Raw genomic sequence first — 57671 nt, 5'->3', positions numbered from 1 at the left:
AAGGCGGAGTTAACAAATCATCTAAAGGTAATGCTTCAGTCGCCAATAATTCTTTTTGACGGCTTGCAACATTAATTTGGTGATAATGAATCGCGTGAATTACCGCACCTGCTGGTGATGGAACCCATGCACAGCTTGCACCAGCATCTGGATGTTCAGTTTTAGTTTTGTACATATCAAGCAACATATCTGGTTTAGGCCACATGCCTTTACCAATTTGCGCTTTACCACGTAAGCCTGCTTTCAAGCCAACCATTACGTTACGGTTTTCATATGCAGGGAACCAAATTTGCGCTTTTACTTCACCCTTACGAACGAATGGACCTGCTTCCATAAAGGTATGGATTTCATCGCCCGTACGATCCATGAAGCCCGTATTGATAAAAATCGTACGATCTTTTGCTTGAGCGATACAGTTTTTCAAGTTTACAGAAGTACGACGCTCTTCATCCATGATACCGATTTTAAGCGTTTTCGCTGGTAAACCTAATAATTGTTCAGCACGTTCAAAAAGCTCTACAGCAAAAGCAACTTCTTCAGGACCATGCATTTTTGGTTTAACGATATACATAGAACCTTTACGTGAGTTCTTGATTTCGTTTTCGCCTTTAATGTCTGCAAAAGACAATAATGGTGTAACCAATGCATCCATGATACCTTCATAAATTTCCGCACCATCCACAAGGATGGCTGGATTGGTCATCAAGTGACCTACGTTACGAAGAAGCATCAATGAACGACCATGAATAATGGTTTCACCGCCAATTAAGTTTTTATGCGTACGGTCTTTATTCAAACTACGAGTAACAGTTTTACCATTTTTCTCGATCGATTCTTCTAAAGTACCTTTCATGAGGCCTAACCAGTTACGGTAGCCTTCAACTTTTTCTTCAGCATCAACAGCTGCAATAGAGTCTTCTAAATCCTGAATAGTCGTTACAGCAGCTTCAAGCACTAAATCTTTAACGCCTGCCGCATCTGTTTTACCAATCGGGCTAGTTGCATCAATTTCGATAATGACATGCAAGCCATTATTCTTGAATACGATTTCTGTAGGTGCAGCTGCTTCGCCGTTATAACCCACAAATTGCGCTTCATGTGCAACCGTTGTTTGAGTGCCATCTTTTAAGGTCACAACAAGTTTATTGTGATCTACAGCATATTGCGTTGCATCAGCATGCGAACCTGCTGCAAGAGGGAAATTTTCATTTAAGAAGTTTTTCGCAAATGCGATAACTTTATCACCGCGTACTGGGTTATAGCCCTTACCTTTTTCTGCACCACCTTCTTCAGAGATGACATCGAAACCGTAAAGTGCATCATATAAAGAACCCCAACGCGCATTTGCTGCATTCAAGCAGTAACGTGCATTACGTACAGGTACGACAAGTTGTGGGCCAGCCAATAATGCGATTTCTTCGTCGACATTTTCTGTGCTGATCTGGAAATCTTCTACTTCTGGTAATAAGTAGCCAATTTCTGTAAGGAAAGCTTTGTAAGCTTCTAATTCAAATTTGTTGTTGCGGTGCCATTCATCAATTTTAGCCTGAATATCATCACGCTTAGCAAGAAGCGCTTTATTCTTAGGACTAAGATCAACAACGACTTGCTCGAAGTTTTTCCAGTATGTTTCGCTATCTAAACCAGAACCTGGTAATGCTTCATTTTCGATGAAATCGTAAAGTTCTTTAGCAATCGCTAACTTGCCTTTTTGAATACGTGCAGTCATTGTCTTTCCTGATATTGCTACTTTTTATAACAAGAGATTCTAGTATACCGATTTAAATCTAGCTGAATAGTACTATCACATTCCTAAATAGTGATCATTTTTTATAGAATAAAGGGATCCATTATTCTATAAAACACAGATCACAAAAGCGACATTATCATCAGCTTAAATACCTTTTTATAGTGTATAAAGTTTTTGAAATGTCAACATTAGACTTAAGTGCAGACTTATAGATAAAAATAGCGCTTAAATTCAACATTACTATAGTTATAGAGTAAAGATTAGACAAAAACCAGTCTTAAATGTCGAGAAAACAGATATTTTCTAGTTATAAAAAAAGCGCCATTTCTGGCGCTTGCTATTTAATTAACTTCCGACTCTCTTTTCTGAATTTGTTTATGTGCAGCATTCAAGTAATCGTCGGATTGCATTTCAAGTAAACGTGAACGCGTGCGTTCAATTTCAAAGGCTAATTTTTCGCCTTGATAGATATCGATAATTGAATCTTCAGAGGTGAGTAACAGTTTTACACCACGATCATAAAACTCGTCGACCAAATAAATAAAACGGCGTGTGCCTTCCGACAAGTGATCTGTCAAATGCGGAACATTACTTACCAATACTGTATTGTAAATATTGGCAATTTCAATAAAGTCAGCTGGACTTCGTGGTTTGAAACATAATTCTGAAAATTCACACCATAAAACGTCTTCAGTATGCCCTATCGTTTCAACGATACGATTATTAATAATAATTGGCTCTTGAGAAATGGTTTGCGTTTGTGTCAATGCACTAAAACGCTGTGCGATCCAATTTTTATGGTCATGCGTCAGTGGATTTTTAAACAATTGAGCTTGTTTGAGTACACGTAAACGATAGTCCACACCCGCATCGACATTTAATATTGCACAGTTCTTTTTCACCATTTCAATGGTTGGAATAAAGCGGTCTCGGTGAATACCATTCTTATACAAACCATCTGGAGCTATATTTGATGTCGCAATCAGCGTGACACCACGATTAAATAATTTTTGGAATAATTCACTTAAAATCATGGCATCGGTGACGTTTGAAACAAAAAATTCATCAAAACAAATCACCACTGCTTGTTGATAAATTTGGTCAGCCACCAAATCAAGTGGATTACGCTGTCCCGACAACTTATTTAATTCACGATGAACATGCTGCATAAAATGATGGAAATGCATACGCATTTTTCGGCGAAAAGGAATTGAATCAAAGAACTGATCCATTAACCATGTTTTACCGCGCCCCACACCGCCCCACATATATACACCTTGTGGAGATGTTTGACGACGGAAACGACGAAAGGCTTTTTTCGATGCCTTAAAGCGTTGAATCAGTTCTTGCCAAACACGATCTAACTCATGAACAGCTTGCGCCTGTGCATCATCTGGCATGAACTGACCAGAAGATATCGCTTGCGCATAACGTTCTGCAGGTGACAAAGGTGTAAAGGCTGTGCTGTGCTTAGAATTTAAATCAGACATATCATTGAATACTATTTTAGGCTATGCAAAGTATAGCGAAGATTGAGAAGGAATATATAGCACTTTGGCATTAATAAACTTAGGCTATTTAGAGTACTGACGTGGACTGTATCCAAACCACCGTTTAAAAGCATGATTAAAAGCTGCCGGTTCTGAATACCCCAACAACTCGGCAATCATTTCAATGGAATACTCTTTATATTCTATAAGCCTTAATGCTTTATCTTTAATTAACTGTTCACGTATTTGTTTATAGCTACTTTGCAGTTGTTGCAATTGATGACGTAAGGTTCGCTCTGGAATTTGTAAGGCTTGTGCTGTTTCTGCCATCGTAGGCATTACACCTTGCTGTAATTCCAAATAATCTTGCACCCGTTGTACCAATGAAGGAATCTGTTCATCTATACTTAAGCGCTCCAATTCGGCAACGCATTTTCTTTCATAAATCATAAAAGTCATTTGATCTGCCGATGGAATTTGTACATTCAGTACCGCAGCATCGAACCAAAATTCTGCACTCTCCGACCCAAACTGCAACTCTGAACCATAGTAATCCTGATAAATTTCTAAGTACTGCAGATTTTCTGATTGTACAAATGGCAATTCAATATGAATTTTAGGAATGCTCAATCCCATCATTTTATAAAGATCTTGAATAAATTTATACGTTCCTGAAATTTCACATTGCGCGCGCAGTAACCCCAAATCACTGTTTAAATCTTGTGGTTCATAACACAGTGCAACTTTGTGCTCTGTATATTTCAAACTTAATCCCCCTGTTAAATGGGTAAGCGCTTGATACTGAACTCCTTGCTCTAGAGCTGTACGCATATCCTTACTGGTCACCAATAACATAAGCAAAGGACCATAGCCTGCAAGTGCATAATGCTGTCCAATAAACAAACCTGTTTCAGGAGTGACATCTTGCCCAATCACACTTAATACATTCCACTCCAAACAAGGATGAATAATTGAACTTGGATCTAAGGCATCAGCGCGTAAACCAATACTTTGAAGTTTTTGATCAACCTCGACACCAGCTTTACGCATGCCTTGAATTAAATACATCAAGCCGAGAACTGACCGTTTCATAGCATTTTCTGATTAAAGTAATATGACATTTTTTACTATAAAATTTCGTGCTTGCAAATTGCCGAATCTATCAATTTTTTTGTCATGCTTATCATGTTACTTGTTCTGTTATTCATTTAAGCTATAAAAAATAAAAGTGTACAAGGCAAATAAAATAATGCGCAATACAACTCAAATAAAGCAAACAGCACAGCAAACTCAAATTGCAATTATTGGTGCAGGTTTTGGTGGCTTAGCCATGGCAATTCGCTTATTGCAAAATAACATTCAAGATTTTGTTATTTTAGAAAAAGCCAACGATATAGGTGGGACATGGCGTGAAAATCAATACCCAGGTGCTGCATGTGATGTGCAATCACATATGTATTCACTTTCTTTTGCACCTAAAAGTGATTGGTCAAAGCGCTATGCTGAAGCACCTGAAATTTTTGCATATATACAAAGCTTAATCAGCACTTATGATTTAAAAAAATATTGCCAATTTAATTGTGAAGTTATCGCTGCCAAATACAATGAACAACGCTGTGATTGGACACTCACTTTAAATAATGACACAACCCTCATCGCACAATTTGTTATTTTTGCATCTGGTCCATTGCATGTGCCGCAAATTCCACATATTAAAGGCATTGAAAAATTTCAGGGCAAAGTTTTCCATTCATCGCAATGGGATCATCAATATGACCTCAATAACAAATCTGTTGCATCAATTGGGACTGGTGGCAGTGCCATTCAATACATTCCAGAAATTGCAGAACAAGTTAAGCAACTGTATGTCATGCAACGCACCCCAGCTTGGGTGATTCCACGTGATGAACGTACTTATAAAAATATAGAAAAGAAACTCTTTGCCAAATATGATTGGTTGCGAAAAATTCACCGTGCACGTTTATATTGGTCAAATGAATCTCGCGTTGTACCGATTGTTAAGCCAACCGTGATGAAATATGCGCAAAAATTAGCTGAAGCTTATATTAAGCACCAAGTCAAAGATAAAAATATCGCCAACAAGCTGATCCCCAATTATATTATGGGATGCAAACGCATTCTAATTTCCAATAAATATTTTCCGACCTTTAATCGGAGTAATGTTGAACTGATTACCGATGCTATTCAAGAATTAACCAGCAACAGCATCATCACCAAAGATGGCAAAGAACGTACAATTGATTGCTTAATTTATGGGACGGGCTTTATTACCGATCCGCGCATTTACTTAAAATCATTTCAATGTGTTGGGGAAAATGGGCTGGATTTACGCGATGCTTGGCACGATGGCGCAGAAAGCTTTTATGGAATTTGTACCAAAGGTTTCCCAAATTTTTTTCAGTTATTAGGGCCCAATACCGTTCTAGCACACAACTCTGTCATTTTTATGATTGAATCTCAGGTCAACTATATTTTACAAATGATTCAGTTGGTCAAACAAAGCCATAGCCATGCAATTGTGGTGAAGGACCAAGTACAAACCCGATTTAATCAGGATGTGCAAACATTACTCAACGGAACTGTTTGGCAATCTGGCTGTGTCAGTTGGTATCAACAAGATGGCGGTAAAAACTTTGCGCTTTGGCCAACATACACATGGAAATATTGGCTAAAAACTAAAAAACTTAATCCCGCAGATTACCGTTTGTTAAACAAAACATCTGGAAATCGTGCAGCTTAATCACTTAATGGTCATAATAAGCAGGTGTCTTTTCATCTGCTGACTTTTTGTATGCAATCGCTTTGGTTGATTATTCAACTTCTTATCTGTTTATGCTTTGGATTCATTCTTGCACGTAAACTCCCTCATTGGCTAGAAAGCTTAGCATTTAAAATTCTGCCGTATTTTACTTATATTTTGCTGATTACGATTGCAATTGAATTCTCTCAAACATTGCAGAACATGAGCAGCCCAGTACAAATTTTATCCAATGCACTCACACTCTCGATTGCAACATCCGTCGGTGCCTTTCTCTGTTGCTACCTTCTGTTTAAAAGTATTGGCTACCAACCAATGCAAGGCAAAGTTTCAGCAGAACTTCTGGTCAAATCACTCATCAATATTAGTTATGCTTTTATTGCACTCGCATTAGGCTATGGGCTTGCCGAACTGTTTAATCATTTTGACTATACATTACATGTCAGTACATGGAATTTACTGCTTATTTTTATGTTTTTAATTGGTTTGGATTTAGCTTATTCACCACTTGACCGCTCATGGCTTAATTGGAAAATCATGCTCGTTCCTATAGGCTGTATTATCGGATCACTAGCGGGGGCATTGTTTACGGCAACAATCATCAAAGATATTAGCCTCAAAGATTTAATTATGTTATCGCAAGGTTATGGATTTTATTCCATGACAGGCATTGTTGTGACTGAATTAAAAAATGCCGAACTGGGTAGTATCGCCCTCATGAACGACTTATTTAGAGAAATTATTGCAATTCTTTTGATGTATAGCATTGGTTGGCGCTACCCACGCTCTGCCATTTCATCTGCCGCGGCAACAGCAATGGATGTCACCCTACCCATGGTGAAACAAGCCTGTGGCAATGAATTTATTCCACATGCGATGGTCAGCGGCTTTGTTTTATCTGTACTTGCACCAATTGTCGTGAGTATATTGGCTGCTATATAAATCCCTCCCAACCTCCCCTTTATAAAGGAAGGCAAGCCCCCTTTATAAACAATGTTTCTCATTCTTGATAAAGGGAGGAATTTTTATAACGATGCTAAAATATCTTTCAATGTTTGACGCATATTTTCCGATTGTGTAATTGGACGACCAATCACCAAATGAGTTGAGCCATCCATCATCGCTTGCTTCGGTGTCACAATGCGCTTTTGATCATCTGCATTTGAACCCACAGGACGAATACCCGGTGTCACCAAAGCAAAATTTTGTCCTAATGTTTCACGCAGCATTTTTGCTTCTTGAGCAGAACACACCACGCCATCCAAACCACTCTCTTGAGTCAATTTAGCAAGACGCTTCACTTGTTCAAATGGTTCGATATCCAATCCCAAGTCTTTAAGGTCTTCACGCCCCATTGATGTCAACACAGTCACCGCAATCAGTTGCGTACTGTAATTGCCTGCTTTTAAGCGCTGAGCACAAGTTTCCATCATCTTACGACCACCAGATGCATGAACGTTTACCATCCATACCCCTAAGTCTGCTGCCGCACAAACTGCTTGTGCTGTCGTGTTTGGAATATCGTGGAATTTTAAATCAAGGAAAACTTCAAAGCCTTTGTCGTGTAATGCCTTAACAACACTTGGGCCTTCATGGGTAAATAACTCTTTACCAACTTTTACTCGACACAATGCAGGATCTAACTGCTCTGCAATTGTAAGTGCTTCATATTGGCTTTTAGCATCTAATGCAACAATGATACTCAAGAGACTTACCCTTCATTTTGACAAAAAGAAAGCTCATTATAAAGAATATCCCTGCACGCTGATAGTTGAAAAAATTGCATTAAGCACAATTGATAAAATAAGTGCCTTACTTTCTAATAAATTTTGTACAAGCTTTATAAGTTAGACCCATAAAAAAACACCCCAAAAAAATACTTTGGAGTGTTATCAGTTTTTATTTACACATACACCATTTAGCTCGACTCCAGTATAGATACACCAACCAGAAGCTAAATAATTCGACTTACAATGGATTAGATGAACGATCGTTAGGATTGATATCTAACACTGTTTTTTCATGTCGAGTATGTGCAGCAGCTTCAGCAGCAGCCAACTGAGCAGCTTGAATTTGCTCTTTTCGGAGGTGTTCAATGTCTTTACGAAGTCGCTTAATTTCCCAACTATTCTGAAATACTCGGAAAACCTGCACACCTAACAACAAACCCAACACTACACCCAAAGCTAATGTTAATAACAACAATAGACCTAAACGCATAGCAGGAACTTGGGTAAATAATAGGTCTACCGTTAATTCAGTACCATTTTGCAAGACCAAAGCCAATGAATAGCCAAATAGTACAATTAACAAAGCGACTAATACGTAACGCATAAACACCCCTTTCTGGAATTTTTTATTACTCTGCAGATTCGTTTACTGCATCACGTAACGCTTTACCAGGTTTGAAATGTGGAACTGCTTTTGCAGCCACCTCAACAGATTTACCTGTTTTAGGATTACGCCCCACACGTGGATCACGGTGATGCAAAGCGAAACTACCAAAACCACGAATTTCAATACGATTATCAGATGATAATGCGGCTATCATTTGATCAATCATAATTTTAACAGCTTCTTCGACTAAAGGCTCTGCTAAGTGTGGGTTTTTAAGGGAAATTCGCTCTATTAAGTCAGACTTATTAAGTGCTTCCGTAGTCATTTTTGACCTCTTTAATTATCAAGCTACTTTGTAGATAATCCGATAATAACCTGTTTAAATACAAAACGGTAGCGTAATAAGTTAATACTACGCTACCGTTTACAGTATTTGTGTAAAAAGTATTGGTTAATTTACATTAACAATACATTTCAACATCTACTTATTAGTGATTCATTTGAGCTTTGATCAAATCACCAATAGTCTTAGGACCATTGTCTTGACCAGTTGTTGCAGTTTTTAAGTTTGCAACAGCTTCTTTCTCTTCAGCTTCGTCTTTCGCTTTGATAGACAAGTTGATAGAGCGAGATTTACGGTCTACATTGATGATTTTAGCTTCAACTTCTTGACCAACTTCCAAGAACTTAGTTGCATCTTCAACGCGATCACGGTTGATTTCAGAAGCTTTAAGAGAAGCTTCAACTTCGTCAGCTAACTTAACAGTTGCGCCTTTAGCGTCAACAGCAGTTACAGTACCTTTAACAAGCGCACCGCGTTCGTTAGTTGCCAAGAAATCATTGAACGGATCGTTGTTCATTTGTTTGATGCCAAGGCTGATACGGTTGCCTTCAGCGTCTACAGACAAGATAACCGCTTCAACAGTGTCACCTTTCTTGTAACGACGGATAGCTTCTTCGCCTTGTTCGTTCCAAGAAATATCAGACAAGTGAACTAGACCATCGATACCACCTGGTAAACCGATGAAGATACCGAAATCAGTGATTGATTTGATCGTACCTGATACTTTTTCGCCTTTGTCATGGTCTTTAGCAAACTCTTCCCATGGGTTAGCACGAGTTTGTTTGATACCAAGAGAAATACGACGACGTTCTTCATCAACTTCAAGAACCATAACATCAACTTCATCACCAATCTGAACAACTTTAGATGGGTGGATGTTTTTGTTTGTGTGATCCATTTCTGAAACGTGTACTAAACCTTCAACGCCTTCAGCGATTTCAGCGAAACAACCATAATCAGTAAGGTTAGTTACGCGCGCTTTAACGATTGAACCTTTAGGGTAACGGTTCATGATCGCTAACCATGGATCTTCGCCTAATTGCTTAAGGCCTAAAGATACGCGGTTACGTTCGCGGTCAAATTTAAGTACTTTAACAGTAACTTCTTGACCAACTTCAACAACTTCTGAAGGATGCTTGATACGTTTCCAAGCCATGTCAGTGATGTGAAGAAGACCATCGATACCGCCAAGGTCAACGAATGCGCCGTAATCAGTAAGGTTCTTGATCGTACCTGTAACTGTTTGACCTTCTTCAAGCTGAGCAAGAAGAGCTTCACGGTCAGCTGAAGATTCAGCTTCCATAACAGCACGACGAGATACAACAACGTTGTTACGTTTAGCATCAAGTTTGATTACTTTGAATTCTAACTCTTTACCTTCAAGGTGAGTCGTGTCACGGATAGGACGAGTGTCTACCAAAGAACCTGGTAAGAACGCACGTACTGGACCGATGTCAACAGTGAAACCGCCTTTAACTTTACCAGAGATAACACCAGTAACGATTTCGCCGTCTTCAAAGATTTTTTCAAGTTTAGTCCAAGTTTCAGCACGTTTTGCTTTTTCACGTGATAAAACTGTTTGACCCATACCGTTGTCAAGAGCTTCAACAACAACGTCAACAGTATCACCAACTTGAACTTCAAGTTCACGTTGGTCGTTTAAGAATTCAGCGCGGTCAACAATACCTTCTGATTTAAGGCCAGTGTCAACTGTTACCCAATCAGAGTCGATGCTTACTACAACGCCTTGGATGACTGCACCCTTTTCAACGTTGAGGTTTAATTCGCTTTCTTCAAAGAGGGCTGCAAAAGATTCGGTCATGATATACCTGATAAAGTCAGCGGTCTTGGATCAGACAAGGCCGGTTTAATAAAGCCTCCACATAGTCCGTAATAAACTGATCTAGCTATGCTTTGGCTGAAAATTCTTTAATTGGCTAATAATTGCTTATCGACAAAACTGGTCATCAGCTGGAATACTTCATCGATGCCCAATTCTGAACTATCAATGATATAAGCATCTGCTGCTGGCTTGAGTGGTGCGACTGCGCGCTCCATATCTCTTTTGTCTCGAGCTTCAATATTAGCTAAAATGTCGTTTATTTTAACATCTAGCCCCATACCCTGCAACTGCTTTACACGTCGTGCCGCTCGAGATTCAGCCGATGCAGTGAGGTAAATCTTGGCTTGAGCCTCTGGAAAAATGGCTGTTGCCATGTCGCGCCCATCCGCAACCAACCCAGGTTCTTGTGCAAAAGCATGCTGACGCTCTAAAAGCGCTGCTCTAAGTTCAGGAATTGCGGCAACTTTTGATGCAAATTCACCCACGCGTTCAGTACGAATAATTTGAGTGACATCTTCACCATCAAGCTGAACCTGCGTATTATTCGTTTCAGTTGTAACAAACTTTATGTCTAAATTTGTTGCAATTTTAATGCATTGTTCAAGTGCTGAATCCAAAGCATCCAATAAATTGTGTTGATGTAATGACAGCCCCAACAGACGATATAAAGCACCAGAATCCAACAAATGAAATTGATAGTGCGCTGCGAGTTTAGCCGCAAGTGTGCCTTTTCCAGAACCACTCGGACCATCGATAGTAATAATTTGAACTGTCATTAATTTTCCACTTTACGCTATACAGTTTTAGCTAATTTCGAAAAACCTAGTTTAATCGCAGATTTAAGCTGCGCAAGGATTAATTTACTCACAAAGGGTGCACGTGCTTGCAACTCAATGGTATAGGTCACTAACGTTTTATCTGCATCAACTGCTTGAAACTCAATAATCCCCAAGTGATGCTTAACCAAAGGATTTTTAATAATTTGATATTCAATTCGTTGATTCGGTTCAAGCAAAGTAATTTGCTCTTGTAAAGGTTTGATTGGACCAAAACCCATACGACGTACCGAACCTACGCCATCAGGACGTTCTGGATCGGCAGAATCTTTAACACGCACCACTTGAATTGGCGCAAAGGCAACATTATAAGTCGCATGTTTTGATAACAAATTAAAAACCTGATCGATTGGTGCATTAAATTCTTTTTTAATTTGAATAGAATTCATAAATTATCCTAACCTTTAATTGACAATAATTATTGTCATTCTATTTTACATACTTATAGATGAATTATTCTGATCATTTAAGGACTTTTCTTGTAACTTTTGCAGTCTTTTTTGCTCACGACGCATTTTAAAAAAATCACTCAGTTGTTTGGAGCATTGTTCATTCAAACAGCCTGCCTCAACATTAAACTGATGATTATAATAGCCCGTTTCAAATAACTTTCTTGCACTAACCAAAGAACCTGCTTTGGGTTCAGTTGCACCAAACACGACTTTCGAAACCCGAGCGTGAATTAAAGCACCGACACACATTGTACAAGGCTCTAAAGTCACATAAAGAATGGAGTCTTCTGGAAGACGGTAATTATTCAGATTTAAACAGGCTTGACGTAATGCTTGAACCTCGGCATGTGCCGTCGGATCACTCAGTGAAATGGGTGCATTATATCCTGCGCCAATAATTTGATTTTGACTGACAATGACTGCGCCAACAGGAATTTCTTGCTTCGATGCTGCAATGGCAGCTTGCTCGTAAGCAAACTGCATCCAATATTCGTCTGTCAGCTGTATTTCATCTGCCATTCTTAACCGATCACAGCATAATGTTTCAACAGATTATTCCAACTCTCATTTTTGGTCACAGGCGGACAATCTGACAAAATTGCTTTAAGTGAGAAATCAACACCCTTTTTCCATTCTGGGGAAAGATCTTTATCCACTAAACGTGCACGAACACCCTCGACAAAATCTGGATGACGAATTTTCCAATCCGAAATTTGGGTCTCAAGTTCAAAAACTTCATTCCAAGAATGCACTTGTTTACCCCATTGCCATAACAACCATGTTAAAGCAGCTGTAGTCGGCGAACCTTTTTGCAAATTTTCACTGGCTTGACGCAACCAATCACTTCTTGCATCACTCAAACCAATAATAGATTCGTAATCATGCTCAAAACTAACACCGCGACAAACACTTTGAATCACATCTAATGAATTTTGTAGTGGTCCAGGCCCGACTGGACGATGCATACTATTTAAAGTGTCATCGATGGCACGAAAATCACCAGCAGGATAATGTCCCCAATCAATATTAATTAGTTTTTCCAGCACATTATCACGTTGTGCATCACAGATATGGGTTGCCCAACCAATGCCATAAGCACCCGCTGCGGTCATAATTGAACCCGTTAAGCCCGTAAACAAACCGATTGCACCACGATCTGCCAAGAAACGTGTAGCCCCCACATCTGGATATAAGCCAATATTAATTTCAGGCATCGCTAAACGTGAATATGGAGTCACAAGGCGAAATGGTGCGGCCATAAACAACCCTAGCCCACCACCCATGACATAACCTTCACCCCAAACCAGTACAGGCTTAGCATAATTATGTAACAACAAATCTAATGCATATTCTTGTTCAAAGAATTTATTTGCAGTATCCACTTCATCGTTAATGACCAACTGACGAAGTTTACGAACATCGCCACCTGCACAGAATGCTTTAGGAGTTGTGGAATCTAACCAGATTGCTTTTACGGCATCATCATGGTGAAAATCTTGGAACACTTTTAATAGTGCAGTGACGATTGATTCATCTAAAGCATGTAGAGATTTCGGGCGATTCAGGCGAACAATGCGCCAGCCATTCTTTGCTTCCTCTACAATTAGATCGGAATGATAACTTCGTAGTTCAGGAGATAGTGTCATGCGTCCAGCTGCCAATTTATAGGCTCAATGCCATTTTGTTTCAGATAATTATTCGATTTCGAAAATACTTTACAACCAAAAAAACCACCACGATTTGCCGCCAATGGTGAAGGATGAGCAGCCTTTAATACCAAGTGCTTATTTTGATCAATGCGTTGTCCTTTACGCTGCGCATACGCACCCCAAAGAATAAAAACCACATGGTCACGCTGTTCATTTAAAACATCAATCACATGATCAGTAAAGTCTTCCCAACCCCGTTTTTGATGCGAAGTCGGCTGACCAGCTTCAACAGTCAATACTGCATTGAGCAACAACACACCTTGTTCAGCCCAGCGAGTTAAATCACCATGGATCGGTTTAACAATAGCCAAATCTGTATTTAGCTCATGAAAAATATTACGTAAAGATGGGGGGATTGCAACCCCTTTCTGAACTGAAAAACTTAATCCATGTGCCTGATTTGGTCCGTGATATGGATCCTGCCCCAAAATCACCACTTTAACATTGGCTAAAGGCGTAGTATTTAATGCATTAAAAATCAGTGAGCTTGGTGGATAAATTACTTTATCTGCTTTTTTTTCCTGAACAAGAAAGTCTTTTAACTCATCCATTTTTGGACTGAGCAAAAATTCACTCAAACCACTTTTCCAACCCGCATCCAATTGAATTTTATCCAATTTAATCTGCTGTTGTTCAGTTAAAGACATGACTACTTCCTAATCCTTGTTGAAAACTGACCCAAATGTAGTTCCGTCTTTAAATTTTGACTTGAAGATCGACACTTGGGTTTTGGAATTTAATTCCTTGTTGTAGTTTTTTATACATCGTTGAGTCTGCCCATTCAGCTTGAACTTGTTCAGAGAACACGATTTGTTCAAGACTAAGCACACCCATTTGCTCATTTTCAATATCTTCTACAAAGCTTTGTGCATAACCTGTATCTGTTTCATGCACAATGACCGAGTAAACCTCCACATCACCTTCCCCATTTTGGGTAATTGTAGATGCCAATACTTGTTGAGCTAAATAGAAAAAAATACGTGAAAATTGTTCTGCTGATGGCGAAACAGGTAAAGATACCCAACGCGCACTAAATTTTTTGCAAGCATCAATATATTCAGCATCATCATGCTGCCAAAAACAAATGGCATGATCGAAACTATCGAAAATATCTTTAATGACACCCTTCAACAACCCAAAGTCATACACCATTTGACCATGATCTAGCTTCGAAGCTTTAAGCAATAATTCAACTTTATAACTATGGCCATGAATTGAACGCTTACAGCGATCCGATGTGCAATTTCGCACGATATGAGCATTTTCAAACTTAAATAACTTACGAATTAACATGTGCCGTGATGCAATCCAAAATTTGTGAATTAAATTGGATTATAAAGCAAAAGTGAAAGTCTGCGCATTAATTTTACTGTTCAATGTAATTGGGAAACTGCATGGCGATAAAACAGCATAGCCAACTGAGTGATCCATCTAATTAAAATGGTGCCATACTTCGATATACAACATACACTGTTTTATCTTTACGGACTAAATCACTACTAAACTGACGTTTACGCTCACTCAGCAACACTTCAATTTTAGCTTTAAAATAATTGGATTGCACACCCAACAAAGCATTGACTTGACTTTGCACATCAGGATTTACTTGTTTAAAAGGCTCCGTTGCCCAAAGATCATTAATATTAGAAAAATGCTCCAAATTGGCTTGGCGTTTTTGTAAAGCTTGTTCAACAGCTTTAATATCCAATTTAGGGTCTAGACTCGCAAGCAGCATAGCTGGGGCTGTATTTACATTCACCTTGCTGTCCGATGCAGGTAAGGCACTAACATAATCCACGATTTGCAAATACTTCTGATCTTCAAAACCACGAACCAATTTAAGCTCTTCTACACTATGAAACTTCGCATTTGCAGCTAAATAACTCTGTGGCAATCCTTGATAATAGCCATTTTCTGCTCCCATCGTACCACTGGTTTCGTCATTAGTATCCTGCCAATCAATAACCGCTTCACTTAATTTTTCTGACAAACCGACACGTAGCAAGAGCTGTTCAAACCACAATTTTGCCTGAGGATTTGCTACACCTTCAGCATTCACCAAACTATTTAAATTAAATTTACCCGATTCGTCTTGCAAAGTTCCAGAGACAAAGCCGTCTTCAACTGGAAAAGCAGGCATCGGTTTTGCCCAATTTTCTTGTAAATGATCCACAGCACCAGCATTATTTGCATCATCCACCAAAAGCTCTGAAAAGAAAGCTTCCGCACTTTTAGCATACAACAAGGATTGATTTTGACGCATTAAATAGGCTGTATTCTCCGCAGTATTCGCCTGACGTTTTGCAATGGTCGCAGCAAGAATAGTCGCTAATGCCACCATTACCAATATCGTGATTAAGGCAATACCTTGTTGCTGCTTGATGCTCAATTGTTTAGACCTTATGACGTTGAATTATTTGCATGGTGGTTTTAATTATTGTCCTGCGGATTTTAAATAGTCTGTATTTAACAGGCTAAAAATCCATTCATAAGCAACATCTTTAACTGTTAATTTAATTTTAATCCCTTTCGGTAAGCGTTGTTTTTGCGTGATATCCATTAAATCAGCTTGCGCATCTGGCCATGAAGTTGCTTCATTTGGATTTAACACAATTACTTCAAACTGATCTACTTCACTTAACAAAACACTCGACTCGGGTTGTTCACGTCCAGTACTATTTAAATGGCGGTATTTTAGGCGATACAGTTTTTTTTCATCCGCACGGTATTGATATTCCACACGCTCATCTGGTGAAATACCCTGCTGTAAAGGATCGGTTACACCTGTTTTACTAAAACTAAAACGCCCATTCTGCAAAACCAAGGCAGGTTGAATCTCACTCTTTATATTTGCAGTCAGCGGCACGGCTTGAACGGTATCACGCAAAAATTGCTGGTAAGCTTCCTGTAGCTGTCCTAAATTAATCTCATGTTCAGTATTACGCTCTTTGACTTTAATCAAGTAATCAAAAACTTTCCAACCCAATGCCGAAAGCACGGTAAAAATAGCAATCGCAACCAACAACTCAACCAAAGTAAAACCTTTTTTATTCTTCTTTTGCTGGTTTTTCATGATTCAACCTTATGGTTAAAGAAAACCAAGTGCGTGATTCCTGATTCTACTTTGCCTGCTTCAGCATTAAATAAGCTGACTTGAACCTCAATGCGTTGCACATTTGGACTCATGGTTGATTGTGCAGATTTATCAATTTGCCAAGTTTCACTCTGCTGCGTAATCTGTTTTGACTGTGTTCCTTGCAACCACTCTTGATTAATTTCCATCACAGCAACTTCATTTAACGCCACAAATTGTGCTTTCGTGCGCAAAATGGCATTAGACGTGGCTTGGGTATATTGCATTGCAACCTTAGTCAATGCGATTGCTGCTGTAGCAAAAATAGCCAAAGCAACCATCACTTCAAGCAATGTAAATCCTGAGTGGCGATAAGTGAGATAGCTCTGCTTTGAATATCTAGCTTTCATTGATTTTACCTAAATGATCAATCTCAATTTCTTCACCAATTGGGCGTTGTTCAAAATAAAATTGGATACGGACTGGTTTTGCTTCACCATTGCCTAACCACAGTAATTTTGGTGCATTGGTATTAAGCAAATCATCATTATTGGCATTTTCATATTGCTGATCGAGTGACTGCACATTGAAAGAAACTTGCTCAGGTAAATCACGCGGTTTAAATTCGGCATAGTTTTGCCATTTTTGATTTTTAGAAATTTGAGATGTTTGTGTAGCTTGAATGGATGGAACTAAATATTCAATCACAGCATAACGAAATGGTGATACATCGGTTGCAGTTTGAACATCAAGTGCAAAAATGCGTGCTTGATCATTGGCTTCTCGGTTAATCCTGCGCAAATCCATAATAAACACTTCTCGTGCTTGCATCGCTTTACGCTGATCCACTCCATTAATATTGGTTAAAATTAGAGAGGTCATAATTGCCATAATCACAATAACCACCATCAATTCTATTAGAGTGAAACCACGAATTGATGCTGATTTTGTGTGCTTCATAACTGACCTTTAAGCGAACTGTTCCGTTGAACTCATTTGCTTCTTGGGCATCGCCAAAGCCTGATCGATATAGGCAACACGAAGTGTATCGCGTGAACCTAAATAACGCTGATAGAAGCTAGAATTTAATATTGCTGCCGCACCATGTGTTAAAGCCCAAATTGAAGCCAAATAGTCACGCACAGACATCGCACTTTGAATGTTTTCTAAATAACTTTCAGTCATTCGGAAGATAATTCGCAAACGCTGTTTTCGTACCTGATAAAGCTCACTAAACAAAAGATGAATACCAACACCTGTCGTAGAAAGACGTTCTTCAATTTGATGGAACAATACTGTGCGTTCAGGATGGTGCAAATGATGTAACATAAAAAATGCTAAATGCTCTGGAAAAGCCTTTTCGGCATCCTTTATCATTTCTAATAACATGTTCTCATTACGAATAATAAGAAGCATATAGAGTTCATCTTTACTTTGAAAATGTTTATACAGAGTCCCTTTGGCAAGATCCAGTTCTGCTGCCAACGCATCAAGTGTCATTCCTGATTCGCCATTTTCTAACAATAGTTGCTCTGCAACTTGAAAAATTAACGCTTCTCTTGCCCGAAACTGAGCCTGACGATCCATCTTCACTCTGTAACTCTCTTATGCGCTTATATCAATTCGAATTATTTACTTTAAATTAAGGAGGTTTTCAAAGTTTTGCATAGTAATGAAAGCGATTTCCTCAATGGACTTATCATATACGTCACTTAAGGCTTTGGCTACATAGGGAACGTATTTTGGCTCATTAGATTTTCCTCGATAAGGCATCGGGGCAAGATAAGGACTATCCGTTTCAATCAGAACACGATCAAGTGGTACTTGCTTCGCTACATCTCTTAAATCTTGGGCATTTTTAAACGAAACGATACCTGAAAATGACACATAATAACCACAATCAAGCACGGCTTTGGCAGTTTCCCAATCTTCAGTAAAACAATGCAAAATACCATGGGTCGACTTTTCAGCACGAATAACATCAACCGTGTCATGCTTTGCAGAACGAGTATGCACAACTACAGGTTTTTTCACCACCTGAGAAGCATGAATATGCCGTGCAAAGCATTCTTTTTGCTCTGCAATAAAGTCTGTACTGTGAAAATAATCTAGACCTGTTTCACCAATCGCCCAAACTTTTTCTGCTTGTGCAAGCTCAATTAAATAATCTGTGGTTGCACGTGCCATCGTCGCAGGGTCTTCACAAGGATGAACACCAACACTGTATCCAACATCGTCATGACGTGCTGCAATTTTAGCAAGCTCGATATGATCATCTAGATCAACCGAAATACTCATGAATTTGGATACACCTGCTTCACGCGCCTGTGCTAATGCTAAATCTAAATTGCCATCATAAGGCGTTAAATCAAGCAAGGTTAAATGGCAATGCGTATCTACAAACACGGTAAAATCCTAAAAGAGTTTAAACAACTACATAGTGTAACTACTTCGTCCTTCAGACTTAATACCTGCAAGCAATTTTTCGGCTTCTGATTTGTAATAAATGCCTTTCTCTCCTGAAAGCTGCATACCAAACCCTTGTAATTTAATTCCATTTTGTTTTTGTGAAATCCAAATTACTTTACCCGTTAAAGGGATTTTCTGTGATTGTTCAGGTAAAGTTGCCAGTACAAAAACTTCTTCACCCAATTTAATCGGTTGCTTGGTGGGAACAAATAAACCACCACCTACAACATAAGGCATATAACTGGCGTACAAAGTATCTTTATCTGGAATATTTACTTGAATAATACCGCCCATACGTGGTTGCATCACATTCCCCTTTAAATTTAAATATTCATTAGTTTTATACACAATTGATCAAGCACCAAATTGCTTTGTACATTCTGCTCAATAAATTGTTTAGATTGTTGCAAGTCAGCGTAAATACTAAATAAGAACTCCAATGAATATTGTTCTGATAGTACAGTGAAATCCAAATCATGATTTTTGACTTGTTGATTTAGCTTGACACAAATTAAATCGGACAACAAGTATTCAAACATTTGCACAAAATCACTAAAATTAAGTGCTTTATTCCACTTGGTCGCAATTGCCATCGGCATATTCTTTTGTGTCACGAGTTTTTGCCAATCATTTAAAAACTCTTGTCGTTTATTTGGCCATTCAGCATTCGCTAATTGCATTGCTTGCAGTGGCATCTGATTGGACAAATTAAGCAACAATTGTTTTTGTGTCTGATCTAGATCTGGTAAATACTCAGTCAAATATGCATCTGCTTGCGCTTCAGACATACGATCCAAAGCAAAATGCTGTAAGCGGCTACGAATGGTCGCAGGAAGTTTCAAATAGTGATCTGCCAATAAAATAATGACAATTCGATCACCCGGTTCCTCAAGTGTTTTTAACAATGCATTTGCAGAAGCTATATTAAGTGCTTCCGCTGGCTCAATCACAATGACACGCCAACCATCTACGGTTTGTTGCACAAAAGGCAATAAATCCCGAATTTTTTCAATTTTAATTTTAGCATTTTGCTTTTTATTTTCTTCATCTGTACTGATGTATACATAGTTCGGATGAGTATCTGACTTTAACCAGAGACAACTACTACATTCACCACAGGGAGCATTGCTCTCATGTCGATTTGTACACAAAATCCATGCCAAAAAATATTGTGCAAAAGCTTCTTTACCACAGCCTTTTTTGCCATAAAAAAGCAAGCCATGTCCAAGTTTTGGGAAGCTCCCAGTGAGCGTATCCCAAACCGTTTTTTGCCATGGGTAAACTTGTGCAACCACATTATTCTGCATTAAATTTAAATCCAACCTGCGCCAAAATTCTACTCAAAGCAAGATACATCCATTTCGTTCAGACGGTCTAAATCGGCTTGTGTATCGACACCCGGTGGCAAGTTTGCTTCTGCAACTGCAATCGCAATACGATGACCATTTTCAAGTACACGCAATTGTTCCAAGCTTTCAAGCTGTTCCAATACACCCATGTCCCAAGACACATATTCTTGTAGCAAATTGACGCGATAAGCATATAAACCTAAGTGGCGATATGCTTGTGGATGCAGTGATTGAACCTCTTGCTGAGCACCATCACGGTCATAAGGAATGGTCGCACGACTAAAATACAAAGCTTGGTTGTATTTAGACATCACCACTTTCACAATGCTGTCACGCTTAAATTCTTCTAGGCTATGAATTGGTTCACACAACGTGGACATGGAAGATTCAGGCTGTGATTGCAATAATTGTGCAACTTGCTGTACCAATTGTGCTGGAAGCAAAGGCTCATCGCCCTGCACATTAACCACAATATCCTCACTTGCCCAACCTTTAATACGCGCAACCTCACTTAAGCGATCTGTACCCGATGGATGATCTGCATGGGTCAGTACTACATCTACACCTTCAGCACGACAAACTTCAGCAATACGCTCATCATCCGTAGCCACACATAAATCATCAAAACCCGCGACTTTTTTTGCTTGATCAACCACACGCAAAATCATTGGACGACCATGAATTTCTAACAATGGCTTACCCAGTAAACGTGAACTTGCAAAACGTGCAGGAATAACAATATGCTTCATAAATGATGAACCTTAAGAAATTTGAATACCGACTTGCTGTAATTGCTGATGTAAAACCTCATAGCACTGAGGTGAAAGTACTGCTTCAACAGGAACGACCCAAATTTCCCGTCTAAAATCTGGGTTTTGCTTTAATAAAGGCAAAATTTTCACTGCATCTTTTTCAGTGGTAATGATTGGATTGGTATCTTCAAATTGAAGATCGGTGATTTCATAATCATAATGATCTGGAAATTCATGACATTGAAATTGATGAATACCGATAGAATCTAAAGTTTTATAAAAACGTTGCGGAAAACCAATTCCGACGACAGCATAGAAATTATTGGTTGGATTAAAAGTTTTAGCTTCCATTGCATTGAGTAAATAGGGTGTATCCACTTCTAAATGCATGTTTAAAGCCGTTTTAGGACTTGCTGCATGCTCAATCACAGTTCCTGTATTTAATCGACTTACGGGTTCTCTTAAATAGCCTTCAGGTAATAATTTTTGATTGCCTAAACCACGATTTTGATCCAGTACAATCCACTCAATTTGACGCTGTAAAGCCAAATGTTGCAAACCATCATCGCTAATAATTACGTCCAAGTCATGCTTGGATAATAGATACTCAATACTCTGTTGTCGATTTGAACCCACCACCATAGGAACACAAGTTGATTGCACAATCAAACAAGGTTCATCACCCACGACATCTGGCACAGATTCCAAATCAACATAGGCTGGAAAAGGCCCTTTTCCACCATAACCACGACTAATCACACCAACACGAATATTTTTATTTTGTAGATAACTGACCAGTTGGATCAGTAACGGTGTTTTACCACTCCCCCCCACGGTGATATTCCCAATCACCATTACGGGTACAGCTGCTTGATAACTTGATTTAATGCCCATTTGGTACAGTTTTTTATTTAATAAAAAACCACCACGATAAAGCCATGCCAAAGGTCTAAGCACAATTAACCACTTCGCTTGTTTATTCCAAGCATCTTGAATCAATTGTGCAATTGACATAAATCAATTTTCCTCGAAATTACGCTGATGCAATTGGTGATAAGCACCACGCTTGGCAATTAATTCCACATGCGTACCTTGCTCGACAATCCTACCTTTATCCATCACCACAATAAGATCAGCATTTTCAATCGTCGATAAACGATGCGCGATCACGATGGTCGTGCGATCCTGCATGGCAGCGTCAAAAGCCTGTTGAATATAGTATTCCGATTCATTATCTAACGCACTGGTGGCTTCATCCAGAATTAAAATTGGTGCATTTTTCAAAATAGCACGTGCAATAGCAATACGCTGACGTTGCCCACCGGACAAGTTCAAACCTTGTGCACCCAGTTGTGTATCGTAGCCTTGCGGTAAAGCCATAATAAAGTCATGTGCATAAGCGGCTTTTGCTGCGGCAATAACATCTGCATCGGTTGCACCTTCGAGCTGTCCATAGGCAATATTGTCACGAACAGTACGATTAAATAGCACCACTTGTTGATTCACCATCGCAATTTGGGTTCGCAAACTAGTCAAATCTATATCTTGAATATCGTGCTGATCTAAATAAATATGACCGGAGCTGGCCTCTTGAAAACGCATCAATAGATTCACTAAGGAGGTTTTACCCGCACCTGAACGCCCAACCAGAGCAACCGTTTCACCCGCTTTAACATTTAAATTAAAATCATGAATCGCTTGATGACCATCTGCATAAGTTAAATTCACATCTTGTAATTCAATATTACCTTTAAGCACAGGTGTTAAAGTCCCTGTATTTTGCTCTTCAGACAAATCGAGTAATTCAAAAACTGAATGCGCTGCCGCCATACCACGTTGTAATTTTTCATTGACATCTGTTAATGCTTTGATTGGTTTGCTTAGCATACCCGCTGCTGTAATGTAAGCAACGAACTCACCGGCACTGGTATCACGTAAAATTTCTGGTCGTAATGCAATCCAAATAATGATACCCATGGCAATGGACATAATAAATTGTACAACAGGACTATTAAGCTGCTGTACCACCACCATTTTCAAACCACGTTTTAAGTTTTCAAGCGAGTGATCTTTAAAACGAGTTTGTTCATACTCTTGCCCACCAAAACCTTTTACAACCAAATTACCATTAACTGTTTCTTGCACCACATGGTTGACATCACCCATAGTGTCTTGAACTTGTATGGACAATATCCGCATACGTTTCGATGCTTTACGAACCAGAAAACCCATCAACGGAGCAAAAATCAGAATAATAAGGGTCAATCGCCAATTGCTATACAGCAAATACCCCAACAACCCAATGGTAATCAAACCTTGTTGTACAATCGTTTTGAGTGATTCTGATGAAGCAGCCGTTAATTGCTCCACGTTGTACATAATTTTAGCGGTGATATGACCACTGGTATTATCTAAATAATACTGAGATGGAAGTCTAAGTAATTTACCAAAAACTTCCTGACGGATATTAAAGACTAAATTCCGAGAGATCACTGCCGTGAAATAGCCCCCGATAAAGGAACCTACACCACGGAAAAACATCAACAAGATCACTAAAAAAGGAAATATAGAAGTAAAGCCTTGATCTCTATGTTGGATTGCGGTAATGATTTTTTCTAATAATTTTGCAATAGATACTTCTGTTGCTGCGCTAATTGCAAAACCGATAAAAACTAATATCGCTATACCCCAAAAAGGCTTTAAATAGCCCAAAAGACGTAGATAGACTTTAAAATCTTGCTTCACTAATAACCTCTAGACGGAACTTTAGTACTAATATTGATATTAACAAACCCAAGCTGACCCGCAACATCCATCACACGAATCACATCTTGATGTGTGGCTTTAGCATCGGCAGCAATCACAAACATTAAATCACGACGCTCATTAGAAATCTGTTTAATTGCAGCATTTAAATCAACAACATCTTTACTCGCAATCGATTGTCCATTAATTGAATAATGCCCTGAAGCATCAACAACCACTTCAATTTTATGTTCATATTGTTTGGGCGGAACACCTTGCGCATCGGGCAAAGTTAAATTCATACGACTAAATTGGTTAAATGTGGTTGATAACAATAAAAAAACCAAAATAAACAATAAGCAGTCAATCATGGGTGTCAGATTAATGTGAATATCTTCAACTTGTGTGCGTTTGAATTTCATTTTTCACCCTAACCTGCTTTTCTAAGATCTTGTTCTTCAACTGTAGAATTTTGATAGAAAAGTGCCGCATGAAATAATGTCGATTGTTGCTCAAGTTCTGCAACATATTCTTGCACTAAACGCTGAAAATAACGATAAGCAAACAATGCTGGAATTGCAATAAACATTCCTGCCGCAGTGGTAATCAAGGCTTTTGAGATACCCGGAATCATCAGTGTTGGATTACTATTGGTGCCTAAATCAATCACTAAAAATGATTCAATAATACCTAAAACTGTACCCAACAGACCTAAAAGTGGCGCTACAGCACTTAATGTACCTAAGAAATTAATATTTTTTTCCAAATAGCCAATTTCTTGAGAAGCCGTGACTTCCATTTGCGCACGAGCATATTGTTCATTTTGATTTTTACTTTGATAGCCCACAGTAAAAATACGCCCTAAGGTACTGCCCTTTAATGCTTCATCTTGTTGTAATTGCTGCATGACTGCATCTGCATTTTGAGTCTGACTCAATAACAATGCTTTTGGTAAAATCATTGATTTTTTTAACCGAATCATGCGTTCAATTGTAATTGCAACAGTAAAAATCGAGCATAAAACAAGGGGCAGCATTAACCACCCACCTGCTTTGACTAATTCCCACATGTATTTCCCCAATAAAATAAAAAATTATTCTGCAAAACAAATATTTAAAATGCCATCCAACTCATCCAAAGAATGGTATTGAATGACCAATTTTCCTTTACCTTGCTTATTATGATCAATTTTTACATCTGCACTAAAACGCTCTGCTAAACGTTGTGTTAATTGTTGAATATCTGGTGCAACGTCTGTTTTGGCTTTTTCTTGTTTAGGTGCATTCAAATCACGCACCAATTGCTCTGTTTGACGCACGGATAAACTTTTTTCAATCACATGTTCTGCAACTTTAAGCTGATCTTTGGCTTTTAACGTTAAGATTGCGCGAGCATGCCCCATATCAAGTAAGCCTTGCTGCATAAAGTCTTTGACTGAGTCCGCCAAAGACAGTAAACGCAATAAATTACTGATGGTCGTCCGTGCTTTGCCGACTGTATCGGCAATTTCTTGATGACTTAAGCCAAATTCTTCATGAAAGCGCTGTAATGCCATCGCTTGATCAATTGGATTCAAATCTTGACGTTGAATATTTTCAATCAATGCCAAAGCAATGGCAACTTGATCGGTTAAATCACGCACAATCGCAGGGATTTCAGTTAAACCTGCAAGTTGTGCCGCTCGCCAGCGGCGTTCACCAGCAATAATTTCATAAGGAAATTTTTCATCATCGATGGGACGGATGACAATGGGCTGCATCACACCATGTTTTTCAATTGAAGCAGCAAGCTCTTGAAGATCGTGCTCATGAATAAAACGTCGTGGTTGATATTCACCACGGGTCAACAAATGAACATTGATTTGTTTTAACTGACCATGATCTAAAGCCTGAGCTTCCATTTGTAGTTTTTCTTTTTGGATTGAACCAAGCAAGGCATCCAAACCACGACCTTTAGCCAAACCCCGTTTTTTTATGGTCATGCTGTCATTCCTTTTTGTACTTTACTTTTTTTTACCATTTCAGCTGCTAAATTTAAGTAAGCAACTGCACCTTTTGAACTTTTTTCAAAGAAAATAATCGGTAAACCATGTGCAGGGGCTTCAGCTAAGCGTACATTACGTGGAATGACAGTGTCATACAGTTTCTTGCCAAAGTATTGTTCAAGCTCTTCAGAAACATCACGCGTCAATGCATTTCGCGCATCATACATGGTGCGCAGCACACCTATAATTTTCAAATCTGGATTAAGCGCTTGTTGAATACGATCAATGGTTTGAGTCAAATCTGCTAAACCTTCCAGTGCATAATATTCACATTGCATTGGAATAAGCACACCGTGTACCGCAGCTAAAGCATTGACCGTAATTAAGCTCAGACTAGGTGCGCAGTCCACAATAATATAATCAAAAGAATGATCTATTTCTTTTAATGCTTCACGCAGAATAAACTCACGACCATCTTGTTCTGCAATCGCAAGTTCCACACCAGCCAAATCACGATTTGCACCTAAAACTTTATAACCCACTTCAGCTTTGGTAATGGCTGTTTCAATCGGAACTTCGCCCAATAAAACATCCGTAACTGAATATAAAAGATCATTTTTTTGGATACCAGATCCCATCGTGGCATTTCCCTGTGAATCCATGTCCACAAGTAAAACGCGCTTCTTTAACACAGCTAACGATGCTGCCAAATTTACTGCGGTTGTGGTTTTGCCTACACCACCTTTTTGGTTCGCAATCGCAATAATTTGTGCCATGGTAACCCCAACCCTTCAAAAATAATTAAATACGTTTTAATAAAAGTAGATGACGTTGTTCATCTAAGCGTGGAACCGTTAATGCAACAATGTCACAGCTGAATTCTTGCTTAATGACTTCAACTTCCTCTTCAGGAATTAAGCCTTTCATTGAAGCAATAACACTGTGCTCATGCATATAAGGTTTCGATGCAGCAACAAAGTCGATTAGAGATGCAAAAGCACGACTGGTGATGACATCAAATTGTCCCAAGTCATTGATACTGTCTGCATTTTCAACACGTGTTTGCACTGCAATTACATTTTGTAGTTTTAAATCAGCAATAAATTGCTTTAAGAAACGAATTTTTTTGCCATTTGAATCAAGTAAAACACATTCGCGTTCTGGCTGACATAAAGCAATGATCATGCCCGGCATACCACCGCCCGTACCAATGTCAAGCAACCGACCTTTTGGTAAGTCTTTTAAAATACTCAAACTATCAAGTAAATGTTTCACCAACATTTCTTTAGGATCACGAATAGCGGTTAAATTATAAGCTTTGTTCCACAGCACAAGGGCATCTTGATACTTCAGCAATAGATTTAATGCTTCTTCACTCAAATCTAAGCCAAGCTTTTGACTACCTTGCTTTAAGTCTTGAAAAAAAGGATGCATAAAGAAGACATCTCAATAAAATTAAACTGAAGTATACCGATTTCTAAGCCGTGGAACAGTAGTTAACGCTTAGTGATTATGCACTTAAGCGTACATCCCTTGACGAATCTGTAGATCTAGGTCACTTAATCGTTCTGGTGTGCCAACATCAACCCAAGCTGCTTGCATTTTTTCTGCTGAAATTTTTCCATCCAACATGGCATTTTTTAATAAAGGTGCAAGTGGTCGTTTGCCATTTTCCAAACCATCAAACATTTTAGGGTGAATAACAGAAACCCCACTAAAGGTTAAATTTTCACCCTGTTGATTTTGATCAAAGGTATAAGCTCGCCCTTCTGCAAGGGTGAAATCACCATTCGGATGCTGTTCAGGGTTACTCACAAAAACCAGATGGGCAAGATCATTTTCAAGTTTTACCTCAAGTAAAGAAGTAAAATCAAAGGTTGTCCAGACATCACCATTCACGAGTATAAAAGGTTCTGTACCAAGCAAGGGCAAGGCATTAATGATACCACCGGCTGTTTCCAACCCTTCATCCTCACGTGTCCAGCGAATCTGCACGCCAAACTGCGAACCATCACCCAAAGCGCCAATCAGAACATCTGCTAACCATGCAGAATTAATCACTATTTCAGTCACACCAATTTCTTTTAGTTTTTTGATATGCCATACAATCAATGGCTTACCGCCCACTTCAAGCAATGGTTTTGGCTTATATAAAGTCAGTGGACGCATGCGGTTGCCTAGACCCGCAGCTAAAATCATGGCTTTCATTATGCAGCAACCTCGTAAATACCGTATTTGGCTTCAAATTTCGGCATTACTTTAGCGTGAATAAACTGCATAAACGGTTGTAATTCTGCATACGGCTTGCTTTCTTCAAGCAAATACCACATTACACGCGGTAAATCTTTGAGGTAACCCGTTTTTCCATCACGTTCAAATAAACGCACAAAAATACCTAAAATTTTAATGTGTCGTTGAATTGCCATTAAATCAGCATCACGTTTAAATTGTTCAAAATCACGGTCTTGTTTTGCAACTTCAGGCAACAAATCATAGAAAACTTTAAACCATGCATAAACTTGATCTGCATTCCACTGCACATAAGCGTCACGGGTAATGGAAATTAAATCGTAAGTATCCGCACCAATCACCGCATCTTGGAAATCAATCACCCCAAGTTCCGTTTCACCTTCAATTTTCATCAAATTACGACTATGAAAATCGCGATGAACGATCACTTGAGGTTGCGCTAATGCAGCATTGGCCAAAATTGCAAACGTTCGTTTAATTAATGCCTGCTCTTCTTTGCTTGGCTCAATGTGCAGCGATGGCAACATCCAATCCGTCAATAATTGCATTTCACTGAGCAATTTTTCATACGAATATTCAGGAAACTGTTTCACCCCATCAATTGCTTGTAATTCAATCAACTGCTTAAAACTTTGCGCATAATAGGCATCAACCTTGTCATCGTTAAGCAAAGTTGAGAGTAAAACATCACCAAAATCTTCAAGTAATAAAAAACCTTGCTGTAAATCTTTTGCAACAATATGCGGTACACGAACACCATGCGTATCGAAAAACTGGTCAATCGTCACAAAAGGTACACAATCTTCTTTTTCTGGTGGTGCATCCATAAGCATAAATGTTTTATTATTCAACTTGATTCGTGCATAACGACGGAAGCTTGCATCGCCTGGCAAAAAATTAATTTCAAATTGATCTGAATCAAGTACAGATGTAATCCATGTATGTATGATTTGTTCACGTTGTGTTTTCATTTGCGATAAATTCTAAAACAGGCTGAGTTTTTAAAGTACTAAGTGTAGCCACTTATCAACTTTTTCTCTATGATGCGAGAATAATTAATTGCGATTAAGCATACTTGGTTAATGAGACAAATGAAGCATCAGTTCAAATTTAATCCTTTAGCGACTGCTATCTTGACCCTTTTATGTGGCAGCTCGATTTCAAGCTATGCTGAGTCCACACTTCCAGCTTCGACTGTCAACAATCAAAAAATGAAGGACAGCATTCAAGAAGCTTATCCTGGACAACAGTTTTTTGAACAATACTACGTTGACAAGTCGACTCCTGAGGCTCAACAACGGCAAGGACAGCACTTAAGCTCGGCATATTGTCAAGGCGCTTGGATCACCCCGATTAGCCCTGAAACGAAAGCGTCAGGTGCTGCTGAAGCCACCTCAGTGGTCACCGCCGATTATGGTCATTACGATCCAAATGGTGACTCAGTACTTGAAGGCAATGTACTCATTGACCAAGATGGTCGTCAAATTCGTGCCGATAAAATTACCATTGATAAAACACAAACATTTGCCAATGCTGAAGGCCGTGTTCAAATGGCTCAGGCTGGTTTGCTCGCCCAAAGCGATCAAATCAATTACAACCTAAAAACACAGCAAGGCGACTTAAATAACAGCTTCTATATTTCAGAAGAACAACATGCGCATGGTCGCGCGGAAAAGATTTCCCGCACCTCTGAAAACATTGTGGTGATGAACAATGCGACATACAGCACATGCCCACCAGATGAAACGCCGACTTGGAAAATCCAAGCCAACAAAATCACATTGAATCAAGAAACAGGGCGCGGAGAAACTCGCGGAACCAAGCTTTATGTTAAAGATGTTCCCGTTTTAGCTGTTCCCTATTTTAACTTCCCGATTGATGACCGCCGCACGACGGGTATTTTAAGCCCAAGCTTTGGCTTCACCAATGATGGTGGTGTAGAACTTGCTGTACCTGTTTATTTAAATTTAGCACCCAATTACGATGCGACAGTAACACCACGGTATATTGCTGATCGTGGCGCAATGCTTGAAGGTGAATTCCGTTACTTAACCGAAAATTTCGGCTCAGGTATGATTTGGGGTGGTTATTTAGCTTCTGATGAGAAGTATGACGACCAAGACCGTAAAGATTTACATTTACTGCACAACTGGCAAATCAATGAACAGTTCTCTACCAACCTAGATTATAACTACGCATCAGATAAAGATTATTTTACTGATTTAAATAATAATCCAAACTCTAAAACTGACTTAAATTTACGTCGTGCATGGGAACTTAACTATAAAAATGGTATTCCTGGCTTAAAAGCCCAGTTAAAGGTTGAAAACTTTCAAACCTTGGACAAAACCGTTTCTGATGAAGACCGTCCTTACGCACGTTTACCACAGTTCCTATTAAATTATAAAACGGGAAATCCACTGGGTTTACAATACGAGTTTAATCACGATACCGCTTACTTTAAAAAAGAGATCAGCAACTTCACCAATGGAACGGGTACAACCTTCGAACCAAGTGGTACTCGTATCTATAATGATTTTGCTGTTCGCTATAATTACCGCAATCCTTGGTCATTTATTATTCCTGAAGTATCCCTTCGTAATGTAAATACTTTTTACGATCAAAATACCATTGATGCACTTAATCAAGACACCAACTCATCCAATGAAAGTCAATCTGTGACGGTGCCACAATTTACTTTAGATGCAGGTTTAACCTTTGAAAAAGATGGCAAGTACCTACAAACCCTTACTCCACGCGCATTTTATGCTTATGCACCGTACAGAAACCAAGAAGGTCATCCGAACTTTGATTCAGCAACCGCCTCTATTAATTATGATCAATTATTTAGTGCACGCCGTTTCTATGGACACGACCGCTTAGAAGATAATAACTTCTTAACGCTTGGTCTAAGCTACAGCCTATTCGATGAAATTGGCTTAGAGCGCTTAAAAACTAGCATCGGTCAAAGTTATTATTTTGAAGATCGTCGAGTTAGTTTAGATAATGTTGCAGATGAGTTTGATACTGAACATCATACAGGCCCTGTTTTAAGTATATCTAGCCAACTTTCACAAAAACTTAGCATTGGTGCAAACTCGGCTTGGATGTCGAATGGTGACAATGCCCAACGTGATTTACAGCTCTATTACACTGGCGATAAAGGCAATCTTTATAATGTGGGTTACTTCTATCGTAAAGATATTCCAAACCGACAAGATCAATATGATCAAGTGGTGGCATCTTTCATTCAGCCAATATCAAATAACTGGCGCATTATGGGCCATGCCCAATACGATATCGAAAATAACGTAGCACGTGAATATTTACTCGGTGTCAATTATGAGTCGTGTTGTTGGGGAGTTTCAGTATATGGACGTTCTTACTACAACGACCTAGACAATGTAAATGAAGATGGTGTGAATGCTAAACGTGCCATCATGGCTGAAATTAGCCTCAAAGGCTTAGGTGGTTTCAATAACAAGCTTTCATCATTACTAGAGAATCGTATTCTAGGTTTCAATAATATTAATCAATCTTGGACACAACGTTAATGAAGACAATCCAGTTAAAACATTTTTTTAAAGCGACTGCGCTTGCTTTAGCCTTATCTTCATCAATGACTACTTTCGCACAATCAAAAAATGAGGTTGTTGCTGTAGTAGATAACAGTGTCATTCTAAAAAGTGATTTAGAACAAAATATTGCAGAAATCAAGCATCAACTTGAAGCGCAAAAAAAACCAGTTCCACCAGAGCAGTATTTGCAACAACAAGCACTTGATCAACTGATTATTCGCCAGGCGCAACTTGAACAAGTTAAACGTTACAACATCAAACCAGATGAAAAAAGCTTAAATGAAGCTGTCATGAAAGTTGCAAACCAATCTGGAAGCCAAAGTCTAGAAGCTTTTCAACAAAAATTAGATGCCATTGCACCTTCTACTTATGAGTCTCTGCGCAATCGCATTGCAGAAGATTTAGCCATTAATCGTTTACGCCAGCAAATGGTGATGTCACGAATTAAAATTAGTGACCAAGACGTTGAAAACTTCTTAAAAACCCCACAAGGTCAAGCAGCATTAGGCAATCAAGTCCATGTATTACATGTACGTATTTCGGGTGAAAAAAATATCGAAAAGGTTGCAGAACAAGTTAAAGCTGCATTAAAAGATAGTAATGATGTTGCCGCAATTGATAAAAAATTTACAGCCAATGGCGTGAAAGTTGAAAGTGCTGATATGGGCTTTCGTAATCTATCTGAAATCCCGAGCGAACTTGCAGCACGTGTCACCCCCCTAGAGGTGGGTCAAACAACTGATTTAATTCCTGTACGTGACGGTATACATGTTTTAAAACTGGTAGACCGCAAAGGTGCAGAGCAAAAAGCAATTGTATCTCAATATAAAACACGCCATATTTTGATTCAACCATCAGAAGTGGTCAGCCCAGACAATGCAAAACAGCAGATCAACAGCATTTACAACCGTTTAAAAGCGGGTGAAGATTTTGCAGTATTGGCATCCACCTTCTCCAATGACCCTGGTTCTGCACGTGATAGTGGTAGCTTAGGCTGGGTAAGTCCTGGCGTTATGGTTCCTGAATTTGAAGCACGTATGAAAAGCACACCAGTCGGTCAAACCAGTGAACCATTCCAAACGCAATTTGGTTGGCACGTTCTTCAAGTAACAGATACTCGTCAACAAGACATGACTCACGAATACCAAGAACGTATGGCTCGTCAAATTTTAGGTGAACGTCAATTCGATTCAGAATTAGATAGTTGGTTACGTGAAATTCGCAGCAATGCCTTTGTAGAGATAAAAGATCCAAATCTTGATCGTAAAAAAAATAAATAATCTCAACTTATTGATCATGAATAAAAAAACCAGTTGCTATTAGCAGCTGGTTTTGTATTACATCAATAAATCTATTTTATGATTGGCTATTTCAACTGAGCTTGATAGCTAGTTTAAATCTTGTTTAAAAACCATTACATCTATTTACTAATGTAAAAAATATAAATTTTTCATAAAAAAACCTCTCACGAGGAGAGGTTTTTAAGAATCAACAATTAACGATTATTTTCGTCTTCTTGAGAGTCTTCAAATTTAGTTTCACCGTCAAAACCAGTATTTGACTGACCACCAAAACCACCTTGCTGACCGCCGAAGCCACCTTGACCACCGAAGCCACCTTGTTGACCGCCGAAGCCGCCTTGTTGACCACCGAAGCCACCTTGACCACCGAAGCCACCTTGACCGCCAAAGCCACCTTGACCGCCAAAGCCGCCAGTTTGACCACCGAAGCCACCAGCTTGACCGCCGAAGCCGCCTTGACCAGGTTGAGCACCACCGAAGCCACCAGCGCCTTGAGCACCAGCAGGAGCACCAGCAGGACGTGGATTACGTGCAGGAACAACAGTAGAAATTGCATGTTTGTAAACCATTTGGCTTACAGTATTTTTTAATAAAACTACATATTGGTCAAAAGATTCAATATGACCTTGTAATTTAATACCGTTCACAAGGAAGATAGAAACAGGGATACGTTCCTTACGGAGAGAATTCAAGAACGGATCTTGTAAAGTTTGACCTTTAGACATGTTATAACTCCAAAAAATTTAAAAATCAGCGCAAAAACTATCTCTATTTTTCAATTAAAAATTATAAAAAAGATAGTTACTAAATTTTGCTTTATCCGTAACAGTTTCGCAAGTCTTCTTGAGCCTGCTTTATCGTCAAATATGTTTTAAAATTATGCGACTCTTGCAAAGATCTTAACCAAGTATATTGACGTTTGGCAAGTTGTCGTGTCGCAAATAAAGATTTATCCTCCATTTCTTGTCGTTTTTCATTACTTTGGTCACTTTTTTGTATAAATTCTATAGCTTGACGATAACCGACGGAACGCATTGAGGGCAAATCACCATTCAAATCGTATTTTCCAATCAGTATTTCCACCTCATGTAAAAATCCGATATCCCACATAGTTTTAAGACGTTTTTCAATACGTTTATGCAATTCTACACGATCCGGCAGTAAAGCATGATTATGAAAAGTGTAGCGATATGGTACATTTTTTGGTTGTTCAGCTTGTAGTTTTGTAATCGGCTGCCCAGTGAGTTTAAAAACCTCTAAAGCACGGATAATTCGCTGTTTATCACTGATTTTAAATCGCTTACCTGCCAATGCATCTACGCTACATAATTCAGCATAAACCGCCTCCCAGCCCTGTTGCTCCGCTTGAGCTTCAATTTCAGCGCGGACAGCATAATCCGCACTCGGTAAATTACTCGACAATCCCTCTAACAACGCCTTGAAATACAGCATCGTTCCTCCGACTAAAATCGGGGTTTTTCCACGTGCATGCATGTCGTCAATCAACACACAAGCATCTTCTACAAACTGTGCTGCTGAATAAACTTCCAACGGGCTAATAATATCGATCAAATGATGTGGATAGCGCGCCTGTTCTTCTTTCGTCGGCTTTGCTGTACCAATGTCCATATCTTGATAAACAAGCGCTGAATCAACGGATATAAGCTCAAAATGACCTTGCTCATACAGTTCACATGCCAAAGCGGTTTTACCACTTGCAGTTGGCCCCATTAAATTGATGACCGGCAATTGATTTGACATGTACAACTACTCTCCTCGAGCAAAAAGTTTATCTAACTGTGAAAGTGGAAATGCACGCCAAGTTGGACGTCCATGATTACACTGACTGGCAAATTCGGTTTGTTCCATTTGACGCAGCAAAGCATTCATTTCTGAAAGGCTGAGTATTCGATGGGCACGGACTGCGCCATGACATGCCATACCCGCTAAAATTTGATCACGTTTTTGTAATAAGCCTTGAGCTTCATCATTCGGATCTAAATCATTAAGTAATTCAGGCACTAAAGATTCAAAATTGGCTTTATGTAAAATAGCGGGTACACCGCGCACAATCACCTGTTCATCGCCATATTGATCAATTTCAAGACCTAAGCGCGCAAGCTGATCTTTTAAATCATCAACCCGCATGGCTTGCATACGGCTAATGCTAATCACTTTAGGAATGAGCAATTGCTGTGATGTCCAAAATTCAGGTTTATCCCATGCAGCTTTCATCTGTTGCAATACAATGCGCTCATGTGCAGCATGCATATCCACAATAATTAAGCCTTCAATATTCTGCGCAAGAATATAAATGCCATGCAATTGTGCAATTGCAATCCCCAAAGGATGCTCATCCACCTTTACGACTGGACTTTGCTCAAACTGGTTCAGTTCTATATCTGCTGAATTTGCTGTTATGCCATCTCGCAAGGGGGATAAATAGCTTTTCAGAGCATTATTGACCTGCTGTGAGCCTACATAACTGCTTTGTGAAGATGCTGCTGAATATTGCACCGTTTGTGGACTACTGGCATGAAAATCCGTTAATAACTCAGTCGATGACTCAACTGACATCACAGGCTGTTGAGCCTCCGCAGTTCGATGCAATTGAAACTGTTCCTGATAACGCGGATGTTGCGCCTGAGCATGAACAACATTATCTTGTACTTTCATAGCTTGCGCTAAATCAATACTTGCCGTTTGAAATTGAGCCAGTGTCTCTTTGGCATAATGACGGACAAATTCATGTACTTCACGTTGATTTAAAAAGCGGATTTCATGTTTTGTCGGGTGTACATTAACATCAATATTTTCAGGATCGACTTCTAAAAAAAGTAAATATGCAGCATGTTGATGTCCATGCAAAATACCATCGTAAGCCATGCGTAGCGCATGGGAAATGGTTTTATCTTTCACAATCCGCCCATTGACATAGACATACTGTAAATCCGCTTGCCCACGTGCATCGGATGGATGACCTAACCATCCAGATAAACGCATACTGATGCTATCGGCATCAATCCAATAGGCATTTTCGGTAAATGCTCGACCTAATAGTTGCTGAACACGTTGGAAACGTAATTCACCACTATCTGCAATGGGTAAATTCAAACGAATATTATTGTTATGTTCGAGCACAAAGCGCATATTAAAATGTGTCAGTGCTAAACGACGCACGATTTCTTCAATATGTCCAAACTCAGTGCCCTGCTTTTTTAAAAATTTACGCCGAGCAGGGACATTAAAAAAAAGGTCTTGCACACGAATGTGCGTTCCCTGCCTAGTCGCTACAGCTTGAATGTCTTGATGATCAAAAGCCGTACCATTCACTTCAACTTGATAACCAATACCGTCATTATTTTGACTGCTGGTTAAAGTTAAACGTGAAACAGCAGCAATGGAAGCCAATGCCTCACCACGAAAACCCAAGCTCATAATGGCTTGTAAATCATCCGCAGTTTGAATTTTACTGGTGGCATGCCGCATAACCGCTAAGGCTAAATCCTCAGGATGTACACCACGACCATTGTCAATAATTTCAATTAAGGTACTACCACCTTGCTCAACACGAATAATTAGTTCTGTCGCACCCGCATCAATCGAGTTTTCTAATAACTCTTTCACCACTGATGCAGGACGCTCAATCACCTCACCTGCGGCAATTTGGTTCGCCAACGCAGGGTTAAGGGTATGAATACGACGTTCGCTTAAATCATCACGCATTGTTCAATTGACTCTCTAATGCTTGTTTGAGGACTGCTGATGAAAAACTTAAATGGGCTGTACGCATCAACTCATCTTCAGATTTTTCAATATTAATAATTAAATCAGGTTGTGGAATTTCATCGCCACCTTTGGATGGCCACTCAAATAAAAATAGTGCATCAGGCGTTTCTAAATAATCACGAATTCCCATCAGTTCAAGTTCATAAGGATCATTTACGCGATATAAATCGAAATGAAAAATATCTTTCGCTTGAATTGTATAAGGTTCAACCAAGGTATAAGTCGGGCTTTTAACCGCACCTTTATGCCCTAAACTTTGCAAAAAATAACGGGTCAGCGTGGTCTTCCCTGCGCCCAAATCACCAATTAAATAAACCACACCCGTGGTAAAATGCTGCGCCAAAACCTGTGCCAAATTTTGGGTATCGTCTTCATTGTTTAGGTTAAAATTAAATGAATACTGCATATTACTCACGACAAAACTCAAAAGAACAATTATGATAGCATCGCACTGCTTTATTGCCCATGCTCGCACTTCTAAATGTGTAACTTTTCCTACATTCATTGTAATTTTTATTGATTGATACGCACGATACACCACATGACTCAGACTGAATTTACTCCCCCCATGCTTGATGGCGTAAGTGCAAGCAAAGTATTTTTGCCGAAAATTTTACCTACACCTCAAAGTCTCTATCAATATCTCTGCCAGCAATTTCCACACATTGCAGCAACCGAATGGCAACAACGCTTTAACGATGATTTAATTTATGATGCTATAGGTAATATCTTAGGCTGCGATTCGCCCTATATTGAAAATAATCATGTGTTTTACTATCGTTTTTTAGCCCATGAAATACATGTTCCCTTTGAGCATGAAATTTTATTTGAAAATGAACATTTATTAGTGATCGATAAACCACATTTTTTAACCATTAGCCCAACAGGTCAATACGTCCAAGAAACACTTTTGGTTCGTTTAAAAAAACAAACGGGTAATGAATTTTTAACCCCCATTCACCGTCTAGATCGTGAAACGGCGGGCGTGGTTTTATTCTCTAAACAAGCAGCCACACGAGCAATTTATCAACAAATGTTTGCGCTACGTGAAGTTCAAAAAACCTATCATGCCATTGCACCTTTTCATGCAGATCTAACATTTCCTTGTTGTACTCGTTTAAGAATGCAAAAAGGTGAACCGTTCTATACCATGCAAGTGGTTGCTGGAACTGTAAACAGTGAAACGGAAATTGATTTACTCGAACACAATACCGCTTGGGGTAAATATCAACTGCACCCCATTACAGGAAAGCAGCATCAATTACGCGTTCATTTAAACAGTTTAGGTATTGCAATAAAAAATGATCCGTTCTATCCAGTGGTGCAACACAAAAGGGAAGATGACTTTTCAGCCCCGCTTCAGCTGCTTGCAAAGCATATTCGTTTCAATGATCCGATTACTTTACAAGAAATGGAATTTTCATCACATTTCGAATTGACATTGTAATATGCTTGTCATTACAAATTATTTTGGTAAATATCGTGTATGAATATTGAAATTACATTAGATTTGATTAAAATAAATGCTGAAAAGTTAAGTAATTAGATGTAATCAAAAAATTATGAGAAAAACAGAAGTTTATCAGATAAGACTTGACTCCCAAGAAAAAAAGCATGCTTTTGCTGTATTTAAGCAACTGGGGATTACGCCTGCACAAGCCGTGCGACTTTTTTTTAAACAAGTCGTCTTAACCAAATCCATCCCATTTTCAATTGAAAATCAGAGCATAAATCTAGATCAGCTCAATAAAGTTCGCAAATTAAAGCAACAGCAAAATACTTTAAATAATGATACAGAACAATCTATTATGACCGATCAAGAATTTATTTTAGATGATGATCATTTCGATTTATTTGAGGAATTGAATGCAATTTTGGGTGAAAGTGACAAAACTTAACAGTGTTGCATTTACAAACAAAATTTAAAAAAATCTCATAAAAACTTAGGTATGCTTCATGCAAAGAAGATAAAAAAGCATGGAGTGTCAGATGATCGTAAGACGTGCAACTTTGGAGGATTTACATCCACTTGCTGTTTTATTCGATGAATATCGACAATTTTACGGCGCATCTTCAAATTCAAACCTGTCCTATCAGTTTTTAAAACAGCGCTTTCAAAATGAAGAAAGTGTTATTTTTATTCATGTAAAAGATGATGTTTTGACTGGTTTTATTTTACTGTATATGGGCTTTTCTTCTGTGGCTTGCTCGACCTATTATATTTTGGATGATGTTTATGTCACCCCAACGTATCGTCGTCAGGGTTCAGCAAAACAACTGATTGATACTGCAATTTTATTTGCAAGACATGCAAATGCACAGCATATTAGCCTACAAACAGCAAAAAATAATTATCAATCACATCAACTTTATGAACAAATGGGCTTTATCAAAGATGATGAGTTTCAAACCTATCATTGTTTCCTTTAAATAGACATACGTGTTTTGGCAAGCTCTACTTGTTCTGACCTAAGATAAATCCACTTCCCTTGATCTAAATCTGGAAGCTCCAAAGCGCCAATTTGCTGACGATGCAATTGTTCAACTTTATTTCCCACTGCCGCTAACATCCGCTTCACTTGATGATAAACCCCCTGATGGATGGTCATCTGTAATTCGTGTTCTGCAATTTTCATCACATCTGTTGCGGCAAAACTCCCCGATTCATTGCGTAATTCGACACCCTGTCTCAATTGCTGCATTTGTTGTTCGGTGACAGGATCGGCCGTTTGCATTCGATATACTTTCGCGACGTGTTTTTTTGGGTGTGTTAAAGCCTGTAGAAATTGACCATCATCGGTCAACAATAAAAGTCCGCTCGTGTCCTGATCCAAACGACCAACACATTGCAAACCACGGTTCATTAACACATCATCGAATAAATCAAACACACTAAAATGATGCGTTGCTTGATGTGAACATTCATAATCTTGTGGCTTGTTTAAGGCAATATAAACATTTTCACGATAATCAAAACGTTCACCATAAACCGAAAAGGTTAAATGATTCAGATCGAGTTTATGTTTTGCATTGGTTAGGACCTCACCTTGGATAGCAATCGCTCCATTTTTTATGAGCTGCTGGCAATGTTTGCGTGAACCAAAACCTTGCGACTGCAACATCTTTTCCAAGAACATAAACAACCCTTTTAACTCGCATGAAAAGCGCATTCTATACTGAAATGAAGACTAATTTTATTGTTCGTGCGCTTTAAAGCAAATCTAGGTTTAAAACCCTATACAATAGATATGATCTCTCCTAATCTCCTGCAAAAGTAATGTCTAATTTAGATTTAAATCTCATCGTACTCTTGGTTTTATTGGCTTGTGGCATCTTCAGCCATAATAATGCTGTCACTATTGCTGCTGGAGTACTGATTGTTTTCCGAATTACGCCACTGAGTGAGTTTTTTCCTTATTTGCAACAACATGGTTTAAATATTGGCATTATTATTCTGACCATTGGCGTACTCACCCCTATCGCCAGTGGAAAAATCCCAGGTGACGCTATTTTAAAATCATTTATGAGCTGGAAGTCCTTACTTGCAATCGCAATTGGTCTTTTAGTGGCGTGGCTGGGTGGCCGTGGGGTTAAACTGATGACTAATCAACCTGATGTGGTTGCAGGCTTGCTTATTGGTACGGTTGCTGGTGTTGCTGTCTTGCGTGGTGTTCCCGTGGGACCTTTAATTGCCGCAGGTATACTGACACTCTTTATTGGATCTTCATAAAAAAGCGAACTGCTCTGTCGGCTCGTTAAAATTTAATCAGAATTAAATATAATCAGCTCACTGTATCTTAAAGTTAAAATCACAGTACCCCAAAAAAATATCCGCTCTCTTTATCATTTTTATATCAAATAATTCATTTTATTTGCTTGGGCTTAAAATATAAAAACAGATGAATTAATCATTCAACTCATCTGTGTATTAACTTTCTCAATATTCTAAATAAAGATGGATCCGATTATGCAGAATAGTATTGATTACGCTTTTGAGAGAACTTGGTCAGTTGCTTTAAAAAACCTTCAAAGTAACTTTTTTCTTTCTCTTCTATTCGATAACCGGCATATAAGGTACGACGTAATCCTGTAGATGAAACGCAATCTAAACGACGGGAAGTCACCCAGCCTTTTTGCTCATACTCATTCACTACCCAATCTGGTAATGCTGCAATTCCACGACCACTTGCGACCAGTTGAATCAACATTTGGGTTAAATCGGTTGTCCGAATATGCTTTGGCAAAATATTGGCAGGAATAAATAATTTAGCCATAATATCTAAACGGTGCTTATCTACAGGATAAGTAATTAAAGTTTCTTCTGCCAACTCTTGTACCGTAACACGTTCTGCTCTAACCAAAGGATGCGTATTGGATAAAACCAAACGGGATTCATATTCAAAAATCGGAAAATACTCAATACCTTTTAAAGCAATAGGATCAGCAGTAATCAACATATCAAATTCTGCATTTTGCAGCAGTTCATGTGGATTTGATTCAAAACCTGAAGCAAAGTCTAGATCCACATCAGGATACATATGACGATATTGATTCAATAAAGGCATGAGCCAGTCAAAACAACTATGGCATTCAGATGAAAAAATAATTCGCCCCGTCTGACCATGCACAATCCGAGTAATATCTGTCTGAGTAATTTGAATTTGCGGCAAGACATCATCAGCAAGCTTAAGTATACGTTGCCCTACATTGGAAAATGTGACAGGTCGACTACGACGATTGACCACTTCCACCCCATACCAATGATCTAATTCTTTCAATTGATGTGAAATAGCCGAAGGTGTTAAACACAAATCATTGGCAGCAGCGACCAATGAACCGTGCTCACGTAACGCAGTTAAAGTTTTCAAATGGCGAATTTCTAGCATGAACAAAGAACCAATAAATTTATACTAATGAATATATCTCATCTTAGCATAAAATTAATTAGTTTATTTCATGTTTAATTTTATTCAATGATATTTTCAAAGAAAAACAGCTCCTTTAGGAAAATATCATAACGATTACTTCTCATATTCTTGGCTACCCACGTGTGGGTGCAAAAAGTGAACTTAAATTTGCGGAAGAATCATATTGAAAGGTGAAACAACCCAAGCTGAATTTTTAGCAAAGGCTCAAGCAGTAGAAGCAACAAATTGGCAATCGCAAGTTAATGCTGAGCTTTCATACATTACTGTAGGTGACTTTTTTATAACAATATTTTAACGTCTATTGTACGTTTAGGTGTCATTCCTACACGTTTCAATGAAGCATCTAAACGTAACAGTGGTGCAAATTGATAGTGCTTTACAAACCATTCCTGCTAAACGTCTTTGGGTCAACACAGGGACTCTCCATCTCTCATGCTTAAGTTTCAAATGAATTTAAAACTTTGGTCTTAGCAGTAGCAAAATACTCAATTACTTCGAGTTAAACTTTCTTACAACCCACAACTTCAGATGATCTAAAAATAAAATATACCAAATACTTTCAATATCTTAAAAAAATAAAACCTCGACAAATAAACCCAATACCAATATTTTTACTATGGTTTGATCTAAGATAAATATTGTATTTCCATAGGCATTTAAACTTAAGCTCCTATGATTAACAAATGTAGATGTGAGAGAAAATAGTGCCCATAAAACTCATTTGTGTATCCCACACCCCATTACTTGATTTTGCATCTCCCCCTGCAGAAATTGAGGCTTCAGCACGAGCCACTTTTCAAAAGTTAGCCAATCAAGTCAAAGCATATAATCCAACTTTAATTATTTCTTTTGGCCCAGATCATTTTAATGGCTTCTTTTATGACCTTATGCCTGCATTTTGCGTAGGTGTTCGAGCACAGGCCGCTGGGGACTGGAACTATGGACCAGCGCCATTAAATGTGCCAGAAGGTCAATCGCTTGGCTTAATTGAACACTGTCTAGATCATGGAATTGATCTTTCTTATTCATACCGTATGCAAGCCGATCATGGTTTTACTCAGCCACTAGACTTACTTTGTGAAGGTCAACTGGATCGTTATCCCGTTATTCCTGTGTTTATTAATGCTGCTGCTGCGCCTATGCCACGAATCAAACGAGTCATTGAACTGGGCAAAGTAATAGGTGAATACCTTAAAACCTTAAATGAACGAATTTTAATTATTGGATCGGGTGGCTTATCCCATGATCCTCCAACACCACAAATTCAGACGGCACCCACTGAAGTGCAGGAATTTCTTATCGCTGGGCGTAATCCTACTCCAGAGGCACGTGAGCATCGCCAATCCAAAGTCATTGCAGTTGGTCAACGTTTGGCAGAAGGTGATTTATCAGCAGCCTTACCGCTCAATCCTGAGTGGGATAAAGATTTGCTACAGCGCTTTAAAAATGCAGATTTTGATTATTTAGCCCAAATGACCAATGATGAAATTCGTCGTGATGGTGGGCGTGGTGGTCAAGAAATCAGAGCATGGATTGCAGCTTTTGCAGCACTTTCAGCCTACGGTGAATATAATTCTGAAATCCATTATTATGAACCGATTCAAGAATGGATCGCTGGCATGGGCATGATGACAGCAGAACCTAAATGATCAAGAAGAGGAAGCGAATACTTCCTCTTTTTTAGCTTTTCGACTTCATCAGCGTTGTTCTTTTTTGCTATGAAGTTCAAACTTTAGTCAGGCAACTTATGTCCACAATGCGGGCAAAAACAATATTTATTCCTTTCTTGCTCTAATTCTTCTTCCTTACGCTCACGAATGAGCTGTAATAAAATATCCTGCGTTTGCTCAACAGTCAGGCCGACTTCTTTACGTAAGTTTTCAATTTTTTCTTCATCAGCAAAAAAATCAATTTCAGCGACCTGTAAAAGTTCACGAAATTTTAATTCCAACTTTTGCTTACGCAGCTCAAGTTCACTCGCTAAACCATTCGCCAAAATACCAGCGGGAAGTGCCGCCAAACCGACACCTAAAATCGTAATCAGCGCCCCAAGGAACCTACCCAATGGCGTGATTGGCGTAACATCACCATAACCCACTGTCGTCAGCGTGACCACAGCCCACCACATAGAAGCAGGAATTGAACTAAATACTTCGGGCTGTGCTTTATTTTCAACGACATACACCCCCGCTGCTGCCATCACAATCATAATCAGTAAAATAAAAATAACCGCTTGAAAGGAGCCCTTTTCACGTTCAATCACACGCAATAAAATTTGCAACGATACAAAATAACGGGTCAGCTTAAGCAGTCTAAATAATCTGAGGATGCGCAGGAAACGTAAATCAATATGTACAAAGAAGTTAATGTATGCAGGTAAAATTGAAAGTAAGTCGATGATGGCACCACCACTTCGCACCCACAACCATCTATTTTGCCATGCATTATTAAACGGATTTTTTTCAGCAATCGCCCAAAATCGTAATAAATATTCGGCTGTAAAAACAAAGATGGAAAATAATTCAAAAGCATCAAAAAACACTTGGTACGACAGATAAATATCGTTAATTGATTCCAGTAAAACAGCAACCGTATTAGCAATAATCAATAAAATAAGAAAGACATTTACGTAACGACTAAAAGTACTTTCATAGTCATCGTTATGCAAATTATCATAAACAAATCTGCGAAGCTTGTACCACGCGTTGAATTCCATATTCGTGGGTTGCTGTTGAATAAGATTTTTTCAGTGTAGCGCAACTTGAGTCTTGGAATATGAAATTTTCCAAAAATCAATCATAGATTGCAGTGCTTTAAACTGATAATCTGCAATACTATTCGACAAAAAGAAGGGCTAAACGTACCTGATCATAACCCATACGCGGGTTAGTCGCTTCTACAATAGGACGTAGTTTAATTGACCCTTCTTCACTAAAGTTTTCAGCACTTTGACGTTTCATTAAACGTTTATAAATTTTACGGACTTGCTCAACCACTTCATCCCCCGGATGAGCCACAGAAATATCTAAACCTTGCTCTTTGTGCAATTTAGCCAAATGATTGATAATTGTCGCGGGTGTTAAGCCACGTTCAACCGCAATATCTTGAATTTCATAACCTCCTTCAAAAAGTGCACGCGTTTCATCCAGTGTTGCAGTGGCGTAATTGGTTTTACCACTACTTTTAGCAATTTTCTTTTCATTACGCTGAATTTCTGTTTCATTCAATGTCCCGCCACAATGACGAATAAATGCTTTATGTTGCGGGATTAAATCAATCAACTCGAAATGAGTTTCTGCTTCAGCTGACAATTCCTGAAAGCGTCGATCTGCTTTAATAGCTAAACTATCTAACTCAAGCGCCTGTTGATTAATCCCAAGCAGTTTTAGGCCATTTAAGGCTTTCAGGCGTGATATGGCAACATAACCTTGCCCTTTCTCAAAAGTATGGCTCAGGTTAATTTCCGCAGCTTCTAAGGTCATGCCTTGTGATTTATGAATGGTAATGGCCCATGCTAAGCGCAGTGGAATTTGCTGAAAACTGGCGATGGTTTTACCTGCATCATTATCCACAGACCATGTTTCAGGCTCTACCACAAGCACAGTGCCATCGGTGAGTTTTACTTTAGGTAAAATGCCATGATCATCGTCTTCTTCAAAACCAATCACTTCACCTAAACTACCGTTGATATACCCCATATCAAAGTTGTTTTTTACAAACATCACTTTGGCATTTTTCTTTAAGGTTAAATTTTCAGGCGCACGAACTGAAGATTTCAATGTTTCAATTAACTTGTCATTACCATCACATACCGCATCAAATTGGCGACCATCTGCCTCAATTGCATTCAGATGTTTAAAGTTAATCGCATCGACATCCATATTATGGGTGTATAAACGAGTAAAGGTTTCACCAATATTTTGTTGATTGGTTTGTTCCAAAGCTTGCAGATGTTCCGTGGTAATACTTTGACTACGAATCGCATTTAAGATGTCATTTAAATAGTCGTTGCCTTGACGATGTTGTTCGGTCAAATAACAAACCCGAAATTTCGCTTCCACCCAAGCTTCTGACATAAAGCAAAACTTATCACGATTGTTCTCATCTTTTTTACCGACTGGTGGTAACTGAAAAAAGTCACCCGCAACAATGACTTGAACACCACCAAAAGCATCATCACTTTCTTTAAAATATTTTAAAACTTGATTAACCAAATTTAGTTGTTTGGCATGCAACATTGAAATTTCGTCAATAATCAGCACTTGGGCATTTTCTAAATGCTCTTTTAAATATTTACGTTCTTTCATATTTTTTAAATCGGCATCAGATAAAAAATCTTTGATACCAATGCCTGCCCATGTATGAATGGTCATTCCATTCATGTGGGTTGCAGCAATACCTGTTGAAGCGGTAATCGCAACAGGTACTTTACGCGCTTTCAAATAATTGATGTACTGATTGAGTGTATAGGTTTTCCCTGCACCAGCCGAACCTGTTAAAAAGACATTTTCGCCCGCTTTTAAAAGCTTGAGTGCAGTTTCTTGTTTCATAAGACCTATAACCATAAATTAACGGCTATAGCCTACCGATTTTTTCCTCAAAAGTTAAGCCCAGAAAAAAGTTAAACGACACGAGATATCACTTAAGCAACAATAACTGTGAATTTAACCAAGCAATAAATTGCACTGCAACATCCACAACAAGCGCTTCCGCTTTACGATTATTGGAATATTCCAACTGATCATAGACCAGCTTCCCCTCTCGAAGATAACAACCCAATGTCATATGTTGTTGAACCGTTTGAGATGACATATGAAAAGCCACATATTCCCCATCAACAATTTGCTGTGCATAACTTGCCGCTAAACAATGATGACACCGCTTCGATTCTTCAATAATTCGCTCTAAATCTGCCAGCTCTTCAAAACACCAATCTAAAAATTGGATCTTTTTTCTTAATGTAATGGGTTGCCATACCGCTAAGGCGAAATTTTTCTTTAACTTGCTCATGATTTCTTGTGTTTGAATCTGATCATGCCAATGCACCGCTTGATGAAAAAAACCCATCCACGTAATACTTTTAGGCACAATTTTATTATCTGTAAAATAATCAACCAAATAATCGCGTACGTAAGCATCAAAGACCGACACTCGGGTATAGCGATGACGTAAATAAAAAATTTGTCTAAACTGATCCAACTGCATTTTATAGCGCTGCAACACCGTATAAAAATCACGATTCTGATGGGTTTCGGGACGAAGATAGCCCATAAAATCTTCAGGCAATGCTTGCGTTATTTTGTATAAATGCAACATATACGCTTGCATGACCCGACTTAAACGCACATAGATCTGTTTCACCATTTGATCATCTGTTTTCGCAACATTACGCATCAATGCCATCCATTCATCTAAATATAAAATAGACGGACTGATGGCAATGCGCTGATCCTCAATAGACTGTCTTTGTCCTTTTAGAATGACGGTATAATTATTTTCATGTTTAAACCATGCTTCTTGCATGGCAAAATAATGACAACTCTGGATAAACATGCGTGCAGCTGAATGCTGAAAATACTGTAAGGTGGCTAAAATAATCTGTGGATGAACCTGACTGGTATCGACAAAACTAAGTGCAGTCACAGCAACCCTTACACTGCTTTGTTGAATATTTGCGCTGATCCAATCCAACACTTCGGCTGACTGCTTAAACAACCAGTTCACCGTACGCGGATAATCAAATAATGGTAGTTTTGCCACCTTCTTTTGCCAAACAGTCGCACTCAGATCAAGAAAATTATACTTTGACAATAAATCATCGCGTTGCCAAAGTTCGCGCCGCATTAAGCGAACAAAACCCAATAAATGGCTTTTCTCTTCTGCATGACGATAGAGCAAATTGATATCATCTTGATGTTCTATTAACTCATTTAAATTAAAGCGCTCTTCAAATGACAATGCCAAAATACGGTACATGGGACGAGGTAAAAATTGAGCGGCACTAAAACAAAAATCATCCAAACATTCCATTAAAGGCTGTATTGGTAGAATTTCATCTACACAAATACCTTGAATGGAGCAAATCTCTTGCAACATTTGAATAATCGGTTCAGGTACTTGGGTTTCATTGATTACACAATCCATCAAGACAGTAGACTGATAAAAATCAGCCTTTATCATCAGATGATCAATCATTTCAGCCTGAAGCAAAGAAAGCTGTGTTAAAAAAATACTGACCCGCTCAGCACCATTGATCCATAAATAAACTTGATCCAATAAAACTTGCCGAAACTGCTGTGCCTTTTGACGCAGAAAAAGAGAATGTTGTGGCTTTAAATCGCCAGTCAAAAAATACAGATCATGTAATACAAACTCTTCAACCAATTCTGCTTTTTGCCCCAAATAATTAAAATCACAACATAAAATGCTACTCTGAACTGACGCTGGTGTAGATGTAGGTGCAGAAAATTGCAGTTGAAATAAAGCATTTGCGATGTATACACAATGCTGCTCTTGATCAATCCGAAACATATTTTGTGCATTTAGATCAGTAACAATATTAAGCTGATCCTGAAAAATTTCATTGAGTGTTTTAGAAATTCTGAATAATTGTTTTGCAACCCATTGATACTGCGGTACTAAACGATCCTGTCCCATACTCGCCTCACATTGAACTCACATCCTACGGTGAATTTAATCATATATAATGAAGACAATGTATGCTGACTAGAGAATTTAAGCAAATCTATCTGAACCAGTATTTATCGTTAATTATTTGATATTCAATTATAAAAAATATAGCTATAACATAAGTAAAACCGTACCAATTTCAAAATTAAAAGATGTTCACATTTTCAGATGTTCAATATGTATTAAATTTTGGTGTGACATAAATTGAAAATAAAATTACGTTAGATCGGTAAATAAAAATGGCTATGGTCAGCCATACTAACCATAACCATTTTATCTTTACTGTATAAGTATAATAATCTTCAGTGAATCAATCACAGCGTAAATGTATGATGACCCACCTATTATTTCTTTATAACTTAGCCAACCACATGTTTTTGCACAAGAATTGATCCAACAGAATAACCAGCACCGAATGAGCAAAGTACACCATATTCACCATCATTAACTTCGTGTGCAGTACGATGCAATGCAATAATTACACCTGCTGAAGACGTATTGGCAAATTCATCTAAAATAATCGGTACAAGTGAACGGTCAGCATCTTTGCCCACGACATATTTCAAGATTAGATCATTCATGCTGGCATTGGCTTGGTGTAACCAAAAACGCTTTACATTGGTTGGTGCAATATTATTTTTCTCAAGTTGTGCAGTAATGATTTTAGCCACCAATGGGCAAACTTCTTTAAAAACTTTACGACCATCTTGATTGAACAATTTATCATCTACCACGGCATCTTCACTACGGTTTAAATAGCCGAAGTTGTTGCGAATGTTATTTGAAAATTGAGTAAATAGATGCGTATCTAAAATCTCAAAACCAGTTTTGCTGGTCGTATCTTCAATAATAGATGCTGTTGCAACATCACCAAAAATGAAGTGACAGTCACGTGAACGGAAATCGGTATGACCCGAGGTGATTTCGACATTGACTAACAATACACGGCGTGCGCCACATTTGATGGCATCTGCGGCTTGTTTTAAACCAAAAGTTGCAGCAGAACATGCCACATTCATGTCATAAGCATAACCTTGAATACCCAAAGCAGATTGGATTTCAATGGCTACAGCAGGATAAGCACGCTGGATGTTTGAACATGACAAAATAACCATATCGATATCTTCTGCCGTTACCCCTGCATTTTCCATCGCTTGTTTAGCCGCAGTCACGCCCCATTCGGCTTGAATGGAAAGCTCATCATTACTGCGTTCACGTAACCGTGGATACATGCGTTTTGGATCTAATACACCTGATTTTTCAGCAACATAACGGCTTTTAACACCAGATGCTTTTTCAATAAATTCAGCATTTGAACCGCGACGTTCTTCTATTTCACCGGCTGCAATTTTGTCAGCATTGTCGTGGTTAAACAGTTCCACATAAGCATTTAAACTGGTTACTAACTCTTCATTGGTAATGGCTTCTTCTGGATGATACAAGCCTGTACCTGTAATACGAATGCCCATGTAAAACTCCTACTAAACTAATCTCGCGCTATGTTAACCGATGCCTAATTGATTCCATACTTTTTGCAATCTGGTTGGAGAAATCGGCATCTTGGTTTTCATTGGCTGTGAGAACAAAGAAATACGAAATTCTTCAATCATGAAGTACAGTTCTTTTAGGCGCGCATCATTTTTAAACTTAAATAATTTTTCCATCCATGGATCAACTTGATCAATGGCAGAATTGTCTCTTTGTAGGTTATTTGGCAAGCGCTCTAAACGCAAGACCAACGCCTTCAAATAACGAGGGAATTCCTGCCATATGTCTGAAGATTTGACATATACAAAGTTGGAAAGAGCCATTAAATCAAGCTGATCTTCAATGTCATCAATATTTTTCCCAAACAGAGATTCGTCTAAAACCAACAATTTCCGACGAATATCCTGCCATTGAATATAAATATCGCTCAGTATTAATAATGCCTCTTGTCCGTGCGTAAGGAAAGATTTTTTTACATTTAAAATTAAATTTTGAAACTCTTCAGTATTGACAGGAAGATCTTTTATTGCCATCTGTAGGGTGGCGTAAACCAACATTTGCTCTAACTGAGCTTTATCACCTAATGGCGAATAGGCCAAAGCCAGCGGTTTTGAAATCTGTTTTTTCAGTTGACGAATTAAATCCCCCAACTGCATATATACCAGACGAATCACCCCTTCACGGTGCTGACGAATGGCTTCAGCCTGATCATTAAAGGTTTGAATCACCACACCCGATTCATCTTTTGTATCCAGTTCGGCAAATGCTTTCACAGGAACTAAAGCTTGATATTGCTTAACAATCACGCCAGTCACTTTCTGCGAGGCTTCAAAAGTAAAACTTTCAGGGAAAGTGTTAAATTCACCTTGAAGCTGTTTGACTGGACTATGTGTTTCTGAGCGGCAACGGGCTTTCAACTCAACTAAATCACGCCCTTTTTCAATCACATGCCCTTTTTCATCAATTACTTTAATAAACGGCAACAAATACTGATCAATGCGTTCAAAACTAAAGTCTTTCGCTGTAATTTGCTCCGCGCGCAATTGAAATGCCAAGTAGCTAAAAATGTGTTCACGTAAATGTACTGCATCAATGCCTTTCATCAACTTACGTGCTGTATCTGGAATAGGCACCAAATTTCGACGTTTATCCTTTGGTAAAGACTTTAATAAGGCTTCAATCAAATCCTGTCGCCAACCAGGGATCCCCCATGACCAAATATTTTCATCAACCTGCGGCAAAGCCTGTACAGGAATTTTAACCGTGGCACCATCTTCATCATGACTTGGGTCAAAGCGATAGCTTGCTGCAAAACGCAATGAACCATTGTGCAGATGGTCAGGAAATTGCTGCGTGGTTGGACGATCATTCATCCACAACGCATCATCATCGACAAATAAATAACGCGGGTTTTGCGGTTCTATGGTCGCTCGCCAATCTTCAAAGGCACGTCGGCTGGCGACTTCCTCAGGTACTTTTGACGCATAGAATTGATAAATGGTTTCTTCATCCACCACCAAATCACGACGACGTAATTTGTCCTCAACACGTTCTACTTCTTCTAGTTTCTGTAAATTGTGTTTTAAAAATGGCGGTGTAACACCCAAATGACCTGTGGTTAAAGCATCCCGCAAAAAGATTTCATGTGCGGCAGCTTGATCAACTTTTTCATAATTCATCAAACGCTTCGGTTCAATAATTAAACCAAACAATGAAATTTGATCATAGGCATTCACAATGCCCGCTTTTTTCGACCAATGTGGCTCAAAATAATGATGCTTCAACAAATCAGGGGCAGCCAGTAGAATCCATTCAGGTTCAATTTTCGCCAAAGTCCGTAAATACACTTGAGAAGTTTCTACCATCTCAAATGCCATTACCCAAGATGCACCACCTTTATGTAAAGTCGATGCAGGGAAAATTCGGGCTTTTTGCTGACGCACTGCCATATAGACATTTTTTTCATCGGTCTTATTGGCAATAAACGAAAGCAACCCAGTCAATAAAGCACGATGCAAGTTTTCATAACTGGCTTTTTTATCATTAAATGAAAGCTTTAAACCTTGAGCCAATTCAGAAAGTTGTTCATGGGTTTTTTTCCATTCACGTAAACGCAACCAACTGAGAAAATGCTGACGCGCAAAATTACGACGCTTATTTTCATTCATCGATTCACGGTTATTCTGTAAAGTTTCCCATAACTTAATGTAAAACAAAAAGTCAGAATCCCCTTCCTTAAATAACGCATGTTTTTGGTCGGCTTGGGTTTGTTTATCATTTGGGCGTTCACGTGGGTCTTGCACAGCAAGCGCCGCAACAATAATCAATACTTCATTGAGCACACCAAAATGTGCACCGCCTAATATCATTCGTGCCAAACGTGGGTCAATCGGCATCTTCGCCATTTGCTGACCAATTTTAGTTAAGCCACTGCTTTGAAGTCCTCCTTTAACAAAGGAGGATTTAGGAGGATTTGCGTTTGGATTTTCACCTTTAGAGGGATTATTGTCAGATAAATCTCCCCCTTGCGTAGGGGACTTAGGGGGATTATGAGATAGTGCTTTCTTCTCCACCATCGCCCCAAGCTCAATCAATAGCTTGCGACCATCATTGACCAAGCGGTGATCTGGCGGTTCAATAAAATCAAAACTTTCTAAATCGCCTAAATTGAGACTTTGCATTTGCAAAATCACCGATGCGAGATTGGTACGCTTAATTTCAGGTTCAGTAAATTCAGGACGACTTTGAAAGTCATCTTCTGAATACAAGCGAATACACACACCCGGTGCAATACGACCACAACGCCCTTTACGCTGATTGGCTGCGGCTTGAGATACAGCCTCAATTGGTAAACGCTGAACCCGTGAACGATAGCTATAACGTGAAATACGGGCAAAACCACTATCAATCACATAACGGATATTCGGTACGGTTAGAGCCGTTTCAGCAACGTTGGTGGCAATAATAATGCGTCGCCCACCACCACCCGGACTAAAAATCTTTTGTTGTTCAGCTAAAGCTAAGCGAGCATATAACGGTAAAATCTCCGTGTGCCGCGGACCATGCTTTTGCAAGGTTTCTTGTAGTTCGCGAATTTCTTGTTCTGTACTGGCAAAAATTAGAATATCGGCATGTTCAGGATGCCCCTTTTGTTGCGCATCAGCAAAACATTCTTCTACCGCTTGCACCACTGCGCGTGGCAAATTTTCTTCAAAGTCATCAAACTCATCATCATCACTACCACCAATGCTCATTTCTGAAATGGGACGATAACGAAGTTCTACTGGAAAGCTTCGCCCTTCCACTTCAAAAACGGGGGCATCAAAAAAGTAACTGCTAAAACGATTTACATCTAAGGTTGCTGAAGTAATGATAACTTTTAAATCACGACGTTTATGTAAAAGCTGTTTTAAATAGCCCATGATAAAGTCGATATTGAGCGAACGCTCATGCGCTTCATCAATAATAATGGTGTCGTATTTGGTTAAATAGCGATCATTCGTCAGTTCGGCCAACAAAATACCATCTGTCATTAAACGAACAATCGAATCTTGCGATCCCTGTTCATTAAAACGGATTTTAAAACCAATCGACTCACCCAGTTTTTCACCGACTTCTTCGGCAATACGCTGCGATACACTACGTGCCGCCAGACGACGCGGTTGGGTATGACCAATCATCCCAGTTAGACCACGTCCAGCCAGCATGGCAATTTGTGGTAACTGCGTGGTTTTCCCCGATCCTGTTTCCCCTGCCACAATAATCACTTGATGTTGTTGAATGGCTTCTATCAGTTGATCAGCAGATTGGGTAACGGGTAAATCTTGATTTAACCGAATATTTGGGAGCCGCGATAGACGTTCACGTACTTTATGATTAGATTTTTCAAAAAGTTCTTGATATTGCGCCTCACTGGCATCTTTACCTTTGCGTAGTCGATTTAAACGATGACGGTCACGTGCCATGACCCATTGATCTACATTTAAATGACTGAACACAGATAACTTATCCCAAAACAAAAAATTGAACTACATATTTTACGCTGTAACGCTCTTGAGAGAAAGACAACATAATATTTATTCATTATGTTTAATGAAAAGAATATTCAAAAGCATAAAAATAGCGCATGACCCAAGCTAAAATCGAATGTTTTCATACTTTGACCATGTTCAAAACTGTTTTTTATAAGAATAATTTACCCGTAATAACATTGTCCTAATCAGAAAAAGAATTTAATTTTAAAAATTTACCCTTGAATTTTAGTTCATGAACCTTCATGTTCTTAAGCAAGCTGAAGAACTGATATTTTGTCATTAGTCCATCATCTTTGTATGACTAAAATAGGCAGAAACATCAGATTTGCTGGAATTGTAAGCTTCATAACACTTAATTCGGTTTTTCCGATTTGAATGATGTAAAAATACTGTTTCAGCAATAACAAAAAATTCGCTATTCTTTTAGAAATTAAATACAAACCTCGATCATGGAGACAATGATGAGCTTAATTAATACAGAAGTTAAACCATTCAAAGCACAAGCATTCCTTAACGGTCAATTTATTGAAGTAACTGAAGCTGACCTTAAAGGGAAATGGTCTGTATTCTTCTTCTATCCAGCTGATTTCACTTTTGTTTGCCCAACTGAACTTGGCGACCTTGCAGATAATTATGCTGAATTCAAAAAATTAGGCGTTGAAATCTACTCAGTTTCTACTGACACTCACTTTACTCATAAAGCTTGGCACGATTCTTCAGCAGAAATCAAAAAAATTGAATACCCAATGGTAGGCGATCCAACTTGGACACTTGCTAAAAACTTTGAAGTATTAATCGAATCTGCTGGTCTTGCTGATCGTGGTACTTTTGTTATCGATCCTGAAGGTAAAATCCAAATCGTTGAAATCAACGCTGGTGGTATTGGCCGTGATGCTTCAGAACTTCTTCGTAAAGTTAAAGCAGCTCAATACGTTCATGCTCACCCAGGTGAAGTTTGCCCAGCTAAATGGCAAGAAGGCGATGCGACTTTAGCGCCTTCAATCGACCTAGTGGGTAAAATCTAATTTAGATTAGATTGAACTGATTCAAAAAAACCACGCTTTTTAGCGTGGTTTTTTATTGCTTAAATTTTTATTAACTTAATCACATTAGACTCTAATCTAAAGTCTGAACACCGCCACCATTTACAAAAATGGTTTGTCCACTCACCCACGATGAAATTGGTGCAGCCAAATACAATATCGCTCCAGCAATATCATCTGCCGTTCCCAGTCTTTTAATGGGTGTATGTTGCAACATTCTTGCTTCAATCTCTGGGGTAAGTACACTTGCCAAAGCAGCCGTTCGCGTTGCCCCAGGTCCTACAGCATTAATTCGAACGTCTGGGCCAAAATCAAAGGCTAGATTCGCCACCATATGGTTGACAGCAGCTTTAGAGCTTCCATAGCCACTCATATCTGGAGATGTATTTTTACTGGACATTGAAGACGTCATTACAATAGAGCCATAACCTGATTTTTTCATATGCGGTACACATAATTGACTTAAACGCCAGCCGCTAAATACATTAAGCTCATAATCACGTTTAATGTCATCAATGGTAATTTGAAAAGGATTTTCACGCCCTCCACCTCCACCACCTGCATTGTTAATTAAAATATTGACCGTACCAAAATTTTTCACGGTTAAATCAACAAGATCAACCAGACTCTGATCATCTAAAATATTACACTGCACAGCTAAAGCTCGTACGCCTATTTGCTCAACCTCTTCCACCACTTTTTGAGCTTTTTCTATATTTAAATCAGCAATAACAATATGTGCACCTGCTTCTGCTAAAAGTAATGCCGTTGCCTTACCAATACCATCCGCACCCCCTGTAACAATAGCGACTTTATCTTTCAGGTTAAAAAGCTCATTCATTTTCATGCTGATACCTTTTATAAAATTTTATATGAGTGAAGAAATACCATCATCTTGATTAGTTTTATATCATTGCATAACTTTTTGATATCTAGATTTAACTGCATAGGTAACATTTTATTAACTTTCAATAAACCAGAAATTTAAAATTGATTGGGCTCTTTTCAATTATTATTTCTTTTTTGTATATTGCACTTACTTGTTTGCTTTTATTTTCCTGTTACAAATTTGCTATACATTCATCAGGTCTTTTTCATTACCTTTAAATAAAACAAAGGTCGCAAAAAAGTCTATAAAAAAGAAGAAAAAGGAGTTGCTTATGGGAACATTACTTATCGTAACTTCTTATAAATACAATGCATCTTCACGGTATTTAAAAATTTTTTATAATAATGGCTCAGGAGAGCTGTACCACCCTGTGCCTGAATTTATCTATAATAATTTGTTGCGCTGTAGTGACAAAACAGCCTTTGTACACAAGTACTTAGAATACGATGTGCATTTTACTCGCATTTCAATAAATTAAAAAATATGCAAAAAAAACCAGAGTGGTAAGAGCAACATATAACGTAAAAATGTTCAAATATTAGTTTGAACATTTTTACAATCTGTATTGATTAAAAAATGCCTTATACCAGCAATCTCATTGCTGTCAGAAGCAGCATTATTTATAACAAATCATAAATAATCCTGCGCCTATAGACAAAGTCATACTGATGAAACGTTCATCACCTTCGACCAACTCAATAAATTTTTTAACTTCCACAGCGTGAGAGATGACATTATCAACAATCAAAACACCGCCCTGCGGATGAATCATTTTTTGTAGAAAAATCCAATAATCGACATAAGCATCGCGTTCAGCATCTAATAAGATAAAATCATAGTGATTTGCACTATTTTCAAGAAAGTTTTGCGCATCACCGACCCAAAAATCAATCACATGATCCAATGCCAACTCTTGAGCATATTGCTTTGCTTGAGTTGTGCGAAATTGATCTATTTCTAATGTGGTTACATGACCTTGCGTTTCTTGCGCAGCATCCGCCAGCCATAAAGTCGAATACCCTGTTGAAGTTCCAATCTCCAGAATACTCTGCGATTGCTGAATACGAATTTGCATGGCTAGAAATAATGCAGAGTCTGGTTCAATATTTCGATAACGCTGAATACGATCAGTTTGTAAGGCATCAAATTTAATAAAATTTTGATACAACTCTTGCATCCGTTGTTGAAATACCAAACTCATGCTCATGTCAGATGTCTCTATTTTTAGTGTTTGTACTAAGTCTAACTTATCTATAATAAAAATCTATATTTAAGCCGTTTCTTGAATCAATTTAAATCGTGGTAATACTTGACCATCAGATAAAGTAACCGTTTCTTGAAACATCTCTAATGGACGTACCCACATAGAATAATCACCATATAAACACTGATAGACCACCAGCTTTTCACCCGTTTCACTGTGTGTCGCCACATGAAAAACTTGATATAAATTCCCTTTATAATGTTGATAAATTCCAGATTTAAGATTCATTGCTTTTTGCCTAGTGAAAAACTTCCCCCTCATCATAATCAAATTTTTTATTGATCATTACATAAATCCTATTATTTCCATGAAATATCGGATAAATACTTGAACATTCACATTAAACCCTCATCTTCCAAGTTAAAAGCTTGTTTACATTAATGAAGAACAGATCAATCTAATTATTCGATTTTAATTATAAAAACAAACTGTTTTACCTATTTAATGGTTTGTTTTATGATGACTGCATTCAATAGACATTTACTCCTTTGGAGACGTTTGCCATG

57 protein-coding genes (1 of these 57 running past the window's edge) are annotated in these 57671 nt (G+C 38.6%); 12 read left to right on the top strand and 45 right to left on the bottom strand.

Annotated features, from left to right (window positions below; all coding sequences use genetic code 11):
- The 3 genes from BLV99_RS06580 to BLV99_RS06570 all read right to left on the bottom strand — a co-directional run.
- Nucleotides 1-1729, bottom strand: the 5' portion of a protein-coding gene (locus BLV99_RS06580) for a malate synthase G (protein ID WP_086184483.1). Its footprint begins 434 nt before the window's first position; the window shows 1729 of its 2163 coding nt (coding positions 1-1729); it begins with the start codon at nt 1727-1729; its stop codon lies off the left edge, out of view.
- 362 nt (nt 1730-2091) lie between these two features.
- Nucleotides 2092-3240 carry a cell division protein ZapE gene (gene zapE, locus BLV99_RS06575; protein WP_092688932.1) on the bottom strand — a complete coding sequence of 383 codons (1149 nt, stop codon included), beginning with the start codon at nt 3238-3240 and terminating at the stop codon, nt 2092-2094.
- 84 nt (nt 3241-3324) lie between these two features.
- Nucleotides 3325-4332, bottom strand: coding sequence for a helix-turn-helix domain-containing protein (locus BLV99_RS06570; protein WP_092688929.1), 1008 nt, complete (start codon nt 4330-4332; stop codon nt 3325-3327).
- Between the two features lie 157 nt (nt 4333-4489).
- On the opposite strand from BLV99_RS06570, the gene BLV99_RS06565 reads away from it, so the two are divergent.
- Nucleotides 4490-6001: a flavin-containing monooxygenase gene (locus BLV99_RS06565; RefSeq protein ID WP_092688926.1), complete on the top strand. Its 1512-nt coding sequence runs from the start codon at nt 4490-4492 to the stop codon at nt 5999-6001.
- A gap of 51 nt (nt 6002-6052) precedes the next feature.
- Entirely contained in the window at nt 6053-6961 is a 909-nt protein-coding gene (locus BLV99_RS06560) for a LysO family transporter (protein ID WP_092688923.1), read from the top strand.
- Between the two features lie 83 nt (nt 6962-7044).
- Here the strand turns inward: BLV99_RS06560 and pyrF are convergent, their stop codons facing one another.
- The 28 genes from pyrF to BLV99_RS06420 form a co-directional block, all read right to left on the bottom strand.
- A complete protein-coding gene (gene pyrF / locus BLV99_RS06555) occupies nt 7045-7725 on the bottom strand; it encodes an orotidine-5'-phosphate decarboxylase (RefSeq protein ID WP_092688920.1) in 681 nt (226 codons plus the stop codon).
- A 262-nt stretch (nt 7726-7987) separates the two neighbouring features.
- Entirely contained in the window at nt 7988-8353 is a 366-nt protein-coding gene (locus BLV99_RS06550; protein ID WP_086184489.1) for a lipopolysaccharide assembly protein LapA domain-containing protein, read from the bottom strand.
- A gap of 25 nt (nt 8354-8378) precedes the next feature.
- Nucleotides 8379-8681, bottom strand: coding sequence for an integration host factor subunit beta (locus BLV99_RS06545; protein WP_004648770.1), 303 nt, complete (start codon nt 8679-8681; stop codon nt 8379-8381).
- A gap of 163 nt (nt 8682-8844) precedes the next feature.
- Entirely contained in the window at nt 8845-10521 is a 1677-nt protein-coding gene (gene rpsA / locus BLV99_RS06540) for a 30S ribosomal protein S1 (protein WP_004648769.1), read from the bottom strand.
- 107 nt (nt 10522-10628) lie between these two features.
- Nucleotides 10629-11318 (bottom strand): (d)CMP kinase, encoded by a 690-nt coding sequence (gene cmk / locus BLV99_RS06535; protein ID WP_092688917.1) that lies wholly within the window; start codon nt 11316-11318, stop codon nt 10629-10631.
- A 17-nt stretch (nt 11319-11335) separates the two neighbouring features.
- On the bottom strand, nt 11336-11767 hold the full coding sequence (locus BLV99_RS06530; protein ID WP_086184491.1) for an SRPBCC family protein: 432 nt from the start codon (nt 11765-11767) through the stop codon (nt 11336-11338).
- Between the two features lie 45 nt (nt 11768-11812).
- On the bottom strand, nt 11813-12349 hold the full coding sequence (gene tadA, locus BLV99_RS06525; protein ID WP_086184492.1) for a tRNA adenosine(34) deaminase TadA: 537 nt from the start codon (nt 12347-12349) through the stop codon (nt 11813-11815).
- A 2-nt stretch (nt 12350-12351) separates the two neighbouring features.
- Nucleotides 12352-13476 (bottom strand): enoyl-CoA hydratase/isomerase family protein, encoded by a 1125-nt coding sequence (locus BLV99_RS06520; RefSeq protein WP_086165812.1) that lies wholly within the window; start codon nt 13474-13476, stop codon nt 12352-12354.
- Nucleotides 13473-14186: a uracil-DNA glycosylase gene (gene ung, locus BLV99_RS06515; RefSeq protein ID WP_092688914.1), complete on the bottom strand. Its 714-nt coding sequence runs from the start codon at nt 14184-14186 to the stop codon at nt 13473-13475. The genes BLV99_RS06520 and ung overlap by 4 nt, the downstream gene beginning before the upstream one ends.
- A 49-nt stretch (nt 14187-14235) precedes the next feature.
- Nucleotides 14236-14832, bottom strand: a complete 597-nt coding sequence (locus BLV99_RS06510; RefSeq protein ID WP_086184494.1) for a 6-pyruvoyl trahydropterin synthase family protein — start codon at nt 14830-14832, stop codon at nt 14236-14238.
- Between the two features lie 142 nt (nt 14833-14974).
- Nucleotides 14975-15922: a type II secretion system minor pseudopilin GspK gene (gene gspK / locus BLV99_RS06505; RefSeq protein WP_167356310.1), complete on the bottom strand. Its 948-nt coding sequence runs from the start codon at nt 15920-15922 to the stop codon at nt 14975-14977.
- 51 nt (nt 15923-15973) lie between these two features.
- The gene (gene gspJ / locus BLV99_RS06500) at nt 15974-16612 is read right to left on the bottom strand and encodes a type II secretion system minor pseudopilin GspJ (RefSeq protein WP_092688911.1); all 639 of its coding nucleotides are present in this window, start codon (nt 16610-16612) and stop codon (nt 15974-15976) included.
- Nucleotides 16609-17022 (bottom strand): type II secretion system minor pseudopilin GspI, encoded by a 414-nt coding sequence (gene gspI / locus BLV99_RS06495; protein WP_092688908.1) that lies wholly within the window; start codon nt 17020-17022, stop codon nt 16609-16611. Before gspI ends, gspJ begins: the two co-directional genes overlap by 4 nt.
- Complete coding sequence (locus BLV99_RS06490) at nt 17012-17572, bottom strand: pilus assembly FimT family protein (protein ID WP_092688905.1); 561 nt, start codon at nt 17570-17572, stop codon at nt 17012-17014. Before BLV99_RS06490 ends, gspI begins: the two co-directional genes overlap by 11 nt.
- A gap of 9 nt (nt 17573-17581) precedes the next feature.
- A complete protein-coding gene (locus BLV99_RS06485; protein WP_004648754.1) occupies nt 17582-18199 on the bottom strand; it encodes a TetR/AcrR family transcriptional regulator in 618 nt (205 codons plus the stop codon).
- 45 nt (nt 18200-18244) lie between these two features.
- Nucleotides 18245-19018 (bottom strand): TatD family hydrolase, encoded by a 774-nt coding sequence (locus BLV99_RS06480; RefSeq protein WP_086184499.1) that lies wholly within the window; start codon nt 19016-19018, stop codon nt 18245-18247.
- 27 nt (nt 19019-19045) lie between these two features.
- On the bottom strand, nt 19046-19387 hold the full coding sequence (locus BLV99_RS06475) for a PilZ domain-containing protein (RefSeq protein WP_004648752.1): 342 nt from the start codon (nt 19385-19387) through the stop codon (nt 19046-19048).
- A gap of 17 nt (nt 19388-19404) precedes the next feature.
- Nucleotides 19405-20388 (bottom strand): DNA polymerase III subunit delta', encoded by a 984-nt coding sequence (locus BLV99_RS06470; protein ID WP_092688901.1) that lies wholly within the window; start codon nt 20386-20388, stop codon nt 19405-19407.
- 29 nt (nt 20389-20417) lie between these two features.
- Nucleotides 20418-21179, bottom strand: coding sequence for a 3-deoxy-manno-octulosonate cytidylyltransferase (kdsB, locus tag BLV99_RS06465; protein WP_092688898.1), 762 nt, complete (start codon nt 21177-21179; stop codon nt 20418-20420).
- Nucleotides 21180-21191: 12 nt separating this feature from the next.
- Nucleotides 21192-22196, bottom strand: coding sequence for a tetraacyldisaccharide 4'-kinase (lpxK, locus tag BLV99_RS06460; protein ID WP_092688895.1), 1005 nt, complete (start codon nt 22194-22196; stop codon nt 21192-21194).
- A 3-nt stretch (nt 22197-22199) separates the two neighbouring features.
- Nucleotides 22200-23927, bottom strand: a complete 1728-nt coding sequence (msbA, locus tag BLV99_RS06455; RefSeq protein WP_092688892.1) for a lipid A export permease/ATP-binding protein MsbA — start codon at nt 23925-23927, stop codon at nt 22200-22202.
- Nucleotides 23927-24349 carry an ExbD/TolR family protein gene (locus BLV99_RS06450; RefSeq protein ID WP_092688889.1) on the bottom strand — a complete coding sequence of 141 codons (423 nt, stop codon included), beginning with the start codon at nt 24347-24349 and terminating at the stop codon, nt 23927-23929. The genes msbA and BLV99_RS06450 overlap by 1 nt, the downstream gene beginning before the upstream one ends.
- 8 nt (nt 24350-24357) lie before the next feature.
- Nucleotides 24358-24996: a MotA/TolQ/ExbB proton channel family protein gene (locus BLV99_RS06445; protein WP_092688886.1), complete on the bottom strand. Its 639-nt coding sequence runs from the start codon at nt 24994-24996 to the stop codon at nt 24358-24360.
- Nucleotides 24997-25020: 24 nt separating this feature from the next.
- The gene (locus tag BLV99_RS06440; RefSeq protein WP_086165797.1) at nt 25021-25908 is read right to left on the bottom strand and encodes a ParB/RepB/Spo0J family partition protein; all 888 of its coding nucleotides are present in this window, start codon (nt 25906-25908) and stop codon (nt 25021-25023) included.
- Nucleotides 25905-26687, bottom strand: coding sequence for a ParA family protein (locus BLV99_RS06435; RefSeq protein ID WP_092688883.1), 783 nt, complete (start codon nt 26685-26687; stop codon nt 25905-25907). Before BLV99_RS06435 ends, BLV99_RS06440 begins: the two co-directional genes overlap by 4 nt.
- Before the next feature lie 25 nt (nt 26688-26712).
- Nucleotides 26713-27345: a 16S rRNA (guanine(527)-N(7))-methyltransferase RsmG gene (gene rsmG, locus BLV99_RS06430; RefSeq protein WP_092688880.1), complete on the bottom strand. Its 633-nt coding sequence runs from the start codon at nt 27343-27345 to the stop codon at nt 26713-26715.
- A gap of 84 nt (nt 27346-27429) precedes the next feature.
- Nucleotides 27430-28119, bottom strand: coding sequence for an N-acetylmuramate alpha-1-phosphate uridylyltransferase MurU (gene murU, locus BLV99_RS06425; RefSeq protein WP_092688877.1), 690 nt, complete (start codon nt 28117-28119; stop codon nt 27430-27432).
- Nucleotides 28119-29132: an aminoglycoside phosphotransferase family protein gene (locus tag BLV99_RS06420; RefSeq protein ID WP_092688874.1), complete on the bottom strand. Its 1014-nt coding sequence runs from the start codon at nt 29130-29132 to the stop codon at nt 28119-28121. The genes murU and BLV99_RS06420 overlap by 1 nt, the downstream gene beginning before the upstream one ends.
- 120 nt (nt 29133-29252) lie before the next feature.
- Here BLV99_RS06420 and BLV99_RS06415 point away from each other — a divergent pair, with 120 nt between their 5' ends.
- A complete protein-coding gene (locus BLV99_RS06415; RefSeq protein ID WP_092688871.1) occupies nt 29253-31715 on the top strand; it encodes an LPS-assembly protein LptD in 2463 nt (820 codons plus the stop codon).
- The gene (locus BLV99_RS06410) at nt 31715-33019 is read left to right on the top strand and encodes a peptidylprolyl isomerase (protein WP_086184511.1); all 1305 of its coding nucleotides are present in this window, start codon (nt 31715-31717) and stop codon (nt 33017-33019) included. Before BLV99_RS06415 ends, BLV99_RS06410 begins: the two co-directional genes overlap by 1 nt.
- A 215-nt stretch (nt 33020-33234) precedes the next feature.
- Here the strand turns inward: BLV99_RS06410 and hfq are convergent, their stop codons facing one another.
- The 4 genes from hfq to tsaE form a co-directional block, all read right to left on the bottom strand.
- Entirely contained in the window at nt 33235-33765 is a 531-nt protein-coding gene (hfq, locus tag BLV99_RS06405) for an RNA chaperone Hfq (protein WP_086165791.1), read from the bottom strand.
- 91 nt (nt 33766-33856) lie between these two features.
- On the bottom strand, nt 33857-34801 hold the full coding sequence (gene miaA, locus BLV99_RS06400) for a tRNA (adenosine(37)-N6)-dimethylallyltransferase MiaA (protein WP_092688868.1): 945 nt from the start codon (nt 34799-34801) through the stop codon (nt 33857-33859).
- Nucleotides 34802-34807: 6 nt separating this feature from the next.
- Nucleotides 34808-36766, bottom strand: coding sequence for a DNA mismatch repair endonuclease MutL (gene mutL, locus BLV99_RS06395; RefSeq protein WP_086184513.1), 1959 nt, complete (start codon nt 36764-36766; stop codon nt 34808-34810).
- Nucleotides 36759-37235 carry a tRNA (adenosine(37)-N6)-threonylcarbamoyltransferase complex ATPase subunit type 1 TsaE gene (tsaE, locus tag BLV99_RS06390; protein WP_092688864.1) on the bottom strand — a complete coding sequence of 159 codons (477 nt, stop codon included), beginning with the start codon at nt 37233-37235 and terminating at the stop codon, nt 36759-36761. The genes mutL and tsaE overlap by 8 nt, the downstream gene beginning before the upstream one ends.
- A gap of 135 nt (nt 37236-37370) precedes the next feature.
- Between tsaE and BLV99_RS06385 the strand changes: the two genes are divergently transcribed.
- The 3 genes from BLV99_RS06385 (at nt 37371) to BLV99_RS06375 (ending at nt 39259) form a co-directional block, all read left to right on the top strand.
- Nucleotides 37371-38276, top strand: a complete 906-nt coding sequence (locus tag BLV99_RS06385; RefSeq protein ID WP_092688861.1) for a pseudouridine synthase — start codon at nt 37371-37373, stop codon at nt 38274-38276.
- 115 nt (nt 38277-38391) lie between these two features.
- A complete protein-coding gene (locus tag BLV99_RS06380) occupies nt 38392-38727 on the top strand; it encodes a type II toxin-antitoxin system RelB/DinJ family antitoxin (RefSeq protein WP_092688858.1) in 336 nt (111 codons plus the stop codon).
- Nucleotides 38728-38818: 91 nt separating this feature from the next.
- Complete coding sequence (locus tag BLV99_RS06375) at nt 38819-39259, top strand: GNAT family N-acetyltransferase (RefSeq protein ID WP_086184517.1); 441 nt, start codon at nt 38819-38821, stop codon at nt 39257-39259.
- Here the strand turns inward: BLV99_RS06375 and BLV99_RS06370 are convergent.
- Nucleotides 39256-39966: a pseudouridine synthase gene (locus BLV99_RS06370; protein ID WP_092688855.1), complete on the bottom strand. Its 711-nt coding sequence runs from the start codon at nt 39964-39966 to the stop codon at nt 39256-39258. The genes BLV99_RS06375 and BLV99_RS06370 overlap by 4 nt on opposite strands.
- A 140-nt stretch (nt 39967-40106) precedes the next feature.
- On the opposite strand from BLV99_RS06370, the gene BLV99_RS06365 reads away from it, so the two are divergent.
- Entirely contained in the window at nt 40107-40559 is a 453-nt protein-coding gene (locus tag BLV99_RS06365) for a DUF441 domain-containing protein (RefSeq protein WP_086184519.1), read from the top strand.
- Between the two features lie 235 nt (nt 40560-40794).
- Here BLV99_RS06365 and BLV99_RS06360 read toward each other — a convergent pair whose 3' ends face one another.
- Nucleotides 40795-41715, bottom strand: coding sequence for a LysR family transcriptional regulator (locus BLV99_RS06360; protein WP_086184520.1), 921 nt, complete (start codon nt 41713-41715; stop codon nt 40795-40797).
- A 205-nt stretch (nt 41716-41920) separates the two neighbouring features.
- Between BLV99_RS06360 and BLV99_RS18620 the strand changes: the two genes are divergently transcribed.
- Both BLV99_RS18620 and BLV99_RS06350 read left to right on the top strand, forming a co-directional pair.
- Nucleotides 41921-42052 carry a hypothetical protein gene (locus BLV99_RS18620; protein WP_280138270.1) on the top strand — a complete coding sequence of 44 codons (132 nt, stop codon included), beginning with the start codon at nt 41921-41923 and terminating at the stop codon, nt 42050-42052.
- Between the two features lie 409 nt (nt 42053-42461).
- The gene (locus BLV99_RS06350) at nt 42462-43406 is read left to right on the top strand and encodes a 3-carboxyethylcatechol 2,3-dioxygenase (RefSeq protein WP_092688852.1); all 945 of its coding nucleotides are present in this window, start codon (nt 42462-42464) and stop codon (nt 43404-43406) included.
- Between the two features lie 83 nt (nt 43407-43489).
- Here the strand turns inward: BLV99_RS06350 and BLV99_RS06345 are convergent, their stop codons facing one another.
- The 5 genes from BLV99_RS06345 to BLV99_RS06325 form a co-directional block, all read right to left on the bottom strand.
- Nucleotides 43490-44473, bottom strand: a complete 984-nt coding sequence (locus tag BLV99_RS06345; protein WP_092688849.1) for an ion transporter — start codon at nt 44471-44473, stop codon at nt 43490-43492.
- Between the two features lie 118 nt (nt 44474-44591).
- The gene (locus BLV99_RS06340) at nt 44592-46307 is read right to left on the bottom strand and encodes an AAA family ATPase (protein WP_092689156.1); all 1716 of its coding nucleotides are present in this window, start codon (nt 46305-46307) and stop codon (nt 44592-44594) included.
- Between the two features lie 88 nt (nt 46308-46395).
- On the bottom strand, nt 46396-48414 hold the full coding sequence (locus BLV99_RS06335; protein ID WP_092688846.1) for a hypothetical protein: 2019 nt from the start codon (nt 48412-48414) through the stop codon (nt 46396-46398).
- 392 nt (nt 48415-48806) lie between these two features.
- Entirely contained in the window at nt 48807-49916 is a 1110-nt protein-coding gene (locus tag BLV99_RS06330) for a beta-ketoacyl-ACP synthase III (protein ID WP_092688843.1), read from the bottom strand.
- A gap of 33 nt (nt 49917-49949) precedes the next feature.
- Nucleotides 49950-53900, bottom strand: coding sequence for a DUF3418 domain-containing protein (locus BLV99_RS06325; protein WP_425283529.1), 3951 nt, complete (start codon nt 53898-53900; stop codon nt 49950-49952).
- Nucleotides 53901-54430: 530 nt separating this feature from the next.
- On the opposite strand from BLV99_RS06325, the gene ahpC reads away from it, so the two are divergent.
- Nucleotides 54431-54994, top strand: a complete 564-nt coding sequence (gene ahpC, locus BLV99_RS06320; RefSeq protein WP_004648718.1) for an alkyl hydroperoxide reductase subunit C — start codon at nt 54431-54433, stop codon at nt 54992-54994.
- A gap of 91 nt (nt 54995-55085) precedes the next feature.
- On the opposite strand, the gene BLV99_RS06315 is transcribed toward ahpC, so the two are convergent.
- Entirely contained in the window at nt 55086-55859 is a 774-nt protein-coding gene (locus tag BLV99_RS06315) for a glucose 1-dehydrogenase (protein WP_092688837.1), read from the bottom strand.
- 313 nt (nt 55860-56172) lie between these two features.
- Between BLV99_RS06315 and BLV99_RS06310 the strand changes: the two genes are divergently transcribed.
- Complete coding sequence (locus BLV99_RS06310; RefSeq protein WP_092688834.1) at nt 56173-56379, top strand: KTSC domain-containing protein; 207 nt, start codon at nt 56173-56175, stop codon at nt 56377-56379.
- Nucleotides 56380-56517: 138 nt separating this feature from the next.
- On the opposite strand, the gene BLV99_RS06305 is transcribed toward BLV99_RS06310, so the two are convergent.
- Nucleotides 56518-57108, bottom strand: a complete 591-nt coding sequence (locus tag BLV99_RS06305; protein WP_092688831.1) for an O-methyltransferase — start codon at nt 57106-57108, stop codon at nt 56518-56520.
- Between the two features lie 63 nt (nt 57109-57171).
- Nucleotides 57172-57393, bottom strand: a complete 222-nt coding sequence (locus BLV99_RS06300; RefSeq protein WP_004648713.1) for a DUF1653 domain-containing protein — start codon at nt 57391-57393, stop codon at nt 57172-57174.
- Between the last annotated feature and the right edge of the window lie 278 nt (nt 57394-57671).

The sequence above is a fragment of the Acinetobacter kyonggiensis genome, from assembly GCF_900107285.1.
In the GTDB taxonomy this organism is placed as follows: domain Bacteria; phylum Pseudomonadota; class Gammaproteobacteria; order Pseudomonadales; family Moraxellaceae; genus Acinetobacter; species Acinetobacter kyonggiensis.
The sequence above is the reverse complement of the archived record's forward strand: the minus strand, read 5'-3'. Positions and strand labels throughout refer to the sequence as shown.

Coding starts and splice junctions, on each gene's coding strand:
- tadA (WP_086184492.1), bottom strand. CDS start 12,349: ATGGCAGATGAAATACAGCTGACAGACGAATATTGGATGCAGTTTGCT.
- BLV99_RS06420 (WP_092688874.1), bottom strand. CDS start 29,132: ATGAAAACACAACGTGAACAAATCATACATACATGGATTACATCTGTA.
- BLV99_RS06410 (WP_086184511.1), top strand. CDS start 31,715: ATGAAGACAATCCAGTTAAAACATTTTTTTAAAGCGACTGCGCTTGCT.
- BLV99_RS06385 (WP_092688861.1), top strand. CDS start 37,371: ATGACTCAGACTGAATTTACTCCCCCCATGCTTGATGGCGTAAGTGCA.
- BLV99_RS06435 (WP_092688883.1), bottom strand. CDS start 26,687: ATGGCACAAATTATTGCGATTGCGAACCAAAAAGGTGGTGTAGGCAAA.
- miaA (WP_092688868.1), bottom strand. CDS start 34,801: ATGTCAAATCAATTGCCGGTCATCAATTTAATGGGGCCAACTGCAAGT.
- rsmG (WP_092688880.1), bottom strand. CDS start 27,345: ATGCATCCTTTTTTTCAAGACTTAAAGCAAGGTAGTCAAAAGCTTGGC.
- BLV99_RS06530 (WP_086184491.1), bottom strand. CDS start 11,767: ATGAATTCTATTCAAATTAAAAAAGAATTTAATGCACCAATCGATCAG.
- BLV99_RS06335 (WP_092688846.1), bottom strand. CDS start 48,414: ATGGGACAGGATCGTTTAGTACCGCAGTATCAATGGGTTGCAAAACAA.
- BLV99_RS06440 (WP_086165797.1), bottom strand. CDS start 25,908: ATGACCATAAAAAAACGGGGTTTGGCTAAAGGTCGTGGTTTGGATGCC.
- zapE (WP_092688932.1), bottom strand. CDS start 3,240: ATGTCTGATTTAAATTCTAAGCACAGCACAGCCTTTACACCTTTGTCA.
- BLV99_RS06475 (WP_004648752.1), bottom strand. CDS start 19,387: ATGCAACCACGTATGGGCGGTATTATTCAAGTAAATATTCCAGATAAA.
- BLV99_RS06485 (WP_004648754.1), bottom strand. CDS start 18,199: ATGGATCGTCAGGCTCAGTTTCGGGCAAGAGAAGCGTTAATTTTTCAA.
- BLV99_RS06545 (WP_004648770.1), bottom strand. CDS start 8,681: ATGACTACGGAAGCACTTAATAAGTCTGACTTAATAGAGCGAATTTCC.
- lpxK (WP_092688895.1), bottom strand. CDS start 22,196: ATGTCAATTGCACAATTGATTCAAGATGCTTGGAATAAACAAGCGAAG.
- ahpC (WP_004648718.1), top strand. CDS start 54,431: ATGAGCTTAATTAATACAGAAGTTAAACCATTCAAAGCACAAGCATTC.
- BLV99_RS06365 (WP_086184519.1), top strand. CDS start 40,107: ATGTCTAATTTAGATTTAAATCTCATCGTACTCTTGGTTTTATTGGCT.
- BLV99_RS06370 (WP_092688855.1), bottom strand. CDS start 39,966: ATGTTCTTGGAAAAGATGTTGCAGTCGCAAGGTTTTGGTTCACGCAAA.
- BLV99_RS06305 (WP_092688831.1), bottom strand. CDS start 57,108: ATGAGCATGAGTTTGGTATTTCAACAACGGATGCAAGAGTTGTATCAA.
- BLV99_RS06520 (WP_086165812.1), bottom strand. CDS start 13,476: ATGACACTATCTCCTGAACTACGAAGTTATCATTCCGATCTAATTGTA.
- BLV99_RS06360 (WP_086184520.1), bottom strand. CDS start 41,715: ATGCTAGAAATTCGCCATTTGAAAACTTTAACTGCGTTACGTGAGCAC.
- BLV99_RS06325 (WP_425283529.1), bottom strand. CDS start 53,900: ATGGCACGTGACCGTCATCGTTTAAATCGACTACGCAAAGGTAAAGAT.
- BLV99_RS06570 (WP_092688929.1), bottom strand. CDS start 4,332: ATGAAACGGTCAGTTCTCGGCTTGATGTATTTAATTCAAGGCATGCGT.
- BLV99_RS06315 (WP_092688837.1), bottom strand. CDS start 55,859: ATGAAAATGAATGAGCTTTTTAACCTGAAAGATAAAGTCGCTATTGTT.
- ung (WP_092688914.1), bottom strand. CDS start 14,186: ATGTCTTTAACTGAACAACAGCAGATTAAATTGGATAAAATTCAATTG.
- kdsB (WP_092688898.1), bottom strand. CDS start 21,179: ATGAAGCATATTGTTATTCCTGCACGTTTTGCAAGTTCACGTTTACTG.
- BLV99_RS06300 (WP_004648713.1), bottom strand. CDS start 57,393: ATGAATCTTAAATCTGGAATTTATCAACATTATAAAGGGAATTTATAT.
- BLV99_RS06450 (WP_092688889.1), bottom strand. CDS start 24,349: ATGAAATTCAAACGCACACAAGTTGAAGATATTCACATTAATCTGACA.
- BLV99_RS06445 (WP_092688886.1), bottom strand. CDS start 24,996: ATGTGGGAATTAGTCAAAGCAGGTGGGTGGTTAATGCTGCCCCTTGTT.
- gspI (WP_092688908.1), bottom strand. CDS start 17,022: ATGAAAGCTAGATATTCAAAGCAGAGCTATCTCACTTATCGCCACTCA.
- mutL (WP_086184513.1), bottom strand. CDS start 36,766: ATGCGTGATGATTTAAGCGAACGTCGTATTCATACCCTTAACCCTGCG.
- BLV99_RS06345 (WP_092688849.1), bottom strand. CDS start 44,473: ATGGAATTCAACGCGTGGTACAAGCTTCGCAGATTTGTTTATGATAAT.
- BLV99_RS06510 (WP_086184494.1), bottom strand. CDS start 14,832: ATGTTAATTCGTAAGTTATTTAAGTTTGAAAATGCTCATATCGTGCGA.
- gspJ (WP_092688911.1), bottom strand. CDS start 16,612: ATGAAAAACCAGCAAAAGAAGAATAAAAAAGGTTTTACTTTGGTTGAG.
- tsaE (WP_092688864.1), bottom strand. CDS start 37,235: ATGCAGTATTCATTTAATTTTAACCTAAACAATGAAGACGATACCCAA.
- BLV99_RS06330 (WP_092688843.1), bottom strand. CDS start 49,916: ATGGGCATTCGTATTACAGGTACAGGCTTGTATCATCCAGAAGAAGCC.
- BLV99_RS06380 (WP_092688858.1), top strand. CDS start 38,392: ATGAGAAAAACAGAAGTTTATCAGATAAGACTTGACTCCCAAGAAAAA.
- murU (WP_092688877.1), bottom strand. CDS start 28,119: ATGAAAGCCATGATTTTAGCTGCGGGTCTAGGCAACCGCATGCGTCCA.
- BLV99_RS06310 (WP_092688834.1), top strand. CDS start 56,173: ATGGGAACATTACTTATCGTAACTTCTTATAAATACAATGCATCTTCA.
- BLV99_RS06375 (WP_086184517.1), top strand. CDS start 38,819: ATGATCGTAAGACGTGCAACTTTGGAGGATTTACATCCACTTGCTGTT.
- BLV99_RS06565 (WP_092688926.1), top strand. CDS start 4,490: ATGCGCAATACAACTCAAATAAAGCAAACAGCACAGCAAACTCAAATT.
- rpsA (WP_004648769.1), bottom strand. CDS start 10,521: ATGACCGAATCTTTTGCAGCCCTCTTTGAAGAAAGCGAATTAAACCTC.
- hfq (WP_086165791.1), bottom strand. CDS start 33,765: ATGTCTAAAGGTCAAACTTTACAAGATCCGTTCTTGAATTCTCTCCGT.
- BLV99_RS06550 (WP_086184489.1), bottom strand. CDS start 8,353: ATGCGTTACGTATTAGTCGCTTTGTTAATTGTACTATTTGGCTATTCA.
- BLV99_RS06340 (WP_092689156.1), bottom strand. CDS start 46,307: ATGAAACAAGAAACTGCACTCAAGCTTTTAAAAGCGGGCGAAAATGTC.
- BLV99_RS06560 (WP_092688923.1), top strand. CDS start 6,053: ATGCAATCGCTTTGGTTGATTATTCAACTTCTTATCTGTTTATGCTTT.
- BLV99_RS06415 (WP_092688871.1), top strand. CDS start 29,253: ATGAAGCATCAGTTCAAATTTAATCCTTTAGCGACTGCTATCTTGACC.
- cmk (WP_092688917.1), bottom strand. CDS start 11,318: ATGACAGTTCAAATTATTACTATCGATGGTCCGAGTGGTTCTGGAAAA.
- BLV99_RS06490 (WP_092688905.1), bottom strand. CDS start 17,572: ATGAAGCACACAAAATCAGCATCAATTCGTGGTTTCACTCTAATAGAA.
- BLV99_RS06470 (WP_092688901.1), bottom strand. CDS start 20,388: ATGCAGAATAATGTGGTTGCACAAGTTTACCCATGGCAAAAAACGGTT.